A 47,603-nucleotide genomic window follows, 5' to 3' on the forward strand; every position below is an offset into this window, starting at 1 on the left:
CGCGCCGACCAGGGCGGGCCGCGGCGGCGCGGCGACCTCGACGGCACGCCGCGCGGCGTCGCGCCGGCGACGCCGGCCGGCGAGGACGGCCGCGGCGGCGAGAAGGAGCAGCCAGGCCACGGCGAAGGCCGGAAGGGTGAGCAGCCGCAGCGCGCCCAGCAGCTCCACCGTCAGCACGGCGAACGCGCCCGTCACGAGGGCCGCCCGGACCAGCGCGAGGCGCCGCCCGGCCACGGTCTGCGCGTCGATCGGCCGGAGGGCGACGGTGAGCAGGCCGATCGCGGCGACCGGCGCCAGGGCGAGCGGGTAGCCGACTGCCGACATGGCGGAAGTAAACACCATGAACCTGGGGCCGCCGCGCGGGACGCCCGCGGTGCTGAGCACCGCGCCGCTGACCTGCCAGGCTAGGCTAGGGCCGACATATCGTCGCCACCGTGGAGATTCCCGTGAAGCTCTCGATCCTCATGCCGGTCTACAACGAGGAAGAACGCATCGCGGATGCCCTCAAGCAGGCATTGGCAGTCGACTACCCGTGCGAGATCGAGCTGGTCGTGGTCGACGACGGCAGCCGGGACGGCACCGCCGAGGTCCTCGGCCGGGCGGACGACGCGCGCCTGCGGGTCATCACCCACCAGCGCAACGCCGGCAAGGGCGCGGCCATCAAGACGGCGGTCGACAACGCGGAGGGCGACTACATGGTCATCCTCGACGCCGACCTGGAGTACGACCCGCAGGACATCCCGAAGCTGCTCAACCCGGTGCTCGACGGGCGGGCCACGGTCGTCTACGGCAACCGCACCTTCGGCAGCCACAGCGCCTACAGCTTCTGGTACGTGATGGGCAACAAGGGCGTCACGATGGCCGCGAACGTGCTGTTCAACTCCTACATCGGCGACCTGGAGACCTGCTTCAAGCTGATGCCGGTAGCGCTCTACCGCTCGCTGGACGTCCGCTCGCGCGGCTTCGGCATGGAGGCCGAGGTGACGGGCAAGCTGCTGCGCCAGCGCATCCGCCCCTACGAGGTCCCGATCAGCTACCGCGCCCGGGGCCGCGAGGAGGGCAAGAAGATCACCTGGAAGGACGGCGTCGAGGCGCTCTGGATCCTCGGCCGCGAGCGCGCCCGCCGCCGCCCCCTGGGCGCCCCGACCCGCTGACCTTCCGCGCCGCCCCTCCGCGGCTCCCCTCGCGCCCGCCGCCGGAGAGTTCCGGTACGTCCAGGCCAAGTCGAGGCGTCCCGCCGCGTGCCCGTCGGGCGTGCCTCAGCCGCCGGCCGGCACCGGCACCCGGTCCAGGAACCCGTCGACCGAGCGGCGCAGCCCGGCCGCGTCCAGCCCGTGCCAGCGGGTGTGGTCCTCGGCGGAGCCGTAGCGGCGCAGCTCCTCGCGCCCGACGCCCAGCGCCAGCAGCCGGTGCGGTCGGTCCGCCAGCGCCGCCGACACCACCCGGGCCGACGTCCCGGCCAGGTAGGGCTCCACCAGGATCACCTCGCCGCCGGCCAGCGTCCGCAGCCCCGCGGTGTCGAAGGGCCGGGGCCGGTGGGTGTACGCCACCGTCACCCCCAGGTCGGCCACCGCCGCCAGCGCCGCGTCCAGCACCGGGCCCACCGCGACCAGCAGCGGCGCCCCCGGCCCCGCGTCCCGGACCACCCGCAGCGCGCCGTCGCCGTCGTACGGCCGGGCGTTGTGCAGCGTGGACAGTCGCAGGTACGTCGAGCCGTCGCCGGCCACCGCGCCGCGCAGCAGCGCCGGCACCTCCTCTGGGTGCCCGGGGACGTGCACCGTCCAGCCGTGCAGGGTGTCGACCAGCGAGACGTCGGCCGGCGAGAGATGGGTACGCCCCGACTCCGCCCGGTCGTACGACGCGCCGATGCTGACCAGCACCGCGCCCACGCCCTGGTGGTCCAGGTCGAGCTTGAGCTGCTCGTACGCCCGCTCGATCAGGAAGGGGGCGTAGCTGTGCGCGATCGGCCGGAGCCCGGTCAGGGCGAGCCCGCCGGCCACCCCCACCAGCAGTTGCTCCCGGATCCCGACGTTGATCACCCGGTCCGGGTGCAGGTGCGCGGCCGGGACGAAAGAGGCGGCGGAGATGTCGGCCAGCACCAGCGCCGTGCGCGGATCCTCCGCCAGCAGCGCGGTGGTGGTGTCGACGAAGCGGTCCCGCATGGTCATCCTCCCTGCTCGACGACCGCGACGACGAGGTGCGGCCGGTGGTTGTCATGCCCGGTCAGGGCGGTGTGCAGGGCGTCGTGGTCGCGCCCGTCGACGGTGGCGGCCGTCCAGCCGTTCACGGTGAACCGGGCCGCGATGCCGCCCGGCCAGCCGTGGGAGGCCGAGCCGTTGTCGACCACGATCGCGGTGAGGCTGCCCAACCCGGTCGCCCCCGCGTACGCGATCGCCTCGTGGTTGGAGCCCTCGTCCAGTTCGGCGTCGCCGAGCAGCACGTGCACCCGGGGCGTCAGCAGACCCTGGGCGCGCAGCCCGAGCGCGGTGCCCACGCCGAGCCCGAGCCCGTGGCCGAGCGAACCGGAGCCGATCTCGACCCCGGGCACCAGCGTCCGGTCCGGGTGGTCGCCGAGCCGGCTCCCGGGCCCGCCCTGGTCGTCCAGCCAGTCGACGGGGACGAAGCCCTTCGCGGCGAGCACGGCGTAGTAGCCGGCGACGGCGTGCCCCTTGGAGAGCAGGAACCGGTCCCGCCCGGGGTCGTCGACGGTCTCCGGGGCGATCCGCAGGATCCGGTCGTAGAGCACCCAGAGCACGTCGACGGTGGAGTGCACGTTCGCGCCGAACTCCCGGCCCGCGCGGATCCGCTCGTACAGCGGCGCTACGGGCTCCGGCAGCGGCGGGACGGTCGGGTCGGCCGGTGTCGCGGTGGCCAGGGCCGTACTGGCGGTCGTCGTGGTCATGCCGCTAGCCTGCAAGTTGAAGCCCACTTCAACTCAAGGCGACGTGATGCACGAGTCTCTGACCATCGGCCAGCTCGCCACGCGCAGCGGCGTGGCCCCCTCGGCGCTGCGCTACTACGAGCGGCTCGGCCTGATCCGGGCGGAACGGACGGGCGGCAACCAGCGCCGGTACGCCCGCACCGAGCTGCGCCGGGTGGCGTTCGTCCGGATATCCCAGCAGGTCGGGATCTCGCTGGAGGAGATCCGGGAGGCGCTCGACTCGCTGCCGTCGGCGCGTACCCCCACCACCGAGGACTGGGCGCGGCTCTCCCTGACCTGGCGGGAGCGGTTGAACGAGAAGATCCGGCTGATGACGAAGCTCCGCGACGACCTCGACGGGTGCATCGGCTGCGGCTGCCTGTCCCTGCAACGCTGCACCCTCTACAACCCCGGCGACTCGCTCGCCGGCGAGGGTCCCGGCGCCCGACTGGTGCTTCCCCCGAACGGCCGAGGAGCCGACCCCGCCTGAGTCGTCCCACCCGGCCGTGGCCCGCTCGCCCGGCCGTGGCCCGCTCGCCCGGCCGTGGCCCGCTCGCCCGGCCGTGGCCCGGGTCGCGGTCGGGGCGCGGCCCGCTGCGCCTAGCCGGTGGTGAGCAGCACCTTGCCGAGGTGGTCGCTCGACTCGACCAGCCGGTGCGCCCGCGCCGCCTCGGTGAGCGGCAGCCGCCGGTCCACGACCGGTCGGACCGCCCCCGACTCGACCAGCGGCCACACCTGGTCGCGGACGCCACGGACGATCTCCGCCTTCTGACCCAGCGGGCGGGACCGCAGCGCGGTGGCCGCGAGCGTGCCCCGCTTGGCCAGCAGCGCCCCGAGGTCCAGCTCGCCCCTCCGGCCGCCCTGCATGCCGATCACCACCAGCCGGCCGTCGGCGGCCAGCGCCGCCACGTTCCGGGACAGGTAGGCGGCGCCCATGATGTCCAGGATGACGTCCGCGCCCCGGCCGTCGGTGACCCGCCGAACCTCCTCGACGAAGTCCTGCTCGCGGTAGTCGATCGTGTGCGCCGCGCCCAGCTCGCGCAGCCGCTCGTGCTTGGCGGCCCGGGCGGTGGCCACCACCTTGGCGCCGAGCGCCACCCCGAGCTGGATCGCGAACGTGCCGATCCCGCTGCCGCCCCCGTGCAGCAGCAGGGTCTCGCCCGCGTCGAGGCCGGCCACCCGCACCACGTTCGACCAGACGGTGCAGGCCGCCTCGGGCAGCGCCGCCGCGTCGACCAGGTCGACGCCCGCCGGCACCGGCAGCAACTGCCCGGCCGGCACCGTCACCCGCTCCGCGTACCCGCCGCCGGCCAGCAGGGCGCAGACCTCCCGGCCCACCTCCCAGCCGGCCACGTCGGGACCGATCGCGCTGATCACCCCGGAGCACTCCAGCCCGGGGTACGCGGGCGCGCCCGGCGGCGGCGGGTAGTGCCCCTGCCGTTGCAGCAGGTCCGCCCGGTTCACCGCGCTCGCCCGCACGTCGACGACCACCTCGCCCGGGCCCGGCTCGGGATCGGGCACCTCGGCCCAGACCAGTGCGTCGGGTCCGCCGGGCTCCGGAATCGTCATAGCGCGCATGTTCCGTGTCTACCCCACCCGGCCCTCGACCCACGCCCGTGCCAGGATCTCGTCCACCGTCTGCGCCGGTGTCAGCGCGGAGCTGTCCAGCCAGAGCCCGATCCGGGGCGTCTCCGCCCGGAACTCCGCGTCCAGCGCGGCGACCGGCCAGTCTCCGTATCCTTTCTTCTCCCGCGCCTCCTCGCGGGCCGCGACGACCTCCGGGCTCGGCGCGAGCACCACGACCGCCAGCGGCCGGTGCCGGATCCGGTCGACCATCGCCGGCAGCTCCGCGCCGAGGATCACGTCCTGGAGCACGACGGTGAAGCCGGCTGCGGCGTACCGGTCCGCGGCCGACGCGGCGAGGTCGTAGCGCAGCCGCAGCTGCCGCCAGGCCTCCTCCGACGGCTCGGCGGTCATCTCCGCCCGGCCGCTGACCACCATCCGCCGGAAGACGTCGCCCCGCAGGTGCACCGCGCGGGTCAGCCGCCGGGCCAGCCCTTCGGCCACAGTGGACTTGCCGGCGGCCATGATGCCGCTGACCAGCACGACCGAAGGCTGCTCCCACACGCCCCCTATCCTTCCAGCGAGGGGGCCGTGCCCGCTCGCCCGGCGCTCCGTCGTGGCAGACTAGGCAGGGTCGCCCCCTCGCGGGTCGCGACCCGGGAGGGTTCGCCTAGTGGCCGATGGCGCTGGTCTTGAAAACCGGTAAGGCAGCGATGTCTTCGTGGGTTCGAATCCCACACCCTCCGCCCTCCGGGCAGCGATAAGCCTCCTGAACAGCCCGATGCCGATCCGGGGCGTGAGCGACACGGGGCCGTCGGCGTGACGGCAGCGCTCCCCGACCGAGCTGCTTCGGCGGCACGCCGTTCCCCCGCGTGGTGCCACAACCAGTTCCTCGGCCGCGTCGCGGTGGCGAACGTGTCTCGGAACGGCCTTTTCGGCGGCCTCTCACCGCATCGTGACGGCGGCGAGGGTGCGGATCAAGGCGCTCTCTGCCGCGAGCAGCCCCGTGCCGGCAGTCGGCGGGCGGGCCGACTGCGGCAACACGCGACTTCGCACCGCGGTCGTCCCACCGCGCTGCCTGGAAGGGCTTCCGCTCGTTACCTGCATTGAACCTGTCCGGGTACAGGTCGGTTGGTGTGGGTTCCGCGGGATGGGCGAGCGGCGCCCTGCCCGGCCCGGACGCTCGCGGACCGCGGCCGCTCCACGAGCGGGTCGGCGGGTTCGAGCGGTCCTGGAACGAGAGTTCCGACCGGCTGGACACCTACGCGCAGGACCTCAAGCAGACACGGCAGGAGGAATGACCGATGGCGGGGGTAGGGCAGAAGACGCGGGCGGAGCCGGCGACGGCCGACCGGGAGATCGTGGTCTTCCGGGTGATCGACGCTCTGCGGGAGCTGGCGTTCGAGGGCGGCCAGCGGGCCCCGATCAGCCTGGCGGCCTACGTCACCGGGACCGTTCGGAAGGGGGTGGAGAGCTGATGGCCGGAAAGGTGTTCTTCAGCATGTCGATGTCGCTGGACGGCTTCATCGCGCCCGAGCCCGTGCCCGTCGACAACTACTTCGCGCCCGAGAAGCAGGACGACCCGGACGTGCGGCGCTGGATGGCGCAGTGGATGGAACTCCAGCAGTGGATCTTCCCGCTGCGGTTCTTCCGGGAGAACCTGAACCTGGGCGAGGGCGGCGAGGAGGGGCGCGACAACGACTTCGCGCGGGAGACGTTCGAGCGCACCGGCGCGAGCGTCATGGGCATGCGCATGTTCGACCTCGGGGAGCAGACGTGGCCGGAGGAGGCGCCCTTCCGTACCGCGGTCTTCGTCGTGACGCACACCAGGCGTGACCCGTGGGAGCGGCCGGGCGGGACCACCTTCCACTTCGTCAACGACGGCATCGAGTCCGCGCTCGACCAGGCCCGCGAGGCCGCGGGCGACCGCGACGTCCGCATCGCGGGCGGCGGCGCGACGATCGTGGAGTACGTGAACGCCGGCCTGGTCGACGAGTTCTCGATCACGCTCTCGCCCGTGCTCTTCGGCGCCGGCATCCGCCTGTTCGACGGCGTGGACGCGTCCAGGGTCGCGCTGGAGCCGGTCCGCTCGGAGTTCTCGTCGCGGGCGACGCACCTGATCTACGACGTGCGCCCACGGTAGCCGCGCAACGGCGTGCGACCCCTCCGACACTCCGCCGCGGATCGCCTCACGAGCGCGCTCCGACTACCCTCGCCGCCGTGGACCCAGTGGAGATCGAAGCACCTGTCGTCGGTGTCACCGTCTATCCGGACCGGGCCCGGGTCACCCGTCGCGGTGGTACCCGGCTGGCCGCCGGCGAGCACCGGGTACGCGTCGCGCCGCTGCCGATGGGCCTGCGACGCGACTCGCTACGGGTCGGCGGCCGGGGCGCGGCCACCGTGCTCGGCGTGGACGTCACGACGTGGCGGCAGGCCCGCAGCGCCGACGGGCAGGTCCGCGAGCTGGAGCGGAGGAGCCGGGAGCTGGCCGACGAGCTGGCCGAGGTGGACGACGCCGACGAGGTCGAGGGGCAGCGGGGGCAGTTCCTCGCCCGGCTGGCCGAGCGGGCCGGCGGCACGTACGCCCGGGCGCTGGCCTCCGGTGACGCCGGCCCCACCGACGTGGCCGCCTTCGTCGACTCGGTGGCCGGTCAGCTGGCCGAGTCGCACCGTCGCCGGCGCGGGTTGGCCCGGCGGCGTACCGACCTGACCGAGGAGCTGGCCGCCGTCGAGCGGGAGCTGGACGCCGCGAGCGGCAAGCGGGAACCGGACAGGCTGGCCGCCGAGGTGACCGTGTCGGTGGACGCCGACGAGGCCGAGCTGGACCTGGAGCTGAGCTACCTGGTCGACGGGGCCCGCTGGCAGCCCTCCTACGACCTGCGGCTGGTCGACGACACGATGACCGTCACCTGGTTCGGGCTGGTCAGCCAGGAGACCGGCGAGGACTGGCCGGAGTGCGAACTCCAGCTCTCGACCGCCCGCCCGGCGGCGGCGACCCGCGTAGCCGAACTGTCGCCCTGGTATCTCGACCGGGTCCGGCCGATGCCGGCACCGATGGCCGCGTCGGCCGCGAGCTTCGGCGCGTTGCCGCCGCCACCGGCGCCCGGCGCGGCGCCGGCAGGGGCGTCCCGCTCCGGTGCGCGGAGCCCCAAGGTGCGGGAGAGCGTGGCCGCAGTCGAGCAGGGGGTCACCGCCGCCACCTACCGGCCGGCCCGCCCGGTGGCGGTGCCGGCGGACGGCAGCGCCCACCGGGCCACCATCGCCGTACTGGAGTTGCCGGCCCGGCTGGACCACGTGACCGTGCCGGTCCGCGCGGCCGAGGCCCACCTGCGCGCGACGGTCCGCAACACCTCGGAGCACACGCTGCTTCCCGGCCCCGGGGCGGTCTTCCACGGTGCCGACTTCGTCGCGGCCACCCGGCTGCCGACCTGGGCGCCCGGCGAGGAGACCGAACTGGCGCTCGGGGTCGACGACCGGATCCGGGTGGAGCGGAAACTCAGCCGGCGCGCCGACACCAGGGCCACGCTCGGCTCGACCCGCCGCCGGGACGTGGAGTACCGGATCAGCGTGGCGAACCACACGCCCCGGCCGGCGGCGGTGGAGGTACGCGACCAGCTGCCGGTGTCCCGCGACGAGGGGGTGGTCGTACGGGAGCCCACCCTCGTCCCGCCGCCGGCCGAGCGGACCGAACTGGGCGAGCTGACCTGGCGGCTGCGGCTCGGGCCGGGGGAGAGCGGCGAGATCAGCATGGGCTTCCGGGTCGAACTCGCCAAGGGAATCGAGCTGGCCGGCTGGCGGGAGTGACCCCGAGGACCCGCCGCCGGGACCGGCCGCGCAGGCGTCCCGCCCTCGTCGCGCGCGGCGACACGGCCCGACGGGACGGCGGGCGCTTCCGGTTCGATCCCGGGCCTCGGCGGGGTATGAAGGGGCGGAGAAAGAACCGCACACCGGAAGGACCGTCCCGATGACCCTGGACCGACCGATCGCCCCGGACCCGTACGAGCTGCTGCCGACCGTCGCGTCGTTCACCCTCACCAGTGACGACGTGCAGAACGGCGAGCCGATGGACGCCGCGTACGCGCACGGCAGCGTCGGGGGCGAGAACATCTCGCCGCAGCTCGCCTGGTCCGGCTTTCCCGCCGAGACGAGGGGCTTCGTGGTGACCTGCTTCGACCCGGACGCGCCCACCGGCAGCGGGTTCTGGCACTGGGTCCTGGTCAACCTGCCGGCCGACGTGACGCGGCTGCCGCGCGGCGCGGCCGGGGACGACCTCGGCGGCGCCTTCACGGTCCGCAACGACTACGGCGAGCAGGGGTACGGCGGGGCCGCGCCGCCGGCCGGCGACCGTCCGCACCGCTACGTGTTCGCGGTGCACGCCCTCGACGTCGAGAGCCTCGACGTCACCCCCGACGCCACCCCGGCCTACGTCGGCTTCAACCTGGCCTTCCACACCCTGGCCCGAGCCGTCATCCGCCCCACCTACCAACTCAAGCAGTAACCCCCGCCCCGCTCTCCCCCTCCCGCCCCGCTCTCCCGCTCTCCCGCTCTCCCTCGCGATCTTGCACCTACTGCCCCGGCACAAGGGGCAAAGGCCCCAGCCGGACGGCCGAAAGTGCAAGATCGCGCGAAAGGGAGGGCGGGAGCGGGCGGGAGCGGGCGGGGCGGGGGTCAGGCGGGGACGCGGGCCACGGCGAAGACGGACTGGCCGAACGGGGGGAGGACGCGCTGTTCCGCCGCCTTGGTGGCGGGCAGGACGAGGGTGTCGTAGACCTTGACCATCGGGCCCTCCTTCGGCATCAGCCGGAAGACCTTGGTCGCCATGAAGTAGCCGATCAGGCCGAGCGCGTTCGCATAGTGGATCTTCTGCACCGTCAGGCCGGCGTCGGTCATCGCGGCGCCCAGGGTCTTCTTCGTGTAGCGGCGCACGTGCCCGGTGGCGATGTCCGCCGGGCTCATCGCGAACTGGAACGCCGGCACGATGATGATGATGTTGCCACCGGGGCGGACCAGCTCGCGCATGCTGCGCAGCGCGCCCACGTGGTCCTCGATGTGCTCCAGCACGTTGTACGACACGGCGGCGCTGTAGTCACCCCGCTCGGAGTGCGGCAGCAGCATCTGCCGGACCTCGATGTGGGGCTGGTCGGCCAGCCGCTCCTTGAGCAGGACGAGCCGGTCCGGGTCCGCCTCGGTGGCGGTGAACCGGGGCAGCCGCTCGGCCCACTCCAGGGCGTAGTCGCCGAGCCCGCTGCCGATCTCGATCGGGTTGTCACCGAGGTACGGCAGGGCCAGCTCGACGAACCAGCGACGGTGGTTCACCGCCGTCGCGAGGCCCTCCAGGACCTCGGACTGCACGCGCTGATCCCCAGTGATTTCTGCCATGCGTCGATTCCTCACGATATGAAACTCGACCCGCGCCTGGACCGACAGAGTGAATCATCCGCGCTGGGGGCAGAAGAATCGGGGCACCGAAGGTGGCCGAAATGCGGTCGGGGGTGGGCACGTGATCGGCGGGCGGCGAACCCGGCACATGGTACGGCAGTACCCCGAAACATGTCACGGCGGCACCAGAGCCTGACTACTCTACGAATCGTTATGACTACTCCCGAACCGGGCCTCCCCACCGGCACGCCCGGACCGGGGGCGTCGGAAAGCGGGCACGACCGGGGCGTACGGTCCCCGGGCGGGCGGTGGGCGGACGCGGCCGCGGTGGCGAGTTTCGTCGCGCTCGGCTTCTGGGTGACCGCGCGGCTCTGGCTGCGTCCCTCGCACGGCGTGCGGGACAACCGCACGGACCAGTCCCAGTTCGAGTGGATGATGGCGCACGGCGCGCGGGTGCTGACCGATTTTGTTGATCCATTCACCTCGGACCGGATGAACGTGCCGGAGAGCGTCAATCTCATGGCAAATACGTCCGTATTATCCGTATCCCTGCCAATGACGCCGGTCACGCTTCTGCTCGGTACGCGGGCGTCGTTTCTGCTCTTCCTCACGCTGGGCATGATCGCCACGGCCACCGCCTGGTACTTCCTGCTGTCCCGGGTGGTCGTCGGCACCCGCGGGCCCGCCTGGCTCGGCGCGGCGTTCTGCGCGTACGCGCCCGCGATGGTCTCGCACGCCAACGCGCACCCCAACATCGTCTCGCAGTACGTGGTGCCGCTGATCATCTGGCGTACCCTGCGGCTCGCGGAGCCGGGGCGCTGGCTGCGCAACGGGGCGCTGCTCGCGTTGGTCATCGTCTGGCAGGCCTTCATCAACCTCGAGGTGCTGCTGATGACCGCCATCGGGCTGGGCGTGGTGGTCGGGGCGCTCACCCTCGGCCGGCCCGAGCTGCGCCGCCGGGCCCGGCCGTTCCTCGCCGGCCTGGGGACGGCCGCCGTGATGGCGCTGCTGCTGCTCGCGTACCCGCTCTACGTCCAGTTCTTCGGCCCGGGGGCGTACCACGGGCTTTCCTGGCTGATCCGGGGCTACTCGACGGACCTCGCGTCGTTCGTGGCGTACTCGCGGGAGTCCCTGGCGGGTGACGCGCGCAGCGCGCAGGGGCTGGCGAAGAACCCGACGGAGGAGAACGCCTTCTTCGGCTGGCCGCTGGTGGTGCTCGTCGTCGCCCTGGTCTGGTGGCTGCGCCGGCACGTCGTGGTGCGCGGTCTGGCCGCCCTCGCACTGCTCTTCGGCCTGCTCTCGCTGGGGCGGGAGGTCCAGCTGAACGGCAGGGGGACCGGGATCCCCGGCCCGTGGGCGGCGCTGGAGAACCTGCCCGTCCTGCACTCGGTGGTGCCGACGCGCTGGGCGCTGGCGATCACCCCGATCGTCGGGGTGCTGCTCGCGTACGGGGCCGAGCACGTGCGCGCCCTGGCCGCCCGGCACCCGGGGGCGCGCCGGCAGCTCCGCTTCGCCGCCGTGACGGTACTGGCCATGGCCCTGCTGCCGATCCTGCCGACCCCGCTGCCCACCACCCGCCTCGACCCCGTGCCCGCCTTCGTCACCTCGGGCGCCTGGCGACCGTACGTTGCGGGCGGGCGGAGCGTCGTGACCCTGCCGCTGCCCGACTCCCACTACGCCGACCCGCTGCGCTGGTCGGCGCGGACCGGGCTGGAGATGCCCATCGCCCGCGGCTACTTCCTCGGCCCGGACACCCGTCCCGGCCAGGACCGGGTCGCCCTCTTCTCCGCGCCACCCCGCCCGACCAGCGAGTTCTTCGCCGAGATCCGGCGTACCGGGGCGGTGCCGCCGATCACCCCGCAGGCGCGGGTCGACGCGGTCGGCGACCTGCGGTACTGGCGGGCGGGCGCGGTCGTGCTCGGGCCGCACCGGCAGGCCGACCCGCTGCGCCGGGGCATGACCGAGCTGACCGGCGTGCGCCCCACGTACACCGCGGGGGTCTGGCTCTGGGACGTCCGCCCGCTCACCGACTGAGGCCCGACGGTGTGCCGGGTGCGGCCGGCGGTGGTGAGGTCGCGGTCGACCGCGACGGAGCGGCGCGGCGAGTGACCCGTCAGGCCTGGCGGACGCAGCAGCCCTGGCAGATTTTGGGCCTGGGGAGGGTGAACGCGAGGCAGCAGGTGCGGCGCTGCACGGTCGGCTCGCCGTTCGGGCCCGGGACCAGCTCGACCAGGTCGGCGAGGTCGAGCGCGCCGAGCAGCGTCTCGATCGTCTCGACCGACGACCCGGGCAGGCCGTCGGCGGCCCGGAGGACGCCGTGGGCGATGCCAGACGCGACGGACCCGAGCAGGGTACGGGCACCGATCCGGACCTCGGCCTGGATCGCGGCGACCATCGGGGCCAGGTGGGCGTCGAGCAGCGAGGCGCGGAGCACCCGGAGCAGCTCGGCCTCGTCGGCGACCACCCGCACCTCGGGCGGCCCGGCGAGCGCCAGCGGGTCGCTCGGCAGCACGGCGACCGCGGTGGAGCGACGCAGGCCCATCGTGAGCAGCGGGCGGTGGTCCTCGAAGTGGATCAGCACGTCGGCCGGGTCGAGCAGCGGCACCCGCCGGGCCGAGGCCCAGCCGAGCACCACGGGAAGCGCCGCCCAGTAGCTGTACGACTTCCAGGCCAGCGCGGCGCAGGCGTGCGGGGTGCCGCCCCAGCGCGAGCTGGCCGAGTGGAGGAAACGCGGCAGCAGGGTGCCGTCGACCAGGGTCGTGGCCGGGCTCCAGCCCAGCTCGTCGTGCACCAGCAGGCCGCGCGCGAGACCCGGCACGTCGTCGGTGCCGAACATCGCGCGCATCGCGGCGGTGACCGGGGCCAGCGGCGCGGCGGCGATCTCCCGCTTCGGCATGACCGCTGTCACTCGACCCACCCCCGCCCCGTCGTCACCGCAGGGCTCCCGCCCTACTGAGCTAAGGCTAGCCTAACCACAGGCTCGGCGCTAAGGGAAGCCTCGCCTCTGTCGGATCGTGAGGCGCGGGCCACGTCGCCCCGTGTGGGCGTTCTACCCGGTGTTCCGCCCGGGAAACGCCGCGAGCAGTATCGACGTTCGTCGTTATCTGTCAAGGCTCATGTCGGCTAGGTGTCATATCCGTGTTCGCCTCGACACCGAACGTGAAAATGATACTCCCGGCCGCGAGGAAGCTGATGACGACGTCACCGCTCGATCGGGCTGCCGACTCCTTCGCCGTCGAGCTGGCCCGGCACCGTACGGGTCGGGGGCTGTCCAAGAAACAGCTCGCCACCCTGATGGGGTTCGACCCGTCGTACGTCAGCCACGTCGAGAGCCGCCGGCACCGGCCCACCGAGGACTTCGCGCGTCGCGCCGAGGCGGTGCTGGAGGCCAGCGGCGCGATCTGGCAGCGCTTCAAGGAGTACGACGAGCTGCGGCACGCCCGAGCCGAGCGGGCGCACCGCGAGCCGCCCCTGCCGGGGCAGTGGATGCCGCCCGGCACCGGCCTGATCGTCGAGCGGGAACTCGCCACCCTCACCCACCAGGGCGACTCGTACCGCTGCGTCATCCGGCGGGAGCTCTACAACGCCGGCACCGAGCCGGTCACCCGTTACCTGGTGCGGGTGGCCGTCGACCGCTACCCCAACGACCCCGGGCGCTCCAACCTGCACCACAGGGAGCACCCGCTCACCTTCGCCGAGCTGCGCCTGGAGGCGTACCGGGAGGACGGCAGCGAGCGGGAGGCGATGCACTGGCGGGCCAAGCACGACCGGGACGCCTTCAAGGAGCTCTGGCTGCTCTTCGAGAACGCCGACCGGCGCTTTCCGCTCTACCCCGGCGACCGGGCCACCATCGAGTACGCGTACAGCGTCGGGCAGGACAAGTGGGGCCCCTGGTTCCAGCGGGCCGTCCGGCTGCCCACCCGGCAGATGGCCGTACGCCTGGATCTCCCGGCGAGCCTCGACCCGCAGGTCTGGGGCGCGGAGACCTCGCTCTCGGCGGAGGAGGGCCCCCTGCGCACGCCGGTGACGCGGCGCGAGGAGGCCGACCGGATCGTCTTCGACTGGGCGACCGACGACCCGCCGCTCAACGCCCGCTACCGGTTGCAGTGGCGCTTCCGCAGCCAGCCGGACGCCGAGCCGGAGGAGGCCGGGCGGGTGCGGCCCAGCGACCGGATGCGCGGCCTCGGCATCGTGCAGCGCGGCGCCGACCTGCTCCGGCAGCCGGCGCGCCCGTTCGACCTGCCCCGCGAGGAGCAGGCGGCCCGGGAGGTGGCCGACCGTCTCGCGGCGGCCCTGGCCCGCCTCGACGAGCTGCACCCGTTCAGCAAGGGGGTGGGCATCGCCGCCCCGCAACTCGGCCTCGACCGGGCGGCGGCGGTGGTCCGTCCCCCCGACCGGTCGGCCGAGCCGGTCGTGCTGCTCAACCCCCGGGTGGTCGACGCCTCCCCCGACAGCGACGAGCAGTACGAGGGGTGCCTCTCCTTCTTCGACCACCGTGGCCTGGTGCCCCGGCCGCTCCGGCTCGACGTGGAGCACGCCCAGTACGACGGCAGCCGCATCATCACCTCGTTCGAGTTCGGCATGGCCCGGCTCGCCGCCCACGAGATCGACCACCTGGAGGGGCGGCTCTACGTGGACCGGATGGCCCCGGGCGTGCCGCTGGTCCCGGTCGAGGAGTACCGCGAGACGGGCCGTCCCTGGCGGTACTGAGCGCCGACCCGACATGTGCCGGCCGGCGGCGCGGGAACACGCCGCCGGCCGGCGGCACGACCACGCCCGCGCGGGTGGGAAGGACGGCTGGCGGGCGTGGTCGTGCGGGGCGGTGCCGGGCCGCCCGTAGGGGGACCGGGGCGCGTGCCCCAGGGGGCAGGGGCACGCGCCCCGGTATGGGGGGAGGAACGCTTCTAGAGGTTGCCGAAGGTGTCGTAGCGGGTGTTCTCCGGCGGGACGCCGTCCTCGGCGAGGACGCGCAGGGTGGCCCGCACCATCCGGGCCGAGCCGGAGACGTAGCAGTCGTGCGTCGTCCAGGGGCCGTACCGGCTGACCACGTCCGACACCTCGCCCAGCTCGCCGTCGAAGTCGGGATCGTCGCTGCACGCCGGCGTGACCGACAGCCACGGGTGCGCGGCCACCAGCTCCTGGAGCCCGGCCAGGCCGTACAGGTCGCCCGCGGCCCGGGCGCCGTAGAAGACGTGCACCCAGCGGGTGCGGTTGAAGCCGGCCAGCTCCTCCACCAGCGCCTTGATCGGCGCGAGACCGACCCCGCCGGCCACGCAGAGGATGTCCCGCTCCGAGGCGCGGTCCAGCGTCATCGACCCCATCGGGGCGGCCACCCGGAGCAGGTCGCCGGGCCTGACCCGGCGGACCAGCGCCCCGGAGACCCAGCCGGCGCCGGGAGGCGTACGGACGTGGAACTCCAGCACGCCGTCGTCGTTCGGGGCGTTCGCCACCGAGTAGGTGCGCCACACCCGGGGAAGGTGGCGGGGAACCTCCACGCTCACGTACTGGCCGGCCCTCCACGGCAGCGGGTGCTGCAACGCCCGGCAGGTCAGCACCGCCGTGTCCGCGCCGTACCGCTCGTGCGTCAGCACCTCCGCGTGCCAGAACGGCGGGCCGTCGTCGGCCGCCGCGCCGGCCAGCATCTTCTCCGAGATCGCGGCGTACGCGTCCCGCCACGCCTGGTCGTACTCCAGGTTCCAGCCGTCGCCGGCGATGCTCCGCAGCGCGTCCAGCAGCGCGACGCCCATGGTCTCGTAGTGCGCCGCCTCGGCGTGGTACTTGCGGTGGTCCCGGCCCAGCGAGCGCAGGTACTCGTCGAAGCTCTCCGGGTCGCCGACCGTCTGGGCGGCGGTGACGATCGCCTCCAGGAGCCGGTCGCCCTGCCCGCTCATCTCCACCGGGAAGAGCTTGCGCAACTCCGGGTCGAGCAGGAAGAGCCGGGCGTAGAAGTGACCGCTCAGCCGCTCCCGGTGCTCCTCGACCAGGGTCCAGCTCTCCTTCAGCAGCCTTGCGAAGTCGTCCACGGGGCGCGCTCCTTCTCCTGACGGCGGATCGGGCACCCATAGAATGTCCACGGAGCGTGCCGACCGGTCGCACAGAATGTGCGACCGGCTCGTGAGGCTCGTTCGGGCGGTCCCGCCGACCGTCGGCGTCGGGCAGAGTGGTGCGGTGACCGTTGAGCTGGAACGCCCGGCGACCCGCCGGCTGCTCGGCACCGAGACGCTGCTGGTGCTCGGCCTCTCCCTCGGCCAGTCCGCCGTCTACGCCACGGTGTCGATCATCGCGAAACTGACCGCCGACGGGCCGCTGTCGAAGCAGACCGCCTCGCTCAACACCTCCGCCTCACCCAGGCCGTGGCTGGACCTGACGTACCAGCTGCTCGGCATCGTCTTCGCGCTGCTGCCGGTGCTGCTCGCCGTACACCTGCTGGCGCGGGACCCCGGCGATCCGGCGCGGGCGCTGGGCCTGGACGGCCGGCGGCCCGGCCAGGACCTGGCCCGGGGTGCGGGCCTGGCCGCGCTGATCGGCCTGCCCGGCCTCGCGCTGTTCTGGGCGGCGGCCCAGCTCGGCGTCAACGCCACGCTGGTGCCGGCCGCACTGCCCGAGCTCTGGTGGACGGTGCCGGTGCTGGTCCTCGCCGCCGTGCAGAACTCGGTGCTGGAGGAGGTGATCGTCGTCGGCTACCTGGTCACCCGGCTGCGCCAGCTCCACTGGCGGGTCGGCGCGATCGTCGCGACGAGCGCCCTGCTGCGCGGCTCGTACCACCTCTACCAGGGCTTCGGCGCCTTCCTCGGCAACGTGGTGATGGGCGTCGTGTTCAGCCTCTTCTACCTGCGCACCCGCCGGGTCATGCCGCTGATCGTCGCCCACACGCTGCTCGACGTCGTGGCCTTCGTCGGCTACGCCCTGCTGCCGCGGGAGTGGTTCGACTGGCTGTGAGCCGGGTCGCCCACCCGGCGCGCCGGCGGTGCCCGCCCCGCCCGTGCCCGCCCGTGGCGAAGGCTCAGCCGGTCGGCGACCGCCGGTAGGCGGCGATCGCGCGGGCGGCGAGCCGCTCCGCCGCCGCCGCGTCGCCAGCCGCCGCCGCCAGCACCGCGGCGCCCGGCAGCAGTCGGGACGCCAGCCGCAGCGCGAGCCAGCCGCCCGCCTGCGCCGCCAACGGCGCCGCCAGTCGCCACGCCGCCTCCGCCGCCCGGGGCCAGCCCGCCTCGTCGGGCGCGTCCGCCGCCCGGGCCGCCGCCAGCGCCGCTCGGGCGCTCTCCGCGTCCGGGTGCACGCGGGTCAGCACCAGCAGCTCCACCGCCCGGTCCGGATGGGCCGGGTCCAGGCCGTACGCCGCCGCGAGGTGCAGCACCAGGTTGGCCTGCGCCCACAGCAGCACCGCCAGTTCGGCCACCGGCGCGAAGGCCCCGGCCAGCGCGGCGGTCGCCCCACCGGCCCCCGCCTGCCGGACGAACCGCCGGGTCGCCAGCCGCGCCAGCCCGTCCGCACCCGCGCCGGGGTAGGCGTCGCGCAGCCGCCGCGCCCACTCGCGGGCGCGCGGCCCGACCGCCTCGACGGCGGCCAGGGCCAGCAGCTCCGGAGCGAACGCCGGGTGATCGAGCACCCGCGCGGCGAGCACCCGGAGATCCGGTTCCGCCGTACGCCCCGACGCAGGGCCTGCGGCGGAGCCGCTGCCGGTGACCGGTGCGACCGCGGCGGAGCCGGCCTCGACGGCCGGGGAAGCGGTCTCGGCGGCCGGCGAGGCGGTCGCGGAGCCGACCTCGGCGGCCGGGGAGACCGCCGCGGAGCCGTCGTCGGCGGCCGGGGTGATGGCCGCCGGGGCGGCCTTCCTCGACGTCGTCGCCTTCCGGGCAGGCGTGGTCTTCCTCGCGGTCGTCGCCTTCCGGGCGGGTGCGGCAGTCATCGCGGCGTCTCGCGCGGCCGGGGCGCTCTGCCCGGTGCCGGCGCTTCGTGTGCTCGCGGCGCTCGGCTGGGTCGGGTTGCCTTGGGCCGTCGCCGGTCCTGGCGCGGCGCTTCGTCCCGTCGCCGCGCTTGGTTCCGCCGTCGCTTCCGCAGCCGCCGGGGTCGGGGTCGCCTTCCTGGCGGACGCCCTCTTCGCGGGGGCCTTCCGCGCCGTGGCGGCGTCCCCGCCGGGGGCCTTGCGCGCGGTGTCGGCCTTCGTGGCGGCGGCCTTCGCGGGGGCCTCCCGCGCCGTGGCGGCGTCCCCGCCGGCGGTCCTCGCGGCGGCCTTCCGCGCGGTCTCGGCCTTCGTGGCGGAGGGCTCGGGGGCCAGCACGGGCTGACCGGGTACCGCGTCGCCCGGTGGGGTCGGCTGGCCGGCGGCACCCCTCCGCGCGGAGGTCCGCTTTCTCGGGGCGGACCGGCTCGCCTGTTGCCCGGCGGTCGGAGTGCCCGCTAGTCCTTCCCCCGCCGGACCGGACGCACGCGCCCCGGTGATGGTCGTGTCGACGCCCTCGTCCCCGCCCCGGGCCGGCTCGGCCGCTGCGTCGTCCGGTGTGCCGCCGCCCGGTCTCCCCGCAGCCGAACTTGCCGCCGGCGTGTCGGCGCGCCGGCTCGGCCGAGCGTCCCCGGGCCCGGCAACGGGGGTGTGGGAGAGGTCACGGCCGGGCGGATCCGCCGCCTGGCCGGCCCGCGCCTGCCCCTGCTCCCGGTCGGCCCGCCCCTGCTCCTCCTCCGTCCGGGCGGGCCACACCCGCGTCGAAGGTGGGTTCGAACGGTCGGGCTGGCGAGGCGCTGGCCCCTCGGCCGCCGGAGGTTGGAAGAGCACAGCGGGCGCCGGCCTCACCCGCCCGGGGCCCTCACCGGACTCTTCCGGCCGGGCCGGCTCGGGCGGCGCAGGCGGCGGGGTGAAGGTCGCCTCCGGGGAGCGCCGGCGCGCTCGCTCAGCAGGCTCTCGGCGGTTCGGCTCACGCGGCGGCTGCTCCTGCATATCGATGGAGCGTAGTCCCGATCACGCCCGTGCACAGCCGGGCGGAGCGCTGTTCGCGGCGGGTCGCGGCCTCCTGGGGCACTCGGCCGGGTCGACCGGCCGGCGCCGCCGCGGGCGGTTCGGGAGCCACGGCAGGGGTGGACCGGGGAAGTCGCTTTGCTCCCGGTGGGTGGGGACCTGTATTCTCGGGCGCGGTGGTCTGCAGGGCCACCAGGGAGACTTCGCCTAGTCTGGTCTATGGCGCCGCACTGCTAATGCGGTTGGGGTCTTAAAGCCCCTCCCGGGTTCGAATCCCGGAGTCTCCGCGCGAAAGCCGGGTGTGTAGACTGGCCGAGCACCGAGCGCCCGTAGCTCAATGGATAGAGCATCTGACTACGGATCAGAAGGTTAGGGGTTCGAGTCCCTTCGGGCGCACAGGGTTTCACCTGCGGAAACGCCCCTCCGGCGATCGATAATGATCGACCGAGGGGCGTTTTTCGTGCCCCCCGGGGGGCACGTGGGTCGCCGACTCTGGCTGGTTGCTTACGAAGAGTCACCAGGGGTTTGTCTCTGGTGATGGTTGGCCGTGATCCCCTCGTTCAAGTCCGAGGTTCGACCTCTTACGGCAGACGGACCCGCCTAAAATCGCACGGCGAACCTCAAGTGTGGGCACGCGGTGATCAACAAGCGGTGCTCGGCGGCAAGAATCGGCCGCCGTAGGGTTCGTCGTCGGGGTGCCCCTCCTCACCGATGCGCTCATCGCCGATACCTCTAGGTGTGAGAGAGGTGGTGTGCCGGCGGAGCCGGTGTAGGCGAATGGGCTGCGCCCGCGCGAGACCTGCGCCATCCGCAGTCCGGTGCCTGTGCTCGTCCTCGCTTTGTCCTCTTCTTCGATGCGGCCCTTGGGGCCTCTACTCGGGGAGTTGGCCGATTGCAGGCGAGTCGTGCAGCCAGGCAAGTTCACGGAGCTCTATGCCTAGGGCGTTGGCAAGGGACAGCATTGTGAAGTAGCCGGGTTCGATCACCCTTCCCGACTCGATCTTTCTCAGGGTTGAGACAGCGACTTGGGCACGTCCTGCGAGCTGCTCCTGGGTCAGCCCTCTCTCGGTGCGCAGCGCTCGTAGCCGGGTGGCGAGTACCTCGGCTTGATCCCGGAATCGGCTGTTTTCGCGTCGAGCGCGCCCTGCTGGCACGCCATACAGCGTAGTGGTAAATTTTGACCGGTCCAACTTTATCGCTACAGATGATCGAGCCGCTTGGGTAAGTTGAGGGTTGGTGGAAGGGGGAGTCCGTGACGGCGTCTGGTGAGCACATCAAGGCACTCGTGCGCAACCACGCCGCCGGTGATGACGCCGCGTTCTACGCTGTCGCGCTGCAGGTCGCAGCGAAGGCGGCCCGCCAGGGCCACGGAACATTGGCCAACGAACTTAAGCGGGTGATCGAAGCTTCTCGGAGTCAGCCGGTCGCAAGCAAGGTCACGGCTATCGCCCGCCCTCGCGGGGACCTAGCCGATCTGGTTGCAGCGGCGTTCCCGAACGTGTCTCTCCGTGACTTGGTAGGTCCGCCGCAGTTGAAGGACGCGATTGCTCGCGTGCTTCATGAACAACGGCAACGGCAGGCCCTCTCGGAACACGGCTTCGCGCCGGCTCATCGACTTCTCCTGGAGGGCCCCCCGGGGACCGGCAAGACGATGACCGCAGCGGTGATCGCTCACGAGCTGGCTCTGCCGTTGTTGACGATTCGCCTGGACAGCCTGCTCAGCAAGTATCTTGGCGAGACGGCGAGCAAGCTTCGCGCGGTGTTCGACGCCGCAGCGTCTCAGCGGGCGGTCTACCTGTTCGACGAGTTTGACGCTCTCGGCGGCCACCGGAGCGGCAATGACGTCGGAGAGGCCCGCCGGATTCTGAACTCGTTTTTGATCTTCCTCGAGCAGGCCAACGCCGAAAGCATCGTCGTGGCCGCCACGAACCATCGGTCGATCCTTGACCATGCGCTGTTCCGCCGCTTCGACGTTGCGATCAGATACGAGCTGCCGGACGGCGTGCAGGCAGCGGAGGTCATGAAGGCCCGGCTTGGGCCTATGGGGCGGGGCATTCGATGGGTGGCGGTCCAGGCACACGTGTCGGGACTGAGCCATGCCGAGTTGGTCAAGGCCGCCGAAACTGCCGCGAAGCAGGCCATCCTGCGCGGTGAGAAGCAGGTCACGGTAGCTGACCTATCTGAAGCATTGCGGGAACGTCGAGCGGCGGGCAGTGAGTAGCCCGGCTGGACCGTTGGCGCATTTGACCATCACCGATCGCGCCGAGGACCGCAGCTTCAACCGCAGGGGCGGGGGTAACCCGCGAATCCGTGACGTGGAGCGCCGAGCCCACGGGACCAAATTGGGCGGAGATCTCGAACGCTCCCTGCATCAGGCGGACACTGAACGCGCCGCGGTAGCCGATGATCTGACGCTGGAGGAGCTCAAGGCGCTCGGCATCATCCTGGTGCTCGATGCAGCGGATCCGGCTTTCCCACTGAAGCTGGACTCGCTCGAGCGCATGTCGAACCATCGGATCAAGCGTCCGCAGTGGCTGCTGTTGGCGGTCAACCCAGCCAACGGCGATCGGCCCGAAAGCGCCGTGATTTGGGTCAGTGATGCCTACCGCGGAGCGTTCCTGAAGATCTTCGAGGATTTCCTCGAACTCGACACACGCGGTGGGAAGCCGCAAAACGGTGCACTCGTCGCGAACATCTCCTCGATCCGACGGGCTGTGCTCCGTGATCTCTGGCAGTCCGCCGGCGACCCGCCGGCGGGACTGGCCTGGTGGGAGATCTGGCTGACCCGGACCGACACCGGAGTAGACCTCCTCCGCGCGTTCGCAGCTAACCGCTTCCGGATGTCCCAGCGGCGTATGGACCTCGTCGACCGCACCGTAGTCTGGCTAGAGGCCCGCTGGGACGACCTACAGGCGTTGCCGTTCACCGCTGTCCCCGTCGCCGAAATCCGGCGCCCTGAATTCATCGATACGGTCGAGGACTATTCCCGGGATGACCAGGACGAGCTGACTACGGACCTGGTGGAACGCACTACGGTTGCCCCGGGCGGGGTGCCGGTCGTGTGTCACCTCGACAGCGGTGTGCGCCACTCCCACGTGCTGCTATCGGAGTCGATCGACGCCAGCGACCTGCATTCGATGGTCGGCGACAGCGGCGAGGATCGGCGTGACCACGGCACCTTGATGGCTGGACTCGCTCTCTACGGTCCTCTCGATCATCTGCTGCTGGGCAACGGGCCGGTTGTGCTGACGCATCGCCTCGAGTCGGTCAAGATGTTGCCCGACGAGCCGGCCACGAACGATCCAGCGGCCTATGGGCTGATCACGGCACAGGCCGCAGCGGCCGCAGAGACGTCAGCGCCGGACCGGCGGCGTGCCTTCTGCATGCCGATCACCGCGCCACCTGAGGCGCGAGCGGGCGAGCCTTCGCTGTGGTCGGCAGCGATCGACGCGCTGAGCGTCGGCACCGACATCGGCCAGTCCGATACGGGAATCGCGCTCCTCGGCCAGCCCGATCCCAACGCCGCCCGCCTTTTCCTGATCTCGGCTGGCAATGTACGTGACCGGCTACCAGGGCTGGACCACCGCGAACTGTGCGACATCTCGGAGATCGAGGACCCGGCGCACGCTTGGAACGCGCTCACCGTGGGCGCATACACGGACTTGGCCGGGCCTCCGACGGACCCGACGTTCGACAACTGGACAGCGCTGGCCGGCGAAGGTGAGCTCTCCCCGCACAGCCGCACGTCGGTGTCGTTCGCCAGCCGGGCTTGGCCGATCAAGCCCGACATCTGTATGGAAGGCGGCAATGTCCTCAGCGACGGCATCGACTTCCACGACAGGCATCCGCTTCTGTGTGTCCGCACCACCTCAGCTCGGGACGACCTCGCCCTCGCCTCGGCTAACGCCACGAGTGCCGCCACCGCGCAGGCGGCCCGACTCGCGGCGAAGGCCATGTCGGAATACCCGTCCTACTGGCCAGAGACCATCCGAGGGCTGCTGGTCCATGCGGCCGAGTGGACGCCGGCTATGAAAGCCGATGTACACGGCGCAACAACGAAAACTGCACGGCAGACGATGCTGCGCCGCTACGGCTGGGGCGTACCAACCGAAACCTCGGTCCTCGCCTCCAACGCCAATGCTGTCACCCTCGTGACGCAGGATGAGTTCGTTCCGTTCGACGGCCCAGGCCACGCTGCCCGACGCTTTCGCCTGCACCGGCTGCCGTGGCCGACTGAGACGCTGCGCGAACTTGCCGAGGCAACCGTCCAACTCCGCGTTACCTTGTCCTACTTCATCGAACCGACGGCATCCCGACGGGGCTGGCGCCGGCGCTACGCCTACGCCTCACACGGCTTGAGGTTCGAACTGAACGCACCCCTCGAGCCCGTTGACGCCTTCGTCGCGCGCATCAATCGCGAAGCGCAGGACGAGGAAGCAGGCACCCGACCACCCAGCGGGTCAGAACGCTGGCTTGTCGGGGGCAACCAGCGAAACCTTGGCTCACTCCACCAAGACATCTGGGAAGGAGATGGCGCGGCACTCGCCGAATGCAATTTCATCGCCGTCCATCCGGTGGGCGGCTGGTGGAAGAACAGCAGTCGCGCGGATCGAGCAAACCTACCCCTGCGCTACAGCCTCATCGTCTCGCTGCGTACAGCCGCGCAGGACGTCGACCTATATACACCGATCGCTGTACAACTCACCGTCCCAATCGGAGCCGAAATCGGCGAGGCGTAGCCGATCCTCGGCGGGCATCATCACCTTCAAGCAGCACGCGCCTGGGGATCCGAACGCGTGCTGCTGCCGCACGACATGGCGCACTGCCCGACGCCTTGTACCGATCGCAGCGATCTGACTCAGCCGCCCTGGTCGGTTGCCATGTGGCCGGGCGGCGCACATCTGTGTCAAGTCATCCTCGACACACTCGCCGACCCGCCCGTGCCCGGGGGTGCGTAGGCGATTGCTACGGCTACTACGGCGGCAGGCGGAAGATCCGATTCGAGCGGCGACAAGGCGAAGCGGCCCGTCGGACGAACTTACAAGTACCCGTCCGCACGCAGGTCGGACAACATCTCCGCGTCGCCGAGACGAGCGTCGCTGCCCCTCGTCATCGGGGGCGTCAGGTTCGAGACCGGCGAATCAAGCCAGCCAGTCGGCAAGATGGTGTTGAGCGCTATGGATGCTGCAACCTGGCGTCGCTCTGGGCCCATCGACTCGGCTAACTGGGCGGCAACCTCCGGGCCGGTATTGCGGATCGTTAACGCGAGCGCGCAGGCATCCGGGTCAAGCGCCTGCAGGAGTAGCCGGGCGGACGCCTCTCGAATGTTCAGGGAGCACAGCGCCACGGCGATGAGGTGAGTAGTGAGTGGCGGGTCGGCGGCGATCAGGTTGAGATGGTGTGCCAGACAAGCGTCGCAGCCGTCCCAGCGGGCCGCGAGAGCATCAAGCAGCGGCCGCATGTCCATCGGGCGCAGCGGCCCAGGCTCCGGGCTCTCAACCCCGTAGTCAACCGCGTACAGCTCCGACATCTCCAGGTTCACCCCAGCTGGCCGTGGGTGCCGTGGGAGCTCATCGGAGTCACCGCCGAGCGCCTGTCCACAGGAGCGAGGGATCACCATGTTGTCGTAGAAGTCTGGGGGAAGGTGCGAACTGGCCATGCGCGCATCCTTCCGCCTCGAAGGGCGCTCAGCAACGCCCCTCGTCTGTCGCGTAACCGGTGGCACGGCCACGCTGACAGGCGGCGGCAACCTTGTCTTGGTGGTCTTCGACAGGTGGCTGAACAAGAATGACGTGAGCGGGCCCGACAATGCTCGGAGGGATCATGAGACTGAGTCGTGAGGATGCGCTGCGGTTGGCGAATGAGCCGGTGACCGCTTGGCCCAACCTGGAGGTGGAGTACGAGCCCCGCCCGGCGGTGAACGTGTTCCCGGTGCGGCTCGGCCCCGCCGACGGCATGTGGGTGGCCAAGGAGGCCGACCGCCGCGGCGTCCACCCGGCCGTGGTGATCGAGGACCTGGTGAGTCAGGCGCGCGGAGCGGCGGATAGCCCGCCAGCAGATCAAGATGCGGGCGACCAACCTGGACCGCAGGAACGGTGCCCCCCGGGGGGCACCGTGGGGGACGGAAGCGCCGCCTAGCGTTACGTTCCGTCGACACTGCTACATACCGAATCCGGACAAACCTGCATAGCTGCAGGTCATGGCAACCCTCACCTACAGACTACGGATCAGAAGGTTAGGGGTTCGAGTCCCTTCGGGCGCACAACATCGCAAGAGCCTGACCCGCGGAACACGGGTCAGGCTCTTGCTCGTCTGCCCCGTGTGGACGTTCGGCTGCTTGTCCGACGAGCGTCCCCTGCGTCCCGCTCTGTCTGATGGGTGCGGGATGTCGGATCTGGTCCGGCGGGCCGCAGCGGTGATGAGCTCCGAAGCAATCGCCAGGTGTCGATTGCGGGTTGCGGGTTCGGTGCGGTAGTCCTCCTGCGTCGTCGGCTGAGTACGTGGGGGACTGGTGCAGCCTTCGGTCCAACCGTCGCATGGGAGGAACCCATGTGAGGGCTCCCGTTTGCTGTGCACGGACCGTTAGTTCTGCCGTCGCGACTGCTGGCGGTGGCAGCGCGTCCATGTCGGCTATCCGTGGTGCAGGAACCCTTGAGGGCCGTGCTGGTGTGGGGACGGGTAGAAGCGTCGGCCGTCGGGTGACCTGGGCTGTCGACCGGCACCGGCCGGGTGTCGCGTACGTCGACGCGAACAACGCGGCGCGCGTGTTCGACACCGGGGTGCCCGCGACCCCACCACAGTTGGGCACCTCCTCGATCAACGACGTCGCCAGCCATCGCACACCCGGCCATGGCCTGCACGGATACCTCTGGCTGAGTCGGTCGGTCAGCGGCTGGCAGTTGACGATCACCCATGGCTGGACCGGCAGGGTGGTGCACCAACGCAGCGGTGGCCCGGCCCGCGAATCCGTCGCCGTGCAGTGGGACCGCAATCTCACTCCGGGCGAGCCAGCACGCAACGGCCCTCACCCGTGGACCCTGACCGCCACCGCCGACGGAGGCACGGCGCCGGTGCCGATCGGCTCCGGCAATTTTCCCGTGGCCTGCGGTACGTTCCCGTTCCGGGGTTACGACTGCTACGGCGGGCCGGGCTGCTCGGGGTCAAGTCGACCGGCGCGGGCCACTGGTACGGCACCCGCCAGGACGGCGTTACCCCTGGCCGGCTCTACGACGCCGGCTGGTCGGACACCTGGTGCCTGACCTGCACCGGTCGGCGCGTACCTCCGCGCTGGTGCCGTTCGGTGACTTCGACGGCGACGCGCTGCCTGACCTGCTGGTCCGCGACGGCAGCGGCGGCATGAAGGCCCACCTCGGCATCGGCCAACTCCAATTCGGTGCCAACAGGACCAAGGGCCTCGGCGCGGGTGGGAAGATGTACAAGTCGATCCTCGCCCCCGGTGACCTGAACAGCGACGGCCACGACGACATCCTCGGCGTCGACGCCGAGGGCAGACTCTGGCTCTACACCACCACCGGCACCGGCGGCATCAACCCCCGCGTCCAGGTCGGCTCCGGCTGGAACATGTACCCCCGGATCGTCGGCGCCGATGACCTCAACGGCGACGGCCGCGGCGACCTGCTCGGCATCGACCCGACCGGCGTCATGTACCACTACCTCAGCAACGGCAACATGGGCTGGACCAATCGCAAGAACGAAACCCGAGCAAACGATGGTAGATAGAACGCCGAACGGCGGCCCGCTGAACCAGTCAGGCCGCCGTAGCGAAGCGTGGATCAGAGCGAGCGGATGTCCGACGCCTGCGGGCCCTTCGGGCCCTGGGTGATGTCGAACTCCACCCGTTGGTTCTCCTCAAGGCTGCGGAAGCCGCTCGCCGAGATCGCCGAGAAATGGGCGAAGACGTCGGCGCCGCCGCCGTCCTGGCTGATGAAGCCAAAGCCCTTGTCGCCGTTGAACCACTTCACGGTACCAGTAGTCATGTCTGCTCCTTCGCAGGCTGTTGGAGACCGCACTGTGCGGACTCGCGCGCCACCGCGTTGATCACCCGCGCCGGGAACGACACGAAAACGAAAAAGCGCCTGGATGGGTTTCAGATAACCCATCAGGCGCCGAAACGTCTACGGAAATCAAAACTGCAACTGGTCGATGCTAGCACAGAATCCGGCGCCCGCCGCCAGGCGCCATGTGTACGGCCTCCCTCACAGCACTGCACCGCGAGGCGCAACTTCGATCGCTGCGACGCCTCGGCCGTAGAGTACGACGAGCCGGTCACCGTGTTTGGTGCGCAGCACTCCCGAATCCTGTGCCAGTGTCGAGATCACGTGGTCCACAAGCTCGTCCTCGTCGGAGACGTCCGGTCTGTCGTACGTGATATCCATGCGTTCGCCGCCGATGAGCCGGACGCGTAGCACCGTAGTTGCCATGTCGTAGAGGCTAGTCGAGTGGGGGTGCCAGGTGCGGTGGCGCTGTCGTGGGCTCCTCGGTCGACTCGCGCAGCCAGATCTGCCGACGTGCAACCGCTGCTGTAGGTCGCAGGTCGCCGACACAGGCGAAGCTCGGACGACGACCGCGCCCGGGCGGGCGTGACACTGGACACGGGGCGGGTCGTGTCGATCCTCGCCGAGAGGGAGCCACATTCATCGCTGGAGTCAGCTCCCTGCGCTGGCAGCGGCACCGTTGCGGTAGTGCGCGTAGAGTAGGTGGCGGATCAGTTCGTCAACATCATTGGCGGCAAACGCCTACCGGGCGTGCTGCCCGGGTCTCGGCAGTGTCCACAGGACAACCCCCAGCTTCGAGGGCCGAGCGCTGGCAGACCATCCGATCGCCATCGACATCTCAGTGTGCTGACGGACAACGCCGCGTCCGTCACGGGCGACGACCAGCGACGCGTGAGGCAAACCGTCATGATCCGAGGCGTGGCTGGCTCCAGTGACTGTTCGTCCCCTTCAGGCGCCCTTCGGGAAGCGTCTGCCCCAGGCACAACGACTCGCGTCCCGGCAGCGATCTTGCCCGGGCCATCAGCCCCTACTTCGCCGGTAGTAGCCAGCGAATCGCCCCGGCGCGGTGGTGCGACGAGGCCGTCGCGGCACGGCTGCGGCAGGTGGGCGCCAACCTGACTCGCTCGAGCGAGCAACACCGACACCACAGGAGAAGGACATGACTTTCGTGTTAGCCCCGCCCCCGGTCTTTCCGTCACCGTTGCGCGAGCCCGCCAAGACCCTCCGCGAACGAGGGGTGGACAGTTTCCACGCCGCGCTCGCCGCGGTCTTGGCCGCCGGGCTGGAGGATGCTCTTGCGGCGGGTGACCACCCCAGAGCGATCAGCTTGATCAACCGCGGATTCGCAGAAGGAAGCCCACATCTGGGCTGCGACCTCCTCTGCCGGGCAATTGCGGCCGTCGGGACAGCCCGGACCTGGACCGTGCAGCTCGCGCCCCTGCGATCACCGTGACCCCCTTCGTCGCTGACGGTGGTCCGCCGCCAATGTGGGGGTAGGTCCAGCCCCGCCCCGCTGGTCAAGAGTCACCACGGCAGGACCCGGGCCAGGACGATGACAGCGGTGACGAGGATCGCAGGCAGAACGACGTAGATCACGAAGATCAGCCAGGGAAGCAGTCGGAAGGCCCTGCCCATGGGGCTCTCCGACGGCGTGTAACGAGCAGGGGGTTGAAGGCCCACCCGCTCCCAGACCAGGCCGGCGGCGTCCGTGAACTGGACCCGGGCCTGCCCCCTGCTTGCCGCGAGTGCCGGCAGCTCGTAGTCCACCGCCACGGTCTTCTCCACCACCGTGAAGCGCCGGGCCCCGCCTGATGACACCGTTTCCACTGAGTCCCGGCGGCGGCCCGGCCAGCGGTTGGCTCCCTTCCACACGACATCGACGCGGACGTCGAAGATCGGCGCGGCGCTGTGGTTGGTGAGAGTAACCGACGCCGGGTTCGATGGGCCGTAGGTCCTGATGCCCTCGGTTCCGGAGTCGTCATCGAAGGTCAGGACAGGAATCACCAAGCGGGCCTGGGCGGCTTCGCTGGCCCGCTGCTCCTCCCGACGGACCCGGATCTCGTGACGAAGCAGCAGGCCGGTGACGATGACGGCGAGGGTCGACATCAGCAGCCCGGCCAGGCTTCCCCACGCCTGCATCCAGTCGGTGATCTTCGGAGCCTCGGCAGCCAGCACCGGGTCAGGGTATGGCGGACCATCCACCTACGCATCGGCTCCGCCGCTGGCGCAGCACTCCCTCCTCAGCCGGACCACGGCGCACCACCGTCAAGTCCGGGCTGGTGGCCGTGGCGAGCGGTCGAGGAGGGTCTGGTCAGGCTGGGGTGAGGAGGCAGAACTCGTTGCCTTCCGGGTCCGCGAGGACGGTCCAGGGGACTTCGTGTTGGCCCAGATCGACGGCGGTGGCGCCGAGAGCCCGCAGTCTGGCCGCCTCGGCCTCAAGGTCGTCACCTGGGTACGGGCGGACATCGAGATGGACGCGGTTCCACCCGGTCTTCACGTCCGGTGTACGGAGGAACCGCAGATAGGGGCCGACGCCCTTGGCGGAGCGCAGTACCGCCCGCTGGTCGGTCACCTCGTGCAGGGTCCAGTCCATGGCCTTGCCCCAGAAGCGGGCCATGGCCCGCGGGTCCGCGCAGTCGACCACCACCGCGGCGATCGGCCCGGTGTCCCGGTAGAACGGTCGGGGGTCCAGCACACAGAACTCGTTGCCCTCCGGGTCGACCATGACCGTCCAGGGGACGTCGCCCTGGCCCACGTCGGCAGGTTTCGCGCCGAGATCCTTCAGGCGCGTGACCACCTCCGCCTGATGGGCCGCCGAGGTGGTGGCGAGGTCGACGTGCACGCGGTTCTTCACCGTCTTGGGTTCCGGGGAGACGACGAGGTCAATGCAGACAGCGGTTGGGTCGGGGTAGACGAAGCCCTCGGGTTCGAGGTTGGTCACGCCGGGCCCCTCGCTGGAGACTCCCCAGCCGAGCGCCGCCGCCCAGAAACCGCCGAGCGCCGAGCCGTCCCGAGCCTTCATGTTGATCTGAACGAGCCGCGTTGCCATGCCGGTGATGCTAGGGCCCGTCGAGTCGGCTGGTGCTGCCCGGACTGGAGTGATCGCCCCGTCTGCCGAAGATCGGCATGGCGGGATCTCCGGTAGCTTGCGCCTGGTGCCGACCGGCTCGCCGCGTTACCTCAATGGCCTACACACCCCAGCTTGGGCATAGCACGGTGTGCTCTTCCGACGGCATCCCCACGTCTCGTCCTGCCCGGTGCGCTCCGGGGCTGCCCGATTCCGTCCGGCGGTCGAGGACCATTTGATCTCCATCGTCAATCGACGCGCTTCGAGTTGCTCGAACTGCCCGTCGGGGCCAGCAGCCGCGACACCATCGCCGTCGATCGGCCAGGCCTGGACAGCGGCCGCCAGACTGGTGCAATGAGCAGCACCGATGAAACGGATGAGGACGGCGCCCGGCACGATGACCTTCCGCTCGACGAATTGCCGCTCCGTCAAGCCGCGCTGGACCTGGTGAAGGACACTCCCGAGGGGCGCGCCCTCAGGAGGAAACTCGAAGCCTTCGACGAACTCGATGAAACGGCGAAGAAGAAGGCTGCCCGGGACATCCGCGGAGACATCGCGGACATCGTCGCTCGCGCGGTCACCGAGGAGCACCACCGCACCCAGATGATGGACGCGCTCATCAACTACCGGAATGATTCGAGCGCCGCCGCGCCCGACCCGGCTGAGATACGGGACCAGCACCCGCTCGTGGCCGGCGCCCTGGACATCGCGCAGGAGATACTCGTGGAGCTGGGGAAAGAAGCGTTGATCGAGGCCCTGCTTCCCGGCGCGCACCTCCTGCTCCCGCCCGACGACTTCGTGGAGAGCCTCTTCACGGCCGCTGAGATGATCGAGATCGCGGAAGACCCCTCCGATTCGCCGTGGTGGCCCTGACCCCTCGACGGCGCCCCGGTGCTCCGGCATGCAGGGCGATGGCCGGGCCGTCCTCGCCCCGGCACCTCAACGGCCACGGCGACCGCTCGGCATCGGCTCGGGCAGCGTCATGTGCCACTACCTGAGCAACGGCAACACCGGGCGGGTCAGGCTCGGCTCCGGCTGGGAAGTGCAGAATCACCGTCCGAGCCTGCCCTGCCCACGGATCAGAAGGCTCAGGGGTTCGAGTGGCTGACCTGGGAACGCCCGGTCGGGCCTGAACCCCGCCGAGCCTGGACGCGGCAGCCGGTGCGCCTGCGGTCGCAGGACGCACCGGCTGCTTCCGGCCTCGGTGCGGGCCAGCTTGCGATCGGCGGGTTGCCGAGGCCGGCCATGTCGGTGGGACCTCGGGCAGGTGCGCTACATCAACGGGTTCGCACCACGTGGCCTGGTGGCGAGTTCCTGTAGTGTCCGTTCCAGCAGCAGGTGCGGGTCCTGCGTCTCGACCTGGCCGAGACCAGGCGGGCAGCGGTCCCAGCCGAGCAGCCGCTGCACCTCCTCCGGCAGGGTCTGCACGGTCTCCCGGGGGACGGCGAGGTACTGGTTCTCCTCCTGTCGCAGGTTGCCCAGGTCGAGCGCGACCGAGAGGCTGTGCCGCGGCGACTCCGTGGTGTTGGCCCCGCCGCCGTGGTAGACCCCGCCCTGCCAGAGCAGCGCGGAACCGGCGGGCATGACGGCCGGGACCGCCTCGGCGTACGTGGGCGCCCGCTCGTCGTCCCAGTGGTGACTGCGGGGAATGACCAGGGTCGCGCCGTTGGCGCTGGTGAAGTCGGTCATGGCCAGCATCAGCTGCAACCGGCACGGTGGTCCCGGATGCCGCCACAGATGCATCGCGTCGTCGCGGTGCAACGGCTGCCGGCCCTGGCCCGGATCGATTCGTATCGCCTGGGTGAAGCTGACCTGGATACTCGGCGTCACCTCCATCCGGACCTTGCCGATATAGATGTGCGTCGGCTGTTGCAGCAGCCGCCGCGCCGAACCTAGGAACAGGGGCTGGGTCACGACCGGCGTCATGTGCGTCGTCCGCCGGAACAGGCTGGACAGCCGCTTGGTCTTCTGCCCGTCGTAACCGCTCTCGCTGTAGGCGGAGGCGTCGAGGCCGGGCCCGAGATCCGATCGGAGCCCGGCGAGCGTCGCGGCGTCGGTGAAATCTTCGACGATCACCGCTCCCTCGCGCTCGAGAATCGCCACCACGTGGTCGAGGTCCGCATCCGGCCGTACGTGAGTCAGTTCGTGCTTCGCGGCTCCCATGGTCAGCCGGCCGAGTCGCTGGAGAGGGCGAGGACGACGCGGGTCAGGGTCTCCAGGTCCGGGTCCTCGAAGAGATCGCCGATGTCGAGAGTGACGCCCAGTTGTTCCTCGATCGCCGCGGCGATCTGCACGGCCGCGATGGACTGCCCGTTGAGTTCGAAGAACGTGGCGCCGGGCCGATCGGAGCCCGGGCCCAGGACGTCCGTCCAGATCGCCGTGACACGCTGGCTGATTTCCGTCGTGCTGAGAGCCGACTGCTGGGTGCTCATGTCTCCTCCAGGGTGGGATCAGAGGTACTGGGTATTGGATGGCAGGCCGCAGGTAAGGCGTCCGTACAGCTCGAAGTTGGTGTCGGGGTGCATGATCGCGTGCAGGTTGAGCGCCTTGATGTCGCGCTCGATGCGCTGAATCGGCACGCTGGTGTAGAGCGAGGAGCCGCCGCTGGCACCGGCCAGCACGTCCACGGCCTCCTTGGCGCGCAGGCAGACGGCGCCCAGGTCCAGCCGCGCACGGGCGCGTTCCTCAAGGCTCCACGGCTCGCCGGACGCCGCCTTGGCGTCGATCAGGTCGGCGGTGCGCAGGACGTGGAACCCGGCCTCGTCCACCCCGACCGCCGCGCGGGCCACCTGGAGGTGGGTCAGCGGTGCGGCGCTCTGCTCCGCGTACTCGGTATAGGTGATCTTGCGGCCGGGCAGGCGGTCCAGGAACGCGTCCTGGGCGGCGACCGCGAGGCCGTACGCGGTCGCGCCGACGGTCGTGCAGGCGATCGGCATGAACGGGGCCCGCCACATCGGCGCGGCGGGGTCCTGCTGCAGCGGGTGCACGCCGCCGATCACCGGGCCGACCGGCAGTACCCGCTCGGCCGGCACGAAGACGTCCCTGGCCACCGTCGTGACACTGCCGGAGGCGCACATCCCAGCGGTGTGCCAGTCGTCGATCACCTGTAGGTCACTCATCGGGATCAGCACCATGACGGGCTCGTGCTGCCCGTCCGGGGTGGGCCGGACGGCGGCGTTCACGTTCCAGTCGCTCTGCTGGGCGCCGGTGTTGAACGACCACTCGCCGTTGACCAGGTAGCCACCGTCGGTCGGCACGGCCACCGCGCCGGGGCTGAGGATCCCGCTGATCCGCACGTCGGGATCGGCGAACACCTCGTCGCGCACGGCGTCCGGGAACAGGCCGACCATCCAGCTGCTGATCAGCCAGACCGACGCGGTCCAGGCGGTAGAGCCGTCGCCGCGCGCCAGCTCGGCCAACACCTCGGTGACGGTCCGCGTGTCGGACTCGTAGCCGCCATAGCGCCGCGGCATCCGCATGCGCAGCAGACCGGAGCCGCCCAACGCTTCGAGCATCTCGTCGCTGAGCCGTCTGCGCCGCTCCGCCGCCTGCGCACTGGCCCTCAGCACGCCGCCGAGCTCGGCCGCCCGCCTCAGCAGCTCGGTCCGCGGCGGCATGGTGACTGTTTCCATAGACCCTCCTCGAGTCAGGACCGCGTCCGTATCACTCTGGCGGCCGGCGTTACCGCGACGCACCTTCTGAGCTGCTGTCCGAGCCGTCAGCCGTTGCGCCGCCCGCCGGCCCGGTCCGGCCGCCGGACGGCGATCGACCTCGCCGGTCTCCTTGCGGGCAGCGCGCGGCACGGCCCGAAGATCAGGGGCAGCGTCATGTCGCCGAAGCGCCGCCGCGTCTGTCGCGCCACCGGGCCGGGCAGGCCCGTCGCGGGGCCCGACGTGCGCGGTCAGCTTGCGGGTGGGTCTGAGCAAGCCCGGAGATGCGACCGTCGGCCACGGCGCGGAGCATGAAGTTCCAATGAAGCTCCCGGTGCCGACCTGCCCGACAACGACGGCCCAGGCCGGAGAAGATGCCAGATTCGGAACGGAACGCGTCCGGCTCGACGCCTGACAGGCCGCCCCTGGTCCGTGCAGGCCCAGCATTCGCCGCCCTGCCTGTAGGCCGACGACGATTGCGGCAGTATCAAGCCGCAATCCTTCTTGAGGATTCGAAGAAAAGATCGGGCGGCCCGACGGTGTTTCCGGTGCGGACGCCCGCCGCGACGACGTGCCGGCTCGCCAATTCGCGGGACGCGCGTCAATGGGTCCGCCCTGCTCATCTCCCGATCGGTGGGCAGACGGCGGCAATCACGAAGATGCGGCCCCCCTCCCGGCGGTGATGACAATCGAGGCGCGGCCACGTAGCAGGGCAGTAACCATCCGTTCGCCACACCATCAGGGAGCGCAAATGACCATCGTCGGAACCGATGCACGTACGCAGCTCTCACTGCAGCAGCAGTTCCTCTGCATGTTCGCCCAGGGCTTCGAAGCCGGGCCGTTCGGGCCGCACTACGTGGAGGTCGGCGGGTGGCGGCTCCACGGTCGCGTCGACGTGCAGACCCTGCGCCTGGCACTGGCCGACGTGGTCGAGCGGCACGAGGCGCTGCGTACCGTGGTGCACCTCGAGAACGGCGTCGGCACGCAGAGCGTGCTGCCCGCCCGGCAGCCCGAACTGCTGCTGGTTGAACTGGACGAGTCGACGGAGGCGGACCGGGACCGGCGCGCCGAGCATCTCATGATCGAGGCGGAGACCCGGCCGTTCCCGATCCACGAGGTCCCGCTGCTGCGGGCCGTGCTCGGCCGCTTCGACGAGCAGGACTCCGTGCTCGTGCTGTCCGCCCACCACAGCGCCGCGGACGTCTGGTCGCTCCAGGTGATCCTGCGGGACCTGGCGGAGTGCTACGCGGCCCGCACGGCCGGGAACGAGCCGCGGCTGCCCGAGGTGACCCAGTACCGCGACTACGTCGCCGCACAGCAGGAGGAGGCCGCCGGGCCGACGGTGGCTGCCGCGCGGGCCTACTGGCGTGAAACGCTGCGCGGTGCCCAGATCCTGGTCGCGCCGACGCGCCGCAACGAGCAGGTGACCCCGGCGACGAGCTATCACCGTTTCGTCACCGACGCGGACCTGAGCACCGGGGTCTCCCGGCTGGCCAAGGCGACGCGCAGCTCCCCGTTCATGGTGCTGCTCGCCGCGTTCACCGTCTTTGTGAACCGGCGTACCCAGGCCACCGACATCGTGGTGCCCACCTTCGCGCCGGGCCGCCAGCACGGCTTTCAGTCCACGGTCGGTTCGTTCTTCAACTTCGTCCCGCTGCGGGTGGATCTGCGCGACTGCCGGACCTTCCGGGATGCCGTCGCCCGCACCAGGACGGCCTGCGTCGGCGCCTTCTCGCACGAGCTGCCGCTGCTGCACGTGCTCGCCGAGGCGCCCGAGCTGATGTCCTCGGTTGGCCCCGACGCGGTGCCGTGCCTGTTCCAGGCCGTCCAGCCGCCCTACCTGATGCAGGGCAAGCGGATCGGCGACCTCGAGTACACGGCGATCTGGCGGCGGGTCATGCCGCAGCCGCTCGGCTCCGAGACCCCGGACGGCCTGATCTGGTCGATGCACCTCGGGAAGACCGAGGTGGTGGGCGGGCTCAGCTTCAGTCGCCACCTGTTCGATCAGGCCGAGATCCACGAGCAGGTGGCCGAGTATCTCGGCGTGATCGGCGAGATGGTGGCCGACCCGGACTCGGCGATCTGACATCCGACACCAGCACCGCCACCGCGAACGGCGTGCGCGGCACTCTCCGCACCGTGGCCGACGCGGGTTTACCCAGCCACGGTGCGGAGCGAGCGTCGGTGACGCGCCCGGACGGGTCGGCCGCGATGCTCCGGCACCTCCGAGGGCTCGCGGACGGCGTCGTCCGGGCGCTGTCCGGCGAGCCGGTCGGCCACGGGTGAACCGCGTGCCGGTGGAGTGCGAGTTCCCGGACGCCCGGTGGCGCAGACGTTCCTGGGCCGGCCGCTCGACGACGCCGGGTTCGAGCGGGCCATCGCGTTCGGGGGCCTGAACGCGACCGCACCCGGACGGCTACCCGGCTACTGGTCGTAATTGGTGACGCCGTAGCGCAGGTAGACCACGCCGTTGCCGAACCGGCGCTCGTCCAGCAGTTCCAGGTCGACGCGCACGTCGTCCGGGAAGAACCGGTGGCCGCCACCGACGATCGCCGGCCCGACGATGAGTTGGTACTCGTCGACCAGCCCGGCCCGGACGGCCTGGGCGGCGAGCACCGGTCCGTCGACGGAGATGTCGCGGTCGGACTCGGCCTTCAGCCTGCGGACCGCCTCCGGGTCGAACGAGCGCTCGATGCGGGTGCGCTCGCTGGACACCTCGTCGAGGGTGGTCGAATAAACGATCTTGTCGGCGGCCTGCCAGATGCGGGCGCACTCCACCATGTACGGCGGCTGGTCCGGCACCGTGTGCGCGGTCTCCCAGTAGGTCATCGTCTCGTACATCCGGCGCCCGTAGAGGTAGGTGCCGAGCGACCGCATGTGCTCGTTTATGAACTCGTGGGTCTCCTCCTCCGGCGCCCCCCATCCGAAGTTGCCGTCCTTGTCGCTCACGTAGCCGTCGACCGACGTGATCATCGAGTAGATCAGTCTGCCGATGGGTGATCTCCTTGAATACGCCCGGTCGCCCAGGGTATCGGCGAGGGCGGACAGAACCGGTTGTCGTGCCGCCGGGACCGATCGCCGGCGCAACCCCTGGCACCGCGGCGCGGCCGAGGCGCGAGGACGGGAAGCGGGCCACGACACTCTCCCGGCCCTGCTCCGCCTCTGTCCGGGCCGATCGGGCCGCCGGTACACTGCGGCGGCCTCGGTGATTTCCCCGCGCACTGCGGCTATCGTCAGCGACCGGTGCACCATTGATCGTTCCCCGCGTCCGCGGATGAGAGGCGAACCACGACATGACGGCGGTAACAGGTCGGCAGCCGACCGCTGCGGATCCGGCGGTTGCCGGGCAGGCGGCGGAGGAGGATCTGCGGGCACTTTTCGGGCAGTCCATCGCTGTCTTCGCCGCGCTCGCGGGGCCCGCGCACCTGGTGGAGACGGCGAACCCGGCGTTCTTCGCCGCCATCGGCGAGGAACGGGCGCGCACCGGGCTCGCGATCGCCGAGTTGATGCCTGAACTGGCCGGTCAGGGCTTCATCGCGCTGCTGGACCAGGTCTACCGCACGGGTGAGCCCTACACCGGCCGTGACGTCCGGGTCGTGCTCGGCAGCGGTCCGTACGCGCGGGAGGCGTTCTTCGACTTCACCTACGAGCCGCGCCGAGACGCCGCCGGCGACGTGACCGGAATCCGGGTGCTCGGGGTGGAGACCACCCAGGTCAAGCATGCCCAACGACTGATGGCCGAACACCGTGCCCTGCTGGAGCAGATCGCCCGTCAGGCACCCCTGACCGAGGTGCTCGACGGGATGGCCCGCTGCATCGAGAACCTCGCACCGCAGGAGATCCTCGTCTCCGTTCTGCTCGCCGATCCCGACGGCCGGCACCTGCGCCACGGCGCCGCGCCCAGCCTGCCCGACTTCTACAACGAGGCCATCGACGGGATCGCCACCGGCGAAGGCGTCGGCTCCTGCGGCACCGCCGCCCACCGGCGGGAACCGGTCATCGTCACCGACATCACCACCGACCCGTTCTGGAGCGACTTCCGGGAGCTGGCGGGCCGGGCCGGGCTGGCCGCCTGCTGGTCCACGCCGATCCTGGCCCGCGACGGCGGCCTGCTGGGCACCTTCGCCATGTACCACCGCACCCCGCGCGTCCCGCAGGACACCGACCTCGCCCTCGCCCGGGTCTTCGCCGGCACCGCGGCCCTGGCCGTCGAACGCCACCACATCGAGCAGGCGAAACTCGCCGCCGAGGCGCGGGCCAGAGCAGCCCATGACGAGCTGGCCAAGGCGGTGCAGGCGGAGCGGGAACTGCGCGCCGAGGCCGAGCAGCGCGCCGCCGCCGCCGCGGAACTCGCCGCCCGCATGCGTGCCGCCGCGGCCGCGCAGGCCGCCACGCCGCACCCCGAGCACTGCCAGCTCGGCGGCGCCCAGGGGTGCACCGCACCAGCCGAGATCAAGATCGCCGACTCGTGGGGCGACTCGGCGTGGGGCTGTCCCGTCCACGTCGAGGAAGCGATCCTGAACGTGCGGTCGATCTTCATCGCCAGCGAGTCCCTCGGCGGCCTGGCGGCCTACCTCAACCGCTAGCGACGACCCCGGCGGGCCGCCGGGGTGGGCTTGGGGGCGGGCGCCCCCGGGCCGTCAGCCGCCCTCACGACTGCCGGGCCGCGGTGGTGACCGTCCACGGCAACGAGACGGGTCGCTACGGGCGCGGCCTCAACAGCGACCCGAGCACCGACCACCGCGGGCCGGCCTCCGCTACCGCCGATGCGCGCGGGCGAGCCGCGGGCCTCAGGAGACGGCGGTGGACGACGCCGGCTTCAGACGCCTTCGCTCGACGGTGCTTGTCGCCGTCACCACACTGAGCGGCGGCACGTCCTTCGCGACCACGGCGCCCGCGCCGACGACGGAGCCGCGACCGATCGTCACCCCGGGGGTGACCGTGGCCGCGGCGCCGATCCACACGTCATCCTCGATGACGATGGGTGCGTGCGTGATGAAGTCGTATCGTTCGTCGAGTTCGACGGGGTGCCCGGCCGTGCTCAGGGTCACTCGGGGACCGATCATGACGCGGTCGCCGAGGGTGATGCCCCCGTAGTCGAGGAAGAAGCATCCCTGATTGATGAACACGCGCTCTCCGAACGAAGCTCCGAGCCCGTAATCGCAGTAGAACGGGGGCAGGATGGACAGAGAGTCGGGGATCGGTCCACCGAAGATCTCGGTGAGTACCGTCCTGCGCGCTTCGAGGTCGTCGAATGGCAGCACGTTGAGGCGCGAGGTCAGGTTCATGACCAGCTGTACGCGCTCCGCGAAGGCTCGCGACTCGGGCGTCCGTGTTCGTAGGCGTCGCTGGTTGCGCACGAGGCCATGCTGGCACGCGGCGTCAGAGAGCCGGGGGGCGACCCACCGGCAGGGAGCGCGTCACCGCGTCGTCGGCTGGGCCCTCGGCGCAGAGCGTGGGTCTCGCGCTCGGATCTGAATCTAGGCTGAAGCGACTAGACATCTTCGGTGGCATGCAATAATCTTCTTCGAGTCGAGAGTGAGATCCGTCAAGACGCGGACGGACCGCCCGGCCGTGAGGTCACGACGGGCGGCGAGGGAGGAAAGATCTTCACTGTTCCTCCCGAAGCAGTAGGAGCACGCCAGTCCCGGGGGGATTCCCACCGGGACCGCAGATGGGGCCAGGGCTCTTTCAGGGCTCCACCTGATGTTCGCCGTACGTGTGCGGAGCCATGAAGTCGCGTGGGCTCCGACACCGGCGGACCGTACGACAGCAAGGGAAGAAGTAGCAGAGGAAAGGGAGGGCCGTACACCGTTGGATCGCCCGCCGTCGGTCGTCACTACCGGCTCGGCGGACACCGCAGTTTCCATCGAACGAGAGGTGGTCTCCGGTCACGCTTATGCGATCCTCGCACCCGAAGCCGTCAGTTGCGGCTGGTGCGGATACGACAAGCCGACGTTCCTGTCGGTAGATGGTGTTCTGACCCGTAACCCTGGGCCCCGGCGCGTAAGCGCCGGGGCCCTCGACGTGGAGGTGACATGGGGCAAACCCCGGATGACATGTTCGGCGACGAGAACCACCCGGCCTACACCATCGGCCAGGCCGCGGAGATGCTCAACACCAAGCAGGACTTCCTGCGCCGCCTGGACGAGGCGAAACTGATCAATCCGCACCGCTCCACCGGCGGGCACCGCCGCTACTCCCGCTACCAGCTGCGCCTGGCAGCCCGGGTCCGCGAGATGGTCGACCAGGGCCTCGCTCTGGACGCCGCCTGCCGGATCGTCATCCTCGAAGACCAACTCGAGGAAGCCCTGCGACAGAACCGGAACCAGCAGCAGGGGGCGCGGCGACGCGACTGACCGGACCACCTCCGCGCAACCCGGCGGCGGGCGGCCAGCCGGCTGACCCGCCCGGGCGACCCCACGTCCCCGTCCTGGCCCCTGGTGGCGTTGGCCCAACGCCGCACCCGTTCCCGTCCGGCCGCCGGCCGGGAGGCGGTGCGGGACAAGGCAGCCGAGGCGCCGCCATCAGATCCCGACCCGCCGTGCGCGGGCGCACCCACCGTGGTGGGTAGTGGTGGAAAACCGGTGTCCCGGGGCGGCCCGGTGCCGCGATCATGGACGGGACACCGGCCACCCTCAACCGACGGGAATCGCTGCCCATGCCCGTACCCGCCGACCCGACGGCCCTGCATCCGATGCCCGGGCAGCCGCGGGTGGTGCTGCTCAGGCCGCTGGTGAGGTCCCCGCTGATCGAGGTCGGGGAGTACTCCTACTACGACGATCCGGACGACCCGACCGCGTTCGAGACGCGCAACGTGCTCTACCACTACGGGCCGGAGAAACTGATCATCGGCAGGTTCTGCGCGCTGGGTACGGGAGTGCGGTTCATCATGAACGGCGCCAACCACCGCATGGACGGGCCCTCGACCTTCCCCTTCCCCACCATGGGCGGCTCGTGGTCGGAACACTTCGACCTGCTCACCGACCTGCCCAGCCGAGGGGACACCATCGTCGGCAACGACGTCTGGTTCGGCCACGGCACGACGGTCATGCCCGGCGTACGGATCGGACACGGCGCGATCGTCGGCTCCGGCGCCGTCGTGACCAGCGACGTACCCGACTACGGGATCGTCGGCGGCAACCCGGCGCGGCTCATCCGTACCCGGTACAGCGGAGAGGAAGTCGCCCGGCTGCTCGCGGTGGCCTGGTGGGACTGGCCCGCGGAGCACATCACGGACCACGTCCGGACGATCATGTCGGGCAGCATCGCCGACCTCGAAGCCGCCGCCCCGGGCGCCCCGCACGCGTGACGCCTCTCTCGCGTGTCCCGTCCGGCCCAGACCCGAAGTGAGTGATCATCATGTCCCGTCGCCGTGCCCACATCGCGATGGTCGGCGTTCCCGCCGTCAGCCACGTCCTGCCCAGCCTTGAGATCGTCCGAGAGCTGGTGGCCCGCGGCCACCGGGTGACGTACGCCAACGACCCGGCGGTGGCCGACCTGGTCGCGGCCACCGGCGCCGAATTCGTCACCAGCACCTCCGTGCTGCCGGTCGCCGACAACAACTGGCCCGACGATCCCATCGCCGCGATGGACCTCTTCCTCGACAACGCCATCCAGGCGCTGCCCCGGTTGCGCGCCACCTACGACCACGACCCGGCGGACCTGTACCTCTACGACATCGGCGCCTACGCCGCGCGCGCCCTCGCCGAATCGCAGGACCGTCCCATCGTGCAGCTGTCCCCGACGTTCGTGGCCTGGGACGGCTACGACCAGGACGTCGCGGCGCACCTGCGACAGCTGCCGGGCGCCGACGCGTACCGGGCGAAGTTCGCGCGATGGCTCGCCGGGTGCGGCGCGTCCACCACCGACGTGGACGCCTTCTCCGGTCGTCCCGCGCGGGCCCTGGCGCTGATCACCCGGGCGATGCAGCCGCACGCGGACCGGGTCGACCCCGAGACGGTGACCTTCGTCGGGCCCTGCTTCGACGTCCGCGCGGGCGGGGACGGCTGGACGCGGCCGGCGGCTGCGGAGAACGTGCTGCTGATCTCCCTGGGCTCGGCGTACACCCGTCAACCGGAGTTCTACCGCCGGTGCCTGGCGGCCTACGGCAACCTGCCCGGCTGGCACGTCGTCCTCCAGATCGGCAAGTACACCGACCCACGGGAACTCGGCGACATCCCGCCCAACGTCGAGGTGCACTCCTGGGTCCCGCAGCGGGCGATCCTGGAGCAGGCGGACGCCTTCGTCACCCACGCCGGAATGGGCGGCTGCGGCGAGGGACTGCTGGCCGGCGTCCCGATGATCGCCGTGCCGCAGGCCGCCGAACAGTTCATGAACGCCGACCGGCTCGTGGAACTGGGCGTGGCCCGCCGCATCGACACCCCCGACGCCACCACCGAGAACCTACGGGCCGCCCTGGACGAACTGGTCACCGACGCGGAGGTCGCCCGCCGTTCGGCACTGCTGCGGGCCGAGGCGCGGGCCGAGGGCGGCACCCGGCGCGCCGTCGAGCTCATCGAGGACATGCTGGCCTGAGCCTGCCGCACCGGTCGGGGTGGCGGAGCGGCTCTCAGCCGTCCACCACCCACGTCAGGACTCGCGGTTGAACAGCCGCTTCGACCAGAGGTAGCCGCCCAGCGCGATGACGGCGCACCACGCGAGCGCGATCCACCCGTTGTTCCCGACCGGCTCGTCCATCAGCAGGCCGCGCAGGGTCTCGATGATCGGCGTGAACGGCTGGTACTCGGCGAACCACCGCAGGCCGGCCGGCATGGAGTCGGTGGGGACGAACCCGCTGCCGAGGAAGGGCAGCAGGACGAGCGGCAGGGGCAGGTTGCTCGCGGTCTCGATGCTCCTGCTCACCTGGCCGAGTGCGACGGACAACCAGACGAGCGCGAAGGTCACCGCCATCAGGAAGCCGGCCGTGGCCAGCCACGCGCCCGGCCCGGCGGTGGGCCGGAAGCCGACCAGCAGCGCCACGCCGATGACGACCGCCAGGCTGAACACCGCCTGGATCATGCTGCCCATGACGTGTCCGGTCAGCACCGAGACGCGGGCGATGTGCATCGTGCGGAACCGGCCGATGATGCCTTCGGTCATGTCCATGGCGACCGAGATCGCCGTCCCCTGGACCGTGGCCGTCACGGTCATCAGGATGATCGCGGGTGCCACGTAGTTGGCGTACGCGGCCCGCCCCCCGGCCCCGCCGCCGTGCACCGTCGCGTCGAGCCCGGCGCCCAGCGTGCCGCCCAGCACGTAGACGAAGAGCAACAGGAAGACGACGGGCATCCCGATGAGCGTCAAGGTCATCGACGGGTACCGCAGCATGCGCCGGAGGTTGCGGCGCAGCATCGTCGCCGAGTCGCGTAGCGGATGGAAACGGAGGCTCGCCGGAGCGGGGCCGTCGAGGGCGGGAGTGCTCATCGGGCGGTCACCTTCTCGTTGGTGGGGTTGCCGGTGAGGGCGAGGAAGACGTCGTCGAGATCGGGCGTGTGCACGGACAACTCGTCGACCTCGATGGCCTCGTCGTCGAGGCGGCCGATCAGGGTCTTGAGCGCGCGCAGGCTGCCGTCACTGGGCACCCGCACAGCGAGCGCGTCGCTGTCGCGGGTGGCCTGGCCCAGCACCCGCAGGGCCGCGTCGAGGCCCCGGGCGTCGGCGAACCGCAGGCGAACGTGGCCACCGGGGATGCGGCGCTTCAGCTCCTCCGCGGTCCCCTCGGCCACCAGCCGACCACGGTCGAGCACCGCGATCCGGTCGGACAGCTCGTCGGCTTCCTCCAGGTACTGCGTGGTCAGGAAGATGGTGACGCCGCCGGCCACCAGATCCCGGACGATCTGCCACATGGCCCGACGGCTGCGCGGGTCCAGTCCGGTGGTCGGCTCGTCGAGGAAGATCACGCGTGGGTTGCCGACCAGGGTCATCGCCAGGTCGAGCCGCCGCCGCATGCCCCCGGAGTAGGTCGACGCCGGCTTCCTTCCCGCCTCGGTCAGGTCGAACTGTTCGAGCAGCTGGGCGGCGCGCCGCCGGCCCTCGCCCCGGGCGAGGTGGTGCAGATCCGCCATCAGCAGCAGGTTCTCCTCGCCGGTGAGCAGGTTGTCCACGGCGGAGAACTGACCGGTGACACCGATCGCGGCGCGCACCGCGTCCGGTTCGCGGTTGACGTCGTGCCCGGCGACGCGGGCGTCACCGGCGTCGGCGCTGATCAGGGTGGACAGGATCTTGACCGTGGTGGTCTTCCCTGCCCCGTTCGCGCCGAGCAGCGAGAAGACGGTGCCCCGTCGCACGTGCAGATCGAGACCGTCGAGCACGAGCTGGTCGCCGAACGACTTCCGTAGCCCCGTCGCGGCGATCGCCGGCTCGGAGTGCCTGCTGGTCATGGTGTGCCTCTCTGGGGGGCGAGATGGATCAGGAGCGGCGGATGGTGATGTCGCCGTAGCCGGTGCGACCCCGCACCTCGACGGTCTGGTCGGTCTCGTCGGGCCGGGTGGCGTTCTCCAACAGGTTGTGCACCTGCCCGAAGCCGGTGTTGACCTCCAGCCAGGCGGCGGTGCCCTCGGCGATGCCGATGTCCAGGTCGCCCGCGGCGGTCCCGAGTACGACCGAGGCGCGGGCCACCTCGCCGAGGCGGATGCTGCCGTTGGACGTCTTCGCGTCCACGCCGGCGCCGGCCCGCCCGATGTCGATGGCACCGTTGGCGTTGCGCACCCGCAGGTCGCCGACGACCGCGCCGATCGTGGTGTCGCCGTTGGAGTTCTTGACCTCCGCGGTGCCCTCGATCTCGCCGATCCGGATCCGGCCGGAGCCGGTGGAGATCTCGGCGCTGCCCGTGACGCCGCCAGCGGTGACGTGCCCGAACCCGGTGTGCAGGCGTAGCGGGCCGGTGCGTTCGAGCCAGATGTCGCCGGTGGTCCTGACCCGGCACTCCCCGAGCCGGCCGGCACACCGGACCTCGCCCATCAGCAGGTGGGCGGAGAGCTGGGAACCGCTGGGCAGCTCGATGGTCACGTCGACCGACCTGGTCTTCTTGGAGAAGTCGAAGGCGCGCCTGGGACCGGTGACCCGGAGCACGCCGTCGGTGTGGTCGACACGTACCTGCTGGGCGGCTCTGACGTCGGACTCGTCGGCTACGTCGCGCGGGCGGACCTCGACGACGGTGTCGAGGCGGTCGCTCGCGACGACGCGTACGTCGCCGACGCCGAGCTCGAGCGTGACGGAGATCGGTTCGGGTGTCTCGAAATTTGGCATGGTCGTCCCCGCATCATGGGTAGGTGAGTCGTCCCGCAGGTCGGGGACGTGGTGTGAAGACGGCGTGCGGTGCGTCAGCGCACCCAGCCGGTGAAGCGCTGTGGGGACCGTTTCCCGCTGCAGCGCGGCTCCGGGCGCTGATCGCGATCGGAGCGCTGCAGGGCGGCGGCGGCCGCCCGGACCAGCCAGGCGTTGACCGAGCGCCCCTCCTTGGCCGCGGCCTCCTCGATCGCGGCCTTGAGCTGCTCGGGCAGGCGTACGTTGATCCGCGCGGCGGGACCGTCCTCGCCGATCAGCAGCTCGCTCTCCGGCGCCCCTTCGGCCGTCGCCGCGGCGCCTTCGGCCGCGGGCTCGGGCGGCTCCACGGGGGGCAGGGTCACGACGAAGTTCGGATCGCGCCCGCGCAGGCGCAGCTCCACCGAACCCGGAGCCAGGTCCCGGGTGATCTCGTCGGCGGCGGCCGAGAGCGTCTCCAGCAACGTCATCCGGATCGCCGACTCGAGGGACCCGGTGAGGCGCTCGACCAGCGCACGCGCCTCCTCACCGCCGGCTTCGGCAAGTGTGCCGAACTCACGTCCGAGGCTGTTCACATACGAGGTCAAGTCCATGGCACCAATATGGCACAGACATGGCACCAGTACAAGCCATCTGTGGCTCAGCATGGTGCCATCACTGGCACCGTCGGTGCCACGTGCCGAGGCTGGAGGGCACCGGGGCGGACGGGTGCCGCTCGCGGCGTTTTCCGGGCCGGGGTCGACCGCGTCAGATCCGGAGGCCGCGGGGCTGTCCCATCCCGTTTCCGAGGAGGTCGACGCTGGGCCCGTAGCCCGACGGGGGTCCGCCGTCGAAGGGGGTGAGCCGTGCGGCCCGCGGGAGCGGCCGCTCACCCACGACCGGCCGGTCCGCGAGGGAAGCTCTGAACAGGGTGTCGGGCGGCGCGGAGGGGGCGGGCACCGGCGACGCATAATGGTCGTACCGACAGTGTGACAGTGGCGTCGGAGGCGGCCGGCAGGCGGCGGCCGACAGCACGGGAGGACGCGGCCACGGTGACTCAGGCGATGCCGAAGGCGACCCGCAACACCCGCCAGCGTGGCGAGGTGCTGGCACTGCTGCGCGAGGTGGAGGGCTTCCACTCGGCGCAGCACCTGCATCAGATGCTGCTCGCCCGGAAGGCGCGGGTGGGGCTGACCACCGTCTACCGGACCCTGCAGATGCTGGTCGACGCCGGTGAGATCGACTCCACCCGGCTACCCGGCGGCGAACAGCTGTTCCGCCGGTGCAGCCAGAGCAAGCACCACCATCATCTGGTCTGTCGCGACTGCGGGCGTACGGTGGAGGTCGCCGGTCCCGCCGTGGAGCGGTGGGCCGACCAGTTGGCCGCCCAGCACGGCTTCACCGACGTCGGCCACACCCTGGAGATCTTCGGTACCTGCGCGGAGTGCGCACGCTGACTGTTCGTCGGTCGTCAGGGCCGCCCGGCGGCTCCGGCGCGGCCTCCTCGGCCATGTCCCGTGGCTACCGGCCGGGGTCGCTCAGCCCGGTACCCGCGCTGCGGCTCCCCTGACGAAGTCGGGGTCGATCTGGGCGGTCAGGTCCGTTCCGGTGCGTTCGTTGGCCCACGCGGTCGCGTTGCGACGGTGGAATTCGTGAGCGTGGCGGGTGAACGAGTCCCAGTCCTGCACGGTGGCGTCGACGGCCTCGGCCAACCGGGTCAGCACCGCCCGGTTCGCGGGCTCCAGGCCGTCCAGCGGGCCGACGACGCCGCGTTCGGCGCGGCGCACGTACGTCGACCGGCTGACCCAGGTGAGCAGGTCCGCCCCGACGTGCTCGCGCAGGAAGTCCGCGTCGGCGGCGTCCTCGACCTTGTTGCCGACGACGGAGAGCGCGACGCCGTAGTCGCGGGCGTGGCCGGCGTACTGCCGGTAGACGCCGACGCTGCGTAGCGTGGGTTCGCAGACGAGGAAGGTGCGGTCGAAGCGGGTGAACAGGCCGGAGGCGAAGGAGTCCGCGCCGGCGGTCATGTCCACCACCACGTATTCGCCGGGACCGTCGGCGAGGTGGTTGAGGAGCAGCTCCACCGCGCCGACCTTGGAGTGGTAGCAGGCCACCCCCAGGTCCGCCTCGGTGAACGCCCCGGTGACCGCCAGCCGCACGCCACCCACCTCGCGGACGCAGGCGTCGTAGACCGGGTTCTCCTCCGCCACCCGCAGCAGGCGTGAGCCCGAGCCGGGTGGTGTGGTCTTGACCATCTGCGCCGCCGACGCGATGCGGGGGTTGTCGCCGCGCAGGTACTCCTTGATCTCGGGCAGTGCGTCACCGAGCGCCGGCAGCCGCGCCGCTGCCTCCGCGCTGCCCCCGAGCGCCACCGCGAGGTGCTGGTTGATGTCGGCGTCGATGGCCAGCACCGGCCGGTCGCCCTCGGCGAGGTGGCGAGTGAAGAGAGCCGCCAGCGTGGTCTTGCCGCTGCCTCCCTTGCCGACGAACGCGATCTTCATCCGGGCTGCTCCGTCGCATCTTAGTGAAAACGGTTCCTGTGTCCGATTACTGTAGCGGACTTCCCGCCCGGTCGTCCGGTGTTGGCGCGACGACGGCGTGTTCGTGCCGGGCCCGACGCGGCGCGACAGTTGCCGGCCGGGCGCGTCTCCCGCGCGCCCGGCGCCGAGGGGGCGGGCGGCGAACGGGGACCACCGGTCCGCCGGGCCTCCTCGCCGCCGGCCGGCTCGCCGCCGGTGGGCGGACGGTGCGCGGGGCGTGGTGGTGTCGTGACCGCGTCACGCTCCGGCCGGCACCCGGGCGCGGGTCACGCCGG

At 71.2% G+C, this 47,603-nt stretch carries 45 protein-coding genes, 3 tRNA genes and 2 pseudogenes; 25 read left to right on the forward strand and 25 right to left on the reverse strand.

Features of this window, described 5'->3' with window-relative positions:
• Positions 1-324: pseudogene (locus tag V6V16_RS22065) on the reverse strand (hypothetical protein); the annotation flags it as partial.
• A gap of 122 nt (positions 325-446) precedes the next feature.
• On the opposite strand from V6V16_RS22065, the gene V6V16_RS22070 reads away from it, so the two are divergent.
• On the forward strand, positions 447-1,154 hold the full coding sequence (locus V6V16_RS22070) for a glycosyltransferase family 2 protein (RefSeq protein WP_334564960.1): 708 nt from the start codon (positions 447-449) through the stop codon (positions 1,152-1,154).
• A gap of 105 nt (positions 1,155-1,259) precedes the next feature.
• On the opposite strand, the gene V6V16_RS22075 is transcribed toward V6V16_RS22070, so the two are convergent.
• A complete protein-coding gene (locus tag V6V16_RS22075; RefSeq protein ID WP_334564961.1) occupies positions 1,260-2,162 on the reverse strand; it encodes a transketolase family protein in 903 nt (300 codons plus the stop codon).
• A 2-nt stretch (positions 2,163-2,164) separates the two neighbouring features.
• On the reverse strand, positions 2,165-2,902 hold the full coding sequence (locus V6V16_RS22080) for a transketolase (RefSeq protein ID WP_334564893.1): 738 nt from the start codon (positions 2,900-2,902) through the stop codon (positions 2,165-2,167).
• Positions 2,903-2,948: 46 nt separating this feature from the next.
• Between V6V16_RS22080 and soxR the strand changes: the two genes are divergently transcribed.
• Positions 2,949-3,410, forward strand: a complete 462-nt coding sequence (gene soxR / locus V6V16_RS22085) for a redox-sensitive transcriptional activator SoxR (protein ID WP_334564895.1) — start codon at positions 2,949-2,951, stop codon at positions 3,408-3,410.
• Between the two features lie 110 nt (positions 3,411-3,520).
• Here soxR and V6V16_RS22090 read toward each other — a convergent pair whose 3' ends face one another.
• The gene (locus tag V6V16_RS22090) at positions 3,521-4,498 is read right to left on the reverse strand and encodes an NAD(P)H-quinone oxidoreductase (RefSeq protein WP_334564897.1); all 978 of its coding nucleotides are present in this window, start codon (positions 4,496-4,498) and stop codon (positions 3,521-3,523) included.
• Between the two features lie 9 nt (positions 4,499-4,507).
• Positions 4,508-5,047 carry an AAA family ATPase gene (locus V6V16_RS22095; protein WP_334564899.1) on the reverse strand — a complete coding sequence of 180 codons (540 nt, stop codon included), beginning with the start codon at positions 5,045-5,047 and terminating at the stop codon, positions 4,508-4,510.
• Positions 5,048-5,142: 95 nt separating this feature from the next.
• On the opposite strand from V6V16_RS22095, the gene V6V16_RS22100 reads away from it, so the two are divergent.
• The 6 genes and pseudogenes from V6V16_RS22100 to V6V16_RS22125 all read left to right on the forward strand — a co-directional run bounded on the left by V6V16_RS22100 (position 5,143) and on the right by V6V16_RS22125 (position 8,981).
• A tRNA-Ser gene (locus tag V6V16_RS22100) sits at positions 5,143-5,229 on the forward strand.
• A gap of 378 nt (positions 5,230-5,607) precedes the next feature.
• A pseudogene (locus V6V16_RS22105) lies at positions 5,608-5,784 on the forward strand (transcriptional regulator); the annotation flags it as partial.
• A 3-nt stretch (positions 5,785-5,787) separates the two neighbouring features.
• Positions 5,788-5,961 (forward strand): hypothetical protein, encoded by a 174-nt coding sequence (locus tag V6V16_RS22110; RefSeq protein WP_334564901.1) that lies wholly within the window; start codon positions 5,788-5,790, stop codon positions 5,959-5,961.
• Positions 5,961-6,626, forward strand: a complete 666-nt coding sequence (locus V6V16_RS22115) for a dihydrofolate reductase family protein (RefSeq protein WP_334564903.1) — start codon at positions 5,961-5,963, stop codon at positions 6,624-6,626. The genes V6V16_RS22110 and V6V16_RS22115 overlap by 1 nt, the downstream gene beginning before the upstream one ends.
• 77 nt (positions 6,627-6,703) lie before the next feature.
• The gene (locus V6V16_RS22120; protein WP_334564905.1) at positions 6,704-8,287 is read left to right on the forward strand and encodes a mucoidy inhibitor MuiA family protein; all 1,584 of its coding nucleotides are present in this window, start codon (positions 6,704-6,706) and stop codon (positions 8,285-8,287) included.
• A gap of 160 nt (positions 8,288-8,447) precedes the next feature.
• Entirely contained in the window at positions 8,448-8,981 is a 534-nt protein-coding gene (locus V6V16_RS22125; RefSeq protein WP_334564906.1) for a YbhB/YbcL family Raf kinase inhibitor-like protein, read from the forward strand.
• Between the two features lie 170 nt (positions 8,982-9,151).
• Here V6V16_RS22125 and V6V16_RS22130 read toward each other — a convergent pair whose 3' ends face one another.
• Positions 9,152-9,862, reverse strand: coding sequence for a class I SAM-dependent methyltransferase (locus V6V16_RS22130; RefSeq protein ID WP_334564908.1), 711 nt, complete (start codon positions 9,860-9,862; stop codon positions 9,152-9,154).
• Between the two features lie 213 nt (positions 9,863-10,075).
• On the opposite strand from V6V16_RS22130, the gene V6V16_RS22135 reads away from it, so the two are divergent.
• Positions 10,076-11,896, forward strand: coding sequence for a hypothetical protein (locus V6V16_RS22135; RefSeq protein ID WP_334564910.1), 1,821 nt, complete (start codon positions 10,076-10,078; stop codon positions 11,894-11,896).
• Positions 11,897-11,975: 79 nt separating this feature from the next.
• Here V6V16_RS22135 and V6V16_RS22140 read toward each other — a convergent pair whose 3' ends face one another.
• The gene (locus V6V16_RS22140) at positions 11,976-12,758 is read right to left on the reverse strand and encodes a ferric iron reductase (protein ID WP_334564962.1); all 783 of its coding nucleotides are present in this window, start codon (positions 12,756-12,758) and stop codon (positions 11,976-11,978) included.
• Between the two features lie 296 nt (positions 12,759-13,054).
• Between V6V16_RS22140 and V6V16_RS22145 the strand changes: the two genes are divergently transcribed.
• The gene (locus V6V16_RS22145; protein ID WP_334564912.1) at positions 13,055-14,572 is read left to right on the forward strand and encodes a peptide deformylase; all 1,518 of its coding nucleotides are present in this window, start codon (positions 13,055-13,057) and stop codon (positions 14,570-14,572) included.
• 194 nt (positions 14,573-14,766) lie between these two features.
• Here the strand turns inward: V6V16_RS22145 and V6V16_RS22150 are convergent, their stop codons facing one another.
• Positions 14,767-15,885 (reverse strand): globin domain-containing protein, encoded by a 1,119-nt coding sequence (locus V6V16_RS22150; RefSeq protein WP_334564914.1) that lies wholly within the window; start codon positions 15,883-15,885, stop codon positions 14,767-14,769.
• 145 nt (positions 15,886-16,030) lie between these two features.
• Here V6V16_RS22150 and V6V16_RS22155 point away from each other — a divergent pair, with 145 nt between their 5' ends.
• The gene (locus tag V6V16_RS22155) at positions 16,031-16,801 is read left to right on the forward strand and encodes a CPBP family intramembrane glutamic endopeptidase (RefSeq protein WP_334564916.1); all 771 of its coding nucleotides are present in this window, start codon (positions 16,031-16,033) and stop codon (positions 16,799-16,801) included.
• 64 nt (positions 16,802-16,865) lie between these two features.
• Here V6V16_RS22155 and V6V16_RS22160 read toward each other — a convergent pair whose 3' ends face one another.
• Positions 16,866-17,483 carry a hypothetical protein gene (locus tag V6V16_RS22160; RefSeq protein WP_334564918.1) on the reverse strand — a complete coding sequence of 206 codons (618 nt, stop codon included), beginning with the start codon at positions 17,481-17,483 and terminating at the stop codon, positions 16,866-16,868.
• Positions 17,484-17,541: 58 nt separating this feature from the next.
• Between V6V16_RS22160 and V6V16_RS22165 the strand changes: the two genes are divergently transcribed.
• The 3 genes from V6V16_RS22165 (at position 17,542) to V6V16_RS22175 (ending at position 19,208) form a co-directional block, all read left to right on the forward strand.
• Positions 17,542-18,147 (forward strand): hypothetical protein, encoded by a 606-nt coding sequence (locus V6V16_RS22165; protein WP_334564920.1) that lies wholly within the window; start codon positions 17,542-17,544, stop codon positions 18,145-18,147.
• An 861-nt stretch (positions 18,148-19,008) separates the two neighbouring features.
• Positions 19,009-19,099 (forward strand) — tRNA-Ser (locus V6V16_RS22170).
• Between the two features lie 36 nt (positions 19,100-19,135).
• Positions 19,136-19,208 (forward strand) — tRNA-Arg (locus V6V16_RS22175).
• A 476-nt stretch (positions 19,209-19,684) separates the two neighbouring features.
• On the opposite strand, the gene V6V16_RS27925 is transcribed toward V6V16_RS22175, so the two are convergent.
• Positions 19,685-19,966: a helix-turn-helix domain-containing protein gene (locus V6V16_RS27925; RefSeq protein WP_442934131.1), complete on the reverse strand. Its 282-nt coding sequence runs from the start codon at positions 19,964-19,966 to the stop codon at positions 19,685-19,687.
• A 98-nt stretch (positions 19,967-20,064) separates the two neighbouring features.
• On the opposite strand from V6V16_RS27925, the gene V6V16_RS22180 reads away from it, so the two are divergent.
• Positions 20,065-21,033, forward strand: coding sequence for an AAA family ATPase (locus V6V16_RS22180; protein ID WP_334564921.1), 969 nt, complete (start codon positions 20,065-20,067; stop codon positions 21,031-21,033).
• Positions 21,034-21,055: 22 nt separating this feature from the next.
• The gene (locus tag V6V16_RS22185; RefSeq protein ID WP_334564922.1) at positions 21,056-23,551 is read left to right on the forward strand and encodes a S8 family peptidase; all 2,496 of its coding nucleotides are present in this window, start codon (positions 21,056-21,058) and stop codon (positions 23,549-23,551) included.
• 299 nt (positions 23,552-23,850) lie between these two features.
• Here the strand turns inward: V6V16_RS22185 and V6V16_RS22190 are convergent, their stop codons facing one another.
• Positions 23,851-24,471, reverse strand: coding sequence for a hypothetical protein (locus V6V16_RS22190; RefSeq protein WP_334564923.1), 621 nt, complete (start codon positions 24,469-24,471; stop codon positions 23,851-23,853).
• A gap of 1,039 nt (positions 24,472-25,510) precedes the next feature.
• Between V6V16_RS22190 and V6V16_RS22195 the strand changes: the two genes are divergently transcribed.
• Both V6V16_RS22195 and V6V16_RS22200 read left to right on the forward strand, forming a co-directional pair.
• A complete protein-coding gene (locus tag V6V16_RS22195; RefSeq protein ID WP_334564925.1) occupies positions 25,511-26,071 on the forward strand; it encodes a hypothetical protein in 561 nt (186 codons plus the stop codon).
• Complete coding sequence (locus tag V6V16_RS22200) at positions 26,064-26,552, forward strand: FG-GAP repeat domain-containing protein (protein ID WP_334564926.1); 489 nt, start codon at positions 26,064-26,066, stop codon at positions 26,550-26,552. Before V6V16_RS22195 ends, V6V16_RS22200 begins: the two co-directional genes overlap by 8 nt.
• Positions 26,553-26,605: 53 nt before the next feature.
• Here the strand turns inward: V6V16_RS22200 and V6V16_RS22205 are convergent, their stop codons facing one another.
• The 4 genes from V6V16_RS22205 to V6V16_RS22220 form a co-directional block, all read right to left on the reverse strand.
• Entirely contained in the window at positions 26,606-26,809 is a 204-nt protein-coding gene (locus V6V16_RS22205; protein WP_334564928.1) for a cold-shock protein, read from the reverse strand.
• A 219-nt stretch (positions 26,810-27,028) separates the two neighbouring features.
• The gene (locus tag V6V16_RS22210; protein WP_334564930.1) at positions 27,029-27,253 is read right to left on the reverse strand and encodes a hypothetical protein; all 225 of its coding nucleotides are present in this window, start codon (positions 27,251-27,253) and stop codon (positions 27,029-27,031) included.
• A 1,098-nt stretch (positions 27,254-28,351) separates the two neighbouring features.
• Complete coding sequence (locus V6V16_RS22215; RefSeq protein ID WP_334564931.1) at positions 28,352-29,002, reverse strand: hypothetical protein; 651 nt, start codon at positions 29,000-29,002, stop codon at positions 28,352-28,354.
• A gap of 136 nt (positions 29,003-29,138) precedes the next feature.
• Positions 29,139-29,876 carry a VOC family protein gene (locus tag V6V16_RS22220; RefSeq protein ID WP_334564933.1) on the reverse strand — a complete coding sequence of 246 codons (738 nt, stop codon included), beginning with the start codon at positions 29,874-29,876 and terminating at the stop codon, positions 29,139-29,141.
• 372 nt (positions 29,877-30,248) lie between these two features.
• On the opposite strand from V6V16_RS22220, the gene V6V16_RS22225 reads away from it, so the two are divergent.
• Positions 30,249-30,767: a hypothetical protein gene (locus V6V16_RS22225; protein ID WP_334564935.1), complete on the forward strand. Its 519-nt coding sequence runs from the start codon at positions 30,249-30,251 to the stop codon at positions 30,765-30,767.
• 399 nt (positions 30,768-31,166) lie between these two features.
• Here V6V16_RS22225 and V6V16_RS22230 read toward each other — a convergent pair whose 3' ends face one another.
• From V6V16_RS22230 to V6V16_RS22240, 3 genes are read right to left on the reverse strand one after another with little or no spacing between them, the layout of a single operon-like run.
• Positions 31,167-32,057 carry a phytanoyl-CoA dioxygenase family protein gene (locus tag V6V16_RS22230; protein ID WP_334564937.1) on the reverse strand — a complete coding sequence of 297 codons (891 nt, stop codon included), beginning with the start codon at positions 32,055-32,057 and terminating at the stop codon, positions 31,167-31,169.
• A gap of 2 nt (positions 32,058-32,059) precedes the next feature.
• Positions 32,060-32,326, reverse strand: a complete 267-nt coding sequence (locus V6V16_RS22235; RefSeq protein ID WP_334564939.1) for a phosphopantetheine-binding protein — start codon at positions 32,324-32,326, stop codon at positions 32,060-32,062.
• Between the two features lie 18 nt (positions 32,327-32,344).
• Complete coding sequence (locus tag V6V16_RS22240) at positions 32,345-33,526, reverse strand: acyl-CoA dehydrogenase family protein (RefSeq protein ID WP_334564941.1); 1,182 nt, start codon at positions 33,524-33,526, stop codon at positions 32,345-32,347.
• Positions 33,527-34,295: 769 nt separating this feature from the next.
• Here V6V16_RS22240 and V6V16_RS22245 point away from each other — a divergent pair.
• Positions 34,296-35,630 carry a condensation domain-containing protein gene (locus V6V16_RS22245; protein ID WP_334564942.1) on the forward strand — a complete coding sequence of 445 codons (1,335 nt, stop codon included), beginning with the start codon at positions 34,296-34,298 and terminating at the stop codon, positions 35,628-35,630.
• Positions 35,631-35,968: 338 nt separating this feature from the next.
• Here the strand turns inward: V6V16_RS22245 and V6V16_RS22250 are convergent, their stop codons facing one another.
• The gene (locus V6V16_RS22250; RefSeq protein WP_334564963.1) at positions 35,969-36,538 is read right to left on the reverse strand and encodes a dihydrofolate reductase family protein; all 570 of its coding nucleotides are present in this window, start codon (positions 36,536-36,538) and stop codon (positions 35,969-35,971) included.
• A gap of 299 nt (positions 36,539-36,837) precedes the next feature.
• Here V6V16_RS22250 and V6V16_RS22255 point away from each other — a divergent pair, with 299 nt between their 5' ends.
• Positions 36,838-38,130, forward strand: a complete 1,293-nt coding sequence (locus V6V16_RS22255) for a GAF domain-containing protein (RefSeq protein WP_334564944.1) — start codon at positions 36,838-36,840, stop codon at positions 38,128-38,130.
• A 204-nt stretch (positions 38,131-38,334) separates the two neighbouring features.
• On the opposite strand, the gene V6V16_RS22260 is transcribed toward V6V16_RS22255, so the two are convergent.
• A complete protein-coding gene (locus V6V16_RS22260; RefSeq protein WP_334564946.1) occupies positions 38,335-38,904 on the reverse strand; it encodes a sugar O-acetyltransferase in 570 nt (189 codons plus the stop codon).
• 678 nt (positions 38,905-39,582) lie between these two features.
• Between V6V16_RS22260 and V6V16_RS22265 the strand changes: the two genes are divergently transcribed.
• The 3 genes from V6V16_RS22265 (at position 39,583) to V6V16_RS22275 (ending at position 42,082) form a co-directional block, all read left to right on the forward strand.
• Entirely contained in the window at positions 39,583-39,903 is a 321-nt protein-coding gene (locus tag V6V16_RS22265; RefSeq protein ID WP_334564947.1) for a helix-turn-helix domain-containing protein, read from the forward strand.
• Positions 39,904-40,205: 302 nt separating this feature from the next.
• Positions 40,206-40,856: a CatB-related O-acetyltransferase gene (locus tag V6V16_RS22270; protein ID WP_442934132.1), complete on the forward strand. Its 651-nt coding sequence runs from the start codon at positions 40,206-40,208 to the stop codon at positions 40,854-40,856.
• A 50-nt stretch (positions 40,857-40,906) separates the two neighbouring features.
• Complete coding sequence (locus tag V6V16_RS22275; protein WP_334564948.1) at positions 40,907-42,082, forward strand: macrolide family glycosyltransferase; 1,176 nt, start codon at positions 40,907-40,909, stop codon at positions 42,080-42,082.
• A gap of 54 nt (positions 42,083-42,136) precedes the next feature.
• Here the strand turns inward: V6V16_RS22275 and V6V16_RS22280 are convergent, their stop codons facing one another.
• From V6V16_RS22280 to V6V16_RS22295, 4 genes are all read right to left on the reverse strand, one after another.
• On the reverse strand, positions 42,137-42,970 hold the full coding sequence (locus tag V6V16_RS22280; protein ID WP_334564950.1) for an ABC transporter permease: 834 nt from the start codon (positions 42,968-42,970) through the stop codon (positions 42,137-42,139).
• Positions 42,967-43,926 (reverse strand): ATP-binding cassette domain-containing protein, encoded by a 960-nt coding sequence (locus V6V16_RS22285; RefSeq protein WP_334564952.1) that lies wholly within the window; start codon positions 43,924-43,926, stop codon positions 42,967-42,969. The genes V6V16_RS22280 and V6V16_RS22285 overlap by 4 nt, the downstream gene beginning before the upstream one ends.
• Positions 43,927-43,954: 28 nt before the next feature.
• Positions 43,955-44,794 carry a DUF4097 family beta strand repeat-containing protein gene (locus V6V16_RS22290; RefSeq protein WP_334564954.1) on the reverse strand — a complete coding sequence of 280 codons (840 nt, stop codon included), beginning with the start codon at positions 44,792-44,794 and terminating at the stop codon, positions 43,955-43,957.
• Positions 44,795-44,868: 74 nt separating this feature from the next.
• Positions 44,869-45,456 carry a YlcI/YnfO family protein gene (locus V6V16_RS22295; protein WP_334564955.1) on the reverse strand — a complete coding sequence of 196 codons (588 nt, stop codon included), beginning with the start codon at positions 45,454-45,456 and terminating at the stop codon, positions 44,869-44,871.
• Positions 45,457-45,852: 396 nt separating this feature from the next.
• Between V6V16_RS22295 and V6V16_RS22300 the strand changes: the two genes are divergently transcribed.
• On the forward strand, positions 45,853-46,245 hold the full coding sequence (locus V6V16_RS22300) for a Fur family transcriptional regulator (RefSeq protein ID WP_334564956.1): 393 nt from the start codon (positions 45,853-45,855) through the stop codon (positions 46,243-46,245).
• An 81-nt stretch (positions 46,246-46,326) separates the two neighbouring features.
• Here V6V16_RS22300 and V6V16_RS22305 read toward each other — a convergent pair whose 3' ends face one another.
• Positions 46,327-47,289, reverse strand: coding sequence for an ATP-binding protein (locus V6V16_RS22305; RefSeq protein WP_334564958.1), 963 nt, complete (start codon positions 47,287-47,289; stop codon positions 46,327-46,329).
• Positions 47,290-47,603: the final 314 nt, after the last annotated feature.

The sequence above is a fragment of the Micromonospora sp. CPCC 205561 genome, assembly GCF_036906775.1.
Classification (GTDB): Bacteria; Actinomycetota; Actinomycetes; order Mycobacteriales; family Micromonosporaceae; genus Micromonospora.

What these genes read in the sequence shown, in the direction of transcription:
- V6V16_RS22115 (WP_334564903.1), top strand. Translation starts at nt 5,961, where the DNA reads ATGGCCGGAAAGGTGTTCTTCAGCATGTCGATGTCGCTGGACGGCTTC.
- V6V16_RS22305 (WP_334564958.1), bottom strand. Translation starts at nt 47,289, where the DNA reads ATGAAGATCGCGTTCGTCGGCAAGGGAGGCAGCGGCAAGACCACGCTG.
- V6V16_RS22235 (WP_334564939.1), bottom strand. Translation starts at nt 32,326, where the DNA reads ATGAGCACCCAGCAGTCGGCTCTCAGCACGACGGAAATCAGCCAGCGT.
- V6V16_RS22230 (WP_334564937.1), bottom strand. Translation starts at nt 32,057, where the DNA reads ATGGGAGCCGCGAAGCACGAACTGACTCACGTACGGCCGGATGCGGAC.
- V6V16_RS22110 (WP_334564901.1), top strand. Translation starts at nt 5,788, where the DNA reads ATGGCGGGGGTAGGGCAGAAGACGCGGGCGGAGCCGGCGACGGCCGAC.
- V6V16_RS22135 (WP_334564910.1), top strand. Translation starts at nt 10,076, where the DNA reads ATGACTACTCCCGAACCGGGCCTCCCCACCGGCACGCCCGGACCGGGG.
- V6V16_RS22090 (WP_334564897.1), bottom strand. Translation starts at nt 4,498, where the DNA reads ATGCGCGCTATGACGATTCCGGAGCCCGGCGGACCCGACGCACTGGTC.
- V6V16_RS22140 (WP_334564962.1), bottom strand. Translation starts at nt 12,758, where the DNA reads ATGCCGAAGCGGGAGATCGCCGCCGCGCCGCTGGCCCCGGTCACCGCC.
- V6V16_RS22240 (WP_334564941.1), bottom strand. Translation starts at nt 33,526, where the DNA reads ATGGAAACAGTCACCATGCCGCCGCGGACCGAGCTGCTGAGGCGGGCG.
- V6V16_RS22190 (WP_334564923.1), bottom strand. Translation starts at nt 24,471, where the DNA reads ATGGCCAGTTCGCACCTTCCCCCAGACTTCTACGACAACATGGTGATC.
- V6V16_RS22270 (WP_442934132.1), top strand. Translation starts at nt 40,206, where the DNA reads ATGCCCGTACCCGCCGACCCGACGGCCCTGCATCCGATGCCCGGGCAG.
- V6V16_RS22080 (WP_334564893.1), bottom strand. Translation starts at nt 2,902, where the DNA reads ATGACCACGACGACCGCCAGTACGGCCCTGGCCACCGCGACACCGGCC.
- V6V16_RS22300 (WP_334564956.1), top strand. Translation starts at nt 45,853, where the DNA reads ATGCCGAAGGCGACCCGCAACACCCGCCAGCGTGGCGAGGTGCTGGCA.
- V6V16_RS22290 (WP_334564954.1), bottom strand. Translation starts at nt 44,794, where the DNA reads ATGCCAAATTTCGAGACACCCGAACCGATCTCCGTCACGCTCGAGCTC.
- V6V16_RS22245 (WP_334564942.1), top strand. Translation starts at nt 34,296, where the DNA reads ATGACCATCGTCGGAACCGATGCACGTACGCAGCTCTCACTGCAGCAG.
- V6V16_RS22205 (WP_334564928.1), bottom strand. Translation starts at nt 26,809, where the DNA reads ATGACTACTGGTACCGTGAAGTGGTTCAACGGCGACAAGGGCTTTGGC.
- V6V16_RS22265 (WP_334564947.1), top strand. Translation starts at nt 39,583, where the DNA reads ATGGGGCAAACCCCGGATGACATGTTCGGCGACGAGAACCACCCGGCC.
- V6V16_RS22075 (WP_334564961.1), bottom strand. Translation starts at nt 2,162, where the DNA reads ATGCGGGACCGCTTCGTCGACACCACCACCGCGCTGCTGGCGGAGGAT.
- V6V16_RS22145 (WP_334564912.1), top strand. Translation starts at nt 13,055, where the DNA reads ATGACGACGTCACCGCTCGATCGGGCTGCCGACTCCTTCGCCGTCGAG.
- V6V16_RS22295 (WP_334564955.1), bottom strand. Translation starts at nt 45,456, where the DNA reads ATGCTGAGCCACAGATGGCTTGTACTGGTGCCATGTCTGTGCCATATT.
- V6V16_RS22220 (WP_334564933.1), bottom strand. Translation starts at nt 29,876, where the DNA reads ATGGCAACGCGGCTCGTTCAGATCAACATGAAGGCTCGGGACGGCTCG.
- V6V16_RS22125 (WP_334564906.1), top strand. Translation starts at nt 8,448, where the DNA reads ATGACCCTGGACCGACCGATCGCCCCGGACCCGTACGAGCTGCTGCCG.
- V6V16_RS22225 (WP_334564935.1), top strand. Translation starts at nt 30,249, where the DNA reads ATGAGCAGCACCGATGAAACGGATGAGGACGGCGCCCGGCACGATGAC.
- soxR (WP_334564895.1), top strand. Translation starts at nt 2,949, where the DNA reads ATGCACGAGTCTCTGACCATCGGCCAGCTCGCCACGCGCAGCGGCGTG.
- V6V16_RS22275 (WP_334564948.1), top strand. Translation starts at nt 40,907, where the DNA reads ATGTCCCGTCGCCGTGCCCACATCGCGATGGTCGGCGTTCCCGCCGTC.
- V6V16_RS22255 (WP_334564944.1), top strand. Translation starts at nt 36,838, where the DNA reads ATGACGGCGGTAACAGGTCGGCAGCCGACCGCTGCGGATCCGGCGGTT.
- V6V16_RS22285 (WP_334564952.1), bottom strand. Translation starts at nt 43,926, where the DNA reads ATGACCAGCAGGCACTCCGAGCCGGCGATCGCCGCGACGGGGCTACGG.
- V6V16_RS22210 (WP_334564930.1), bottom strand. Translation starts at nt 27,253, where the DNA reads ATGGCAACTACGGTGCTACGCGTCCGGCTCATCGGCGGCGAACGCATG.
- V6V16_RS22130 (WP_334564908.1), bottom strand. Translation starts at nt 9,862, where the DNA reads ATGGCAGAAATCACTGGGGATCAGCGCGTGCAGTCCGAGGTCCTGGAG.
- V6V16_RS22280 (WP_334564950.1), bottom strand. Translation starts at nt 42,970, where the DNA reads ATGAGCACTCCCGCCCTCGACGGCCCCGCTCCGGCGAGCCTCCGTTTC.